The sequence below is a fragment of the Rhizobium sp. AG207R genome (assembly GCF_027109195.1).
Taxonomy (GTDB): Bacteria; Pseudomonadota; Alphaproteobacteria; order Rhizobiales; family Rhizobiaceae; genus Rhizobium; species Rhizobium dioscoreae.
The window spans coordinates 810812-868482 of record NZ_JAEPVT010000001.1; the positions used below are offsets into that span (position 1 = coordinate 810812).

Below are 57671 nucleotides of genomic sequence, written 5' to 3' on the forward strand. Positions count from 1 at the left end.
CGGCCAGAAAATGGGCGAGCGCCCCATGGTCGATCTTGTTCGGTTTATGGGGGTAGTCACCACGCCGAGGCGTATGGACCGGCTCAGGCACCATCTTTCCGAGCGCCTCCGGCGGCATCAGAAGTGCGATAGGCGAGCCCTGATCGAGATGTTTGCGGGCCTGCTCGAGTTGCTCTCCGATACGTTCCGGATCATTCAGGACGAATGTGCCTGATGGCAGCTCGGCCATCATCTGAGCCACGACGTCCGCGCCTTCCGGGCTCGTATCTTGCAGCGGCGCTCGGTATCGCGTATCCGCAGGGCTGAGAGGAATGAGATAGATTGCCGGAATATTGTGCAATTTCGCATCACTCAGGCCGCAGGTCAGCAGCCGCGTTGCGGCTCCCGTTGTCGCAATAGCCGCACCGATTTTCCCGCTCGCCAGATAGTATCCCAACGGAATAAAGCCGGCGACATACTCTCCGATATTGAAGAAAACCGGGAACTCGGCACCGTCGTCGGCAGAGACCATCGGCTCGATGTGTTTGAGCAAATGGATGACCCCTCCTCCCGTGACCCCGGCATAGTGACGCACATTCCAGGTCGCAAGCGTATCGATCAGGAATTCATATCCTGTTTTTGGCACTGCTCTCGGCTTGGCTATCCGAATGTCGCCCGCCGTTTCGACTGCAAGATCCATCGTCATTTTCTCGCTTCTCCGCTGTGACCATCGTTCCCGAATGCTGCAAACTATTGACGCGCGGTTCCCCCGGGCCGGCCGAGGTCCGCGGCAAGCGCGGTTCCGGCACATGGCCGATCCCGTTTAGACGTTCTGGAAGCAGAACTAGGCGATGTGGCTTTCCCTGGAGAGGGCTTCCATACCGACAACCGTCGCCAGAAGGTCCTCATCGCAAAGCGATGCCTTTTGATCGGCGATATCCTTGAAACGAGAGAAAGCGCGATCGAGATCGGCGTCGGAACCGAACTCGACGCCCAGCGAGCGCATGCACATGCGAAAACCGTTGCGGCCCGAATTCTTTCCGAGCACCAGCCGATACTCGTCTGCACCGACCTCCGCCGCCGTCATGATCTGATAGGTCAACGGGTTCTTCAACATGCCATCCTGGTGAATGCCGGACTGATGCGAGAAGGCATTCCTGCCGACGATCGCTTTGTTAGGCTGCACAACGAAACCCGTGATCTCCGAGACGAGCCTGGATGCGGCCGTCAAACGCCGGGTTTCAACGGAGGTTTGGCATCGGAAAAAATCCTCGCGTGTATGCAGCGCCATGACGATCTCCTCAAGCGACGCATTGCCCGCTCGCTCACCGATACCATTGATCGTGCATTCGATCTGGCGCGCGCCCTGCCGGGTCGCTTCGAGCGAGTTCGAAACAGCCATGCCCAGATCATTGTGACAATGCGCGGAGAACACGGCCTTGTCAGCGTTGGGCACGACATCGCGCAGATAGGTGAATAGCTTGCCGTATTCGTAAGGCGTGGCGTAGCCGACCGTATCAGGCAGGCTGACCGTGGTCGCGCCGGCTTTGATCACCTGTTCCACGAAACGGGCAAGAAATTCGGGCTCCGATCGGCTCGCGTCCTCGCAGGAAAACTCGATATCCTCGGAATAACGTCGCGCGTGGGCCACCGCGCGAACGGCATGTTCGAGCACGTTTTCCGGTGTCATTTGCAACTTGTATTTCATGTGAATGGGTGAGGTCGCCAGCACGATATGGATACGGGACGATGCCGCACCGGAAACAGCCTCCGCCGTCAGATCGATATCGCGCTCGACCGCGCGGCTCAGGCTGCAAATCGTGCTGTCCTTCACGACACTCGCCACGGCCTTGATCGCGTCGAACTCGCCTGGACTGGAGACGGCAAAGCCGGCCTCGATCACGTCGACTTTCAGGCCTTCGAGCATAAGCGCGATCTCGACCTTTTCCCCGGCGTCGAGGTTGATGCCGGGGCTTTGCTCGCCATCACGCAGAGTGGTGTCAAAGATTATGATCTTTTCAGTGTTCATGCGACTCTCCCGATCAATTGAAGCATCGGCTTTGCCGAATTCCTAAGGCTGGCTGTATGGCACTACACACAAGTCATGGATGACCGATGCCTCGGGCGCGTTTCATGCCTGCGGCGAAAATCCATCATCGGATGCAAGTCTCGTCGGATCTGATCCTGATCGCCCCTGGCGTTGCCGGCATGCTGGAAACCGGGCAAAGCGCTTCACGCTTTGGTCGGTATCCAAGCCTGCGCCGTCGGCGAAATTTCGCAATTCTTGGTGTACGCGTCCCATCCAGATGCCTGGCTTTCGATCTGCAGTGATATCCGTGTCTCCGGGCGGCGGCGGCGTCGGAGCGGGATGCAGTCCAGCATGCATGTGATCGGAAGGGAGCTCCGTCCCCGCGCGGGGGCGGCGGGCATCTGGCCGTTGCAGGACAGTCCAGGCCATCTCTATTTTCGGAGCAAAAATTTCAAAACCTGAGAATTGAATGTCCATAGTGCACCGAATGGTTACCACGGCGAGGATGGCTGCATTCGAGGCGGCGGTATTTTAGAAAACTATGGACTATTCTTAGGAAATTACGGCTTTTTGCTTAGTGATAGACACGTGTCGCCAGTTTGCCACACTTGTTTCTGCCAGCAGGCATTTCAATGATATGCTGACGGTTGGCACCTACCCCCGCAGCTCTTCGGCAGCATCCCACACGTCGACGACTACCTGCACCCGCGCGCCTATTGGCGGATCTTGTTCATGCCCCCCACCCCGCTGGTGCGCACACAAGGTACTTTCGCCAGTTTCCATGCTAGGCTGCCATTGATTTGGACCGGAGCACCAAACTCGGTCGACGATCTTCTCAAACTTTGCCGTTCGGAGGAGCTTACGAAGTGACGCAGACGCGGGAGTTGGTCGACTGGATCATAGCCATGGGCCTGACCAGCGACAGCATCGAAGAGATCCTTACCGGAGTTTCAGAACGGCTGACCAGGCTCGACTATCCACTCGTTAGGGCGTCCATAGCCATGCCGTCCATCGATCCACTTCAAAAGGGCTCTTCTATTTCCTGGTCGCGGTCGTCGAGCATCTCTCTCGAAATACAAGAGCACGGCGAAGCGGGTGACGCGATGTTTCGCCGCTCGCCTATTTCATATCTTCTTTCACGAGAGCTGGATGTTGGGCGCTGGAGACTGCCGCCCGGCGGTGACGCAGCCGGGTTCCCGCTGCTAAACGAACTCTCCGATCTTGGGGCAACCGATTACCTGGTGAAACTTGCCCGGTTTCCCGGGGGAACCGCGCTGGGCGGCATCGGCTTCTCATTGGCTGTCGATAACCCGGAGGGGTTCTCCGACGGCCAGATTGCCGCCCTGGATGAATTTTTACCGGCTCTCGCCCTCGCCTGCTGCCGCATCGCGGCGATGCGTGTGGCGACCGACATGCTGGCCGTTTACACTGGAGTACGCACGAGCGGCCGCATTCTCAGCGGCCAGACACGGCGCGGCAACGGTGATGCCATCCATGCCGCCATCCTGCTTGCGGACCTGAAGAATTTCACGGCGCTAAACGAAGGTTTTCCGCCAGAGCGTATCGTCGGTTGGCTGAACGAGCATTTCGATGCGATCGGCGGGCCAGTCGAGCAATTCGGCGGCGAGATCCTCAAATTCATGGGCGATAGCCTGCTTGCAATCTTCCCGACCGATATTGAAGATCCGGCCAACGCGTGTGAAAGGGCCCTGTCCGCGGCGAAGATGGCAATCGAGGCGAATGCGGCGGTCAACCGGGCACGCATGGTTTCCGAGGAACCACAGCTCCTCGTCGATATCGTTCTGCATATCGGAGACGTATTCTACGGAAACGTCGGAGCTGCCCGCAGACTTGATTTCACGGCAATCGGCAGAGCTGTCAACGAGGCGGCCCGGATGGAAAAGTTGTGCGATACGGTCCAACGCAGCGTGTTGGCCTCCGAACTATTCGCTTCGCAGGTCCAAGACGGATTTGAACGGCTCGGGATTTTCACGTTGAAGGGTGTAAGCCAGCCCGCCGCGGTTTACGGTCTGCCGGGTGAGCCAAACTGTTAACTATCACCTCGATGCGCCCTTTCTACCGCGTCCGCACGTTTCCCTACCAACGCTTCGAGCGCGATCTCAAGCTACTGCGAATTAGTTCCGCCGGGCGAGGCTTCCTCACATATCACTTTTCCACCGTCCTGGCTCCGCATACCGGTTTGGCCCACTTGCTGCCTGGTATCCGGCAAAAAACCAGCGAGCAACTGCGCAAGTCGTTCTTTCGACATCGGCGGGGCGGATAAGCGCATGACAAGCCTCCTTTTTGGTGTCGCGATCGTGCCAATGCATGCTCATGGGAGCAACGGTGACGCGGGATCATCCCCAAATAATTTCAGCTGGAAGTATTTTCAGTCGATCTGAACAGCGTACGAGTTCAAGAGCAATCCGGTTCTGGTTGCAAAATGAGTGGCCTCCGTATGCCGATCCGCTCAATGCTCAAGCCGGAGTTGCCCCGTGAAACGGCGATTGCGCTCGGCCTCGAGCCGATGGTCAACCGGCTCCTTGCTCCGCGTCATTCACCGCCAACCTGGCGAGAGCGAGCGCCGCCTCTCGCGTTTTGGCGGCGGCGATAAAGCGGCCGTTGTGGCAGAAACTTGCGCCCTCAATACCGGTCGCCATCTCCAGGTCGCGGCCGCTCAACCCGGCCCAGCCCACCGGAAGATCGGCTCGCAGTTCGAATCCTTCCTCGGCGCGGCGAATTCCCGTCAGGCACCAGTCGGCCTCGCGCGGATGGACCACGAACAGGAGATGATCGGCACCCGCCTTCACGATCGCCGAACGAAACGGCATGCCCATCGGCAGTTCGAGAACACGGCTCTCGCCGGCTGACGCAATCGCCTGCAGCACCAGAGTTTCGGCACGCAGTTTCGCATGGAGCCCGGCAATCTTCGCTTCGACGAAATTGCGGGCGATCGCAACGGCGGCGTGGAATGCCCGATCGGTCGCCTCCAGGTCCGCGTCGTCGAAGACGGGCTTCAATGTTTCGAGCAACGACGGCAGGGTCAACCCAGCCAGCAGGCCGGCGCTATCCGGGCTGAGCGCACCATTGTCGACCAAGTCGATCGGCAGGACGAAGCCGGCATCGAAAGCCGTATGCACGGTTTCGACAAAGCCGCTTGGGACCAAGAGGGCTGTCAGGTAATCGCGACCGAAATGTTTCCAGATCAACCCGAACGAACTGAAGGGCTGATCATCGTCGCGTCGCGGTGCGCCGCGCTGGTGATGATCGAAAATCCCGGCAGTCGCATCATAAGCGCCGCCGACATCATAGACGATGCGATCGACACCGGGCGTGATCCATTCCGGCGTCCTGCTGCGAACCAGGCGGGCATCAGGGAAAAGCCGCGTGAGAATGACGCTGGACAACACTTCGTCGGCATGGAAGCCGCCGGAATGGGTGACGAGGAAATTGGGAGCCATACGGCCGGGACCTTACTATTCGCGAATTGGACGGACAGGCAGATAACCGGATTTGCGCGTCATCTCAACCGGCAAAGCGATTAGGGGATCCGATAATTGCATGGCCGCATTCGGCTCGGGAATGGCGCGATGATCGGCGAAAGAAGATTCCCATTGCTTCATGGCGCCCGAGCGCGCGACCGATCTTTTCAATCGAGAGCAAGGTGATTTTACTTCGTCGCTCCAGCCGTCAGGCCTGTGATGAGTTTCCGTTGGAAGAACATATAGGCAAGAATGAGCGGTCCGATAACGATGACAGCGCCCGCCGTCAACACAGGCGTATTGACCGTATAACGTCCCTGGAAAAATAACATACCAATTGGCAGGGTTCGGTAGTTATCGTCATTGACGAGAACAAGCGGAATAAGAAACTCGTTCCATGTCCAAATAAACAGGAACAATGCCAGTGTGGACATCGACGGCAGCATCAAAGGTACGATAACTTTTGAAAGAATATATCTTCTGGATGCTCCATCGAGAACCGCTGCTTCTATGATTTCCGATGGCAGTTGTTGCATCGCGCTAGCCATGAACATGGTGGCGAAAGGCAGAGACATGGCAATTTGGGGAAGGATCAGCGCAGCATAGGTGTTTATGAGGCCGACATAGCGCATTTCATAGTAGAGTGGAATAATGAAGGCTTCGGTCGGCACCATCATTCCAACAGTTAAAAGGACGAAAATGGTGCGCCTGAACGGAAAGGTCAGGAACGCGAATCCGAATCCCGTCAGCGTGCCAAGTATGATGCTAACCACGACAACGGGGAAAACAATCATGACGGAATTCAGGAAATAGACATTAAACCGGCCATCGATCCAAGCATTTGCATAGTTCTCGAAATGCGGATAGGCTGGCAATACGAATGCGCCTTGTATCAGATCGGCACGGCTCTTCAGAGACGTAAGTATCAGAAGGGCAAAGGGAACAATCGCCAAGACCGCGAACAGCCAAAGAATGATACGTGAGGGTAGCACCGCACCTATCGTATGAAAATCTCTGCTCACGTTGCACTCCCTTCATTCACAGGGCGCACCAGCCGGTGAACGGCATAGTTGATAGTAAAGACGAGAATCGCACCGATGATGGCAACGGCCGAAGCATATCCATAACGATTCAGTTGAAATCCAAGCTCATACATATAAATGTTGGGAACAAGTGTGGCGTTGGCCGGACCGCCTCGAGTCATCGTAAAGATCAGATCAAAACTCTTGATCGAGGAAATGATCGTGAGAAGGAGCGCGATGCGTATTTCCGGCAGCAGGAGCGGCAGTGTAATGAAGAAGAATATCCTACTTCCGCTGGCACCATCGACTCTCGCCGCTTCAAACAGCGCAGGATCGATCCGCTGGATGCCGGAGAGAAACAACACCATGCAGAAACCGAAGAAATACCAGCTCGCAACAATGCCGACCGCTGGTAGGACAAACGTGAAATCGCCGAGCCAGGGCAGAGCGATGGAACCCAGGCCAACCAGCTTTAACGCCTGGTTGATCGGACCAAAAGCGGGATTGTAAAGCCAGTGCCAAATGATGCCAAGCACGGCGGTGGGCATGATATAGGGTAGGAATAGCAGTGTCCGCAGCGCGAACTGCTCCCGCTGCCTAAACGTCCAAACCATCGCGGCAAGTGACAGACCAACGACAATCGGGATGACACAGTAAAACACCATGAAGAGAGCATTGTTTTTCAATGCAACATAGAAAGTTTCATCCAAAAACAATTTTACATAATTGCCAAGACCGATCCAATTGGGCGGGCTGATCCCATTCCATTCAGTGAAACTGATACCGATTGCCGCGACAATAGGACCAAGAATGAGAGCAAAATAGAGCAGTAAGCCAGGCAGAATGTAGATGAGATTTCTACTGGCCTTCGCGTCAAGTGGTGAGCGTTTCATGCACCATCTCGTGGACATGCCAGAGGTCGAATGCTGCCGCTCTGGCCGTGATCAGGATAGACGTACCGAAGTTTCCCGCCGCTGCCTTTCTTCGATCGAGTAGCGCGGCGGGATTGGCTTGTTCGCCGGCAATCACTTGCTCTTCATGTAGGCGGCGTAGTCCGCGTCGAGCTTGGCGATCAGCTCTTCAGGCGTTTCCTTGTTCGCAAGCAGCAGGGGCGTGTTTTCATCAAACGTCTTGAGCATGGTTGGGCTGGCCCAATCGGGATAATGCCCGAGTGCATTGTCATCGTTCAATGATTTCCAGATCGCGATGCCCTCCTTCAGGAGCGGGGACGCGTTAACCCCGGCGTCTGCCGGAACAGGGGTGGCGGGCAGATAGCCGGCGCGGGCCCAGGTCACGGATGCGTCCTTGGAGACCATGTAGTTGATGTACTCGCCGGCGAGGTCCTTCATTTTGTCGCTCTTGGCCAGGCTGGTGATCGCCCAGGCAAGGTCGACGCCGCCAACCGAAAGCGGATGCTTGATACCGGCGGGCGCCGGGATGGGCATGAAATGGATATCGGGATTGTTCTGCATATCGCCGAAGTACCAGGTGCCCGAAATCAGGAAGGCCCCTTGGCCGGCGACAAAAAGCTGAACGGCATCATCGCCCGAGATGCCCTGGTAACCATCTGAGAAATAGCCGTTTGTTGCCCATTTCTGTACAAGTTTCACCGATTCCAGATTGCCGGGCGTATTCCATGTGCCGCCGCGGCCATAGATCAGGTCATCGAGCGCCTTTCGATCCGAAGCATCGATATGCGCCTGGCTGATCCCGGCCAACATATGGAGCGCCAGATGGCCCTTGGCTGTACCGATTGTCAGCGGCGCGCTGCCTGCCGCCTTGACCTTATCGAGAGCGGCAAGGAAATCGTCGAAGTTCTTGATCGGAAGTTCGACGCCAGCGGCTTTAAGAACCTTTTCATTGTAATACAGGCCGACGATTTCGGCGAGCGACGAGATGCCATAGGTCTCACCGACACCGAACTCGCCCTTGCTCGACCAGCGGTCACGCGCCAGGAGACTATCGGACTGGTTTTTATCCCATCCATATTTCTTGAGGTAGTTATCGACAGGAACGAGAAGGTTTTCCTTCACCATCGCGCCCATCGCGCCGGCTCCCTGGTTGACCTTAGTCACCACCGGACCATCGCCAGACGAAACGGCGAGCTTAAGCGTGAGATTGAGGTCCTGGAAATCGCGTACGGTGTGATCAAGCTTAACGTCGGGATGCGCCTTCTGGAAATTGGCGTTGAGTTCGGTCATCACGGCGGCTCTCGACTCAGAATCGTGGTCGTCCCAAACCGTGAGCGTCTCGGCAAAGACGGTTGTCGACATGCCGATGCCAATGAAGACGGATGCCGCCAAAATTCCTGTCTTCTTCAGAATGGATGCTGCATTGGTGGAGATGAAATCGCTAAACATTGATTGGTTCCCTCTAGCTGCGTTTTGGCAGTTTCTATCGATTCCAACCGGCTGATCTTGCTAAGACGCGCCGAATGTCTTGCATTGTCGGGCCTTTACTGGACCGACGAATTTCCTTATTCTTTTCCAAAATCTGCGGGTTTGGCCCTCAGATGCAGTCCCTCAAACTTCCCAGTTTTACCGCCGCCTGACGTCAGTTCTCACCGAGCAGCGGCCAGCAGATCGATGATGCCATGCCTCCCAAGATCGACGATTATTTCATCCGCCCGGCCACTGAGGACGACGTTGACGCCCTCTTTCACATTTGCCTGGTCACGGCTGATGCAGGGGCCGACGCGAGTGCGCTTTACAGCAATCCGCGCCTTCCCGGCTACGTATGGGCCGTGCCTTATCTCAAATTCGCTCCGGAGTTTGCGTTCGTTCTTGCCAGGCACGATCGGGTGGTCGGCTATGTTGTCGGTACGCCGGATACCGCGGGCTTTGACACAGTGCTCCGCAGAGATTGGTGGCCGGTTGTTCGACGCGAGACCGCTGGCCTGATACCCAAGACGGAAAAAGACGCCGATGTTCTGGAGCGAATAGCCAATCCTCACAGCGGCACGCCGGGCCTTGAAGAGACCTACCCCGCGCATCTTCACATCAATATTCTGCCTGAAGCCCAATCGGGCGGATGGGGACGGCTGATGATCAAGACCATGCTCGAAGCCCTCACGGCGTATGGCGCACCTGGCGTCCATCTTGGTGTCAGCCCCGCGAACGAGCGCGCCAAGGGATTTTACCGGCATCTCGGTTTCGAAGAACTCAGCCAAAACGGTAACCTCGCCTTCGTCATGAGATTGGACAAGCCGGTAGCCTAAGGAAAATCCGGCCCATCCGCTCATTACCTATTCTCCGCGTTCGCAGCCTCTAGGCCATATTTAAGAACAACAGCCGCCGGCATCGCACTCCATCCCTGCAGAAGGGAACCGCGTCCGTAGGGCGGCGAGAAATATTCGACCGCACCGGCCCATCCATTTGCGAGGCAGGTTTCCCACCAGCGTATAAGCGCATAACGCGCTCCACCGAGACCGTGGCGTATTCTTTCTTCCGCATAGACGCCGTCCCAATAGGGCCAATCCGATCCATTATGATAGCGAAAGGGGAACGCGGTCTTTGATCTTACATCACTCGCCCGTTTAAATGGCGGAAACGCGCAAAGGACGCCCCAATCGCCATAGGGCTGTTTCGTATTGTTTCGAGCCTCCAGAGCTCCTTCCATCGCCTTCAGGAGACCAATCGCGCGCGTTCGCGAAATCGCCCCATAACGGGAGAGTGTCAGACTGTCGAGCACGAGATGATCCTCGACAAATCCATCAGAAGTGATGAAATCGGCGTAACCGTTCCTGCTCGGGACAAAAAGCTTGTCCTCGATTTCGGCGCGAGCGGACAGCGCTATTTCGCTTGCCTTCCGCGCCAATGCGGGATCATGCCCGGCTCCCAGTTTAGCCACCGCATCCAGCGCGCCGACAAAAAGGCCGAGATTGTAGGAGACGAGACCTTCCCGGTAGACATTGTCCGCCCAGTCCCTGTCGTTTCGCGGCTTCAGCGGCAATACGCTGCCAGGGCCAGCGAGGGCCAGGTATCGTTCAACGATTGCGGTGACAAGCGGCCAGTGCCGCAATGCTTCCGCCGTATCCCCGGTCGCGTCCACATAATCGACGAGAAAGAGGATGAAGAAAAGCGGGCTGTCAAAATGATCGCTCCACCAATCACCTGGACGATTGTGATGCTCCGGAGCAGCCTTGCCACGATATTTTTCGGGATTTTGTTTGGCATCAAGAACGAAGTTCTGCCAGGCACGAGATTGCGCCGGTCCGGTCAATATCACGCCGCTTGGCGCCTCTCCATCAGGCTGAATTCCCTTGGCCAAAAGTCGAATTTCATCGCGTACCGCCTCCGGCGCAAGCTTCAGCAGCATTTGCATCGTCCAGTAGCCATCGCGATAATAGGTGCGCGCGGGCGCGCTATAGGCCTGACCCGCGGCTAGGCCGGCGAACACACCGTTCTCGTCCAGTCGAATGCTGGAAAGCGCGGCATGCGTGCCTTGAATCACCATGCTGCGCATCACGGGATCGGCATCGGGCGCGACGTCGCACCGGGCGACATAATTCGCCGCTTCTGCCAAGATAGCGTCGCTGGCAAGGCTCAATGCGGCTTCAGCCTCCTCTTCCGAGGCCCCGGCCGCGACGCGGATATCTCCGTCGCCAACCTCGACGATCATCACACCCCAGCCACTCACGACGATACGGCGACTATCGCGTTTGATGATCTTGGTTCGCTGACTGTCCTCATCGATCTCATGCCACCAGGCACCCCGACGAGCCGGATGGATTCCTTCCAGGCGGGCATTGCGGATCAGAAGGATGGGCTTTGACTGGGCGACGAAGATGCCACCTGCTTCGGCGGTGACCCTGTTTGGACCGTAAACGTAAGGTCCGGCAAGTTTGGAAAAACGTATTCGTCCAAGACGGCCGCTTCCCCAAAGAGCGAGATCAAGATACCCGTCGGGATGCGCGTCCGCCTGCAGTCGAGGCGCCATGATCGGCAGAATGACCGGGTGCTTGGTTGTGATTTCGCCTTGGGATGTGGGGGTCATCATGGCAAATCCAGCACCTTTCAACGCGCGGTGTCAGAGATGGGATCAAGCGTGAGATCCAGATTGCAATATCCAGTACACTCGCCGGAATGGAGCGTCACGAAGTCCTCGGCGAATGCGGGATTACACATCCTTTGACCTCGCTTTCATTACCCCTCCGCAACTTGCTCAGCCATTGGGCAAGTCTACAAATTGGGCGCTTAATTTGTCAATGACATGGACAAATTAAATGGTTTTGTTTAGCCAACTCACGGAGATTCACTTGAATTTTGCGATATTCCAGCCGAAGCTAGCGCAGCCACGCGCGAGGTTGGATGAATTAGGAAAAGGTCCCGAACTAATTAGAGGCAGAGCCCGAGCCAGCACTGATGCCAAATGCGACCCAGACACCGATAGCGCGAAAAATTTCAACAAATTCCGTCATTCGGACCATACTTGCAAAAGGCCCTATTTCCCGCGCGGATATCGCCAAGCAAACGGGCTTGTCCAAGCAAACGATTTCCGACGTCGTTCGCAATCTCGAAAATAATGGTTGGTTGAAGCCGACTGGATACACCGATGGGCGCCTGGGGCGAACCGCAATAACCTACGAGCTCGATGCAAGTGCCGGTTTCGCTGCATCGATCGATCTAGGCGGAACCAAAATCGCGGCTGTCATCTGCGATCTGGTTGGAAATATCGTTGCTGAAACCAAGGTGCCGACAAGCTCGCGCGGCGGGGTTCATCTCGTTGATCAATTCCACGCCATTGTACAGGACCTCGCCGGGGGTGCCGGCATCGATCTCTCGAAATTGCGCGTCATAGTGCTGGCGACCCCAGGCGTGCTTGATCCGACCACCGGACATATCAATGTCGCCCCGAACATCCCCGGAGTCGAAACGATTGACTTGCGCCGGCTCCTGAGCGACCGGATGGCAATCCCGGTCATCATTGAGAACGACGTCAATCTTGCCGCGCAAGGAGAGCGATGGCGAGGGCACGGCGCCACATCGGATAATTTTGCCTTCGTGGCTGTAGGCACCGGTATCGGCATGGGCATTATTGCAAATGGTAGCCTCATGCGCGGCGCACGCGGTGCCGCGGGGGAGATCGCCTATCTGCCTCTCGGCGGCGAGCCATTTGATCCGAGCGGCTTTACTCTTGGTACCCTTGAAAGCGCCGTGGGTAGTGCGGCGATGGTGCGGCGCTATTCCGGATATGGTGGGCAGAGCGACGCAACAGTCGCGGATCTTTTTTCGGCTCTGGTGGCTGGCGAGCCGGCCGCCGTTGCTGTGATTGAGGAAACTTCGCGATCGATTGCACTTGCCATTGCCGCGATCGGTGCGACCCTCGATCCGGAACTGGTGATCATGGGCGGCAGTATCGGCGCGCGCCCCGAACTTGTTGAAGCCATTCGCAGGTATCTGCCACGTTGTACGCCTTACCCACCTCGCATCGAGATTAGTCACCTTGGCAATCGGGCGGCCCTGGTCGGCGGCATCGGCATCGCAGTCGAGCACATGCACCAGGAGCTGTTCGGTGTTGATTTACAAGATTCATGAGATGGGCATCGTATCGCGCAAGCGAATTGCTTGGAGACAAATTCAACAGGCAGAGTTTAAAGATAGCAGGCTGCCGGACAACTGGCCTCAAGGAGTATATGAACAATCGGGAATGCGCGGCAGATGCTCGACTTACGTGAATGGAATGCGACTATTCCACAAGCAATTCGTCTGGAGCGATGACCTTGCCGACGGCGCAGTAACCACGATGCCCTCCGTCCGTCGGCGCATGAGCGAGAGTGCGATCCAGTAAACCGATTGCGGCCGCGATCTGCTCCTCGACGTCGCGCAGCAAATCGCGGGCTTCTCAGTGCAATTCCCTTCTCTTCCTGGGCCTGGCGCCCATCAGAGTATCCGCTCCAGAGCTGTTCAAGTCTCGAGAGCTGGCGCTCGCATCAGGCTGCCTGAGCCGCTGTTAACCGCTGCGCAACTCGTGCCACCCGCTCTCCGTAGATGCGGGCGGTTTCGAGATCGCCGCTCGACATTTCACTTGGGGCTGCGTCGGCATCGGACTGCGCCATGGGCGCGATGTACGACCCCATCCTGTTCGCATCGTCTCGTTTCGACGCCTTCACATTTGCCGGCTTCATCCCCAGGCTGACCCAAAGACCGCCGTGCTGTCCCGCCAGAAGCACGAAGTATTCGAGGGTGTTGAGCTTGTCGCCGTTCAAACTGGCGCTGTTGGTGAAACCTCCGAAAACCTTGTCCTGCCATTTGTTGGCAAACCAGGCCTTCGAAGACGTATCGGCAAACTTCTTAAACTGCCAGCTCGGGCCGCCCATGTAGGTTGGCGACCCGAAAATGATGGCGTCCGCGGCATCCAACGCGGCCCATCCCTCATCTGAAAGATTGCCATCGGCGTCAATGGCGTAAAGCACGCCTCCTGCCCCTTCCGCGACGGCCTGAGCCATCCGTTGGGTGTGACCGTAACCGGAGTGATAGACGACGACTGTATTGGCTTTGCGATGTGACATGATGGTCTGGCCTCCTTGGGGCCGTTGCTTTACACCGTCCGAAGGCGATTTCGCTCCGTACGGCACTTTCCTTCGGAAGAGTTGATGGCGGGAGTTCGGGTGACGTCCAGCGTCTGCCGACAGATGGTTTTATCCAGCCAGCTACGCGGAGGTTCTCGGCATGATGAACTCATCTGCTGCGAGATGCTCAAACATGACCGCTGACGCCGGCCAGTACCAGCAACAACAGGAACACCACAGGCGGTGGAAGTTCTCTATAGTTCCGGATGCGGACGATGGCCGCAATTGCAGCGAGCATGATGCAGGCGCCCAACGCCACTCCGATGTATCGGATACCGGCTGTTACCAACAACACCGCCGTCAAGAGCTCAAGCGCAGCCGTAACCCAGCACCACCAGAATGGAAATCCGAGCTGTACAAAGCCGGCGCGGATTTTTTGGTGGCCACTCATGTTGAAGATGGCGCCAGTGAGAAACGCCCCTGCGGAGAGCCAGACCAGAACGGTATCGAGCACGGTCGCGCCTGTGAAAATTTGGACTGGAAGATTCATCGATATTCTCTTCTCTGCCGATCCGTACCGGCGAAAACTTTTATAGCGCTATCATATATTCTAGCATCGCTAGTTTGTCAATCGACAGTCTTTTTGATAGCTTCACCGGCAGAGAAATCGCGAATGAAGACGGAGCCAACGTGGGCATCAGCGAACGCAAGATCCGGGAAAAGGACGAACGACGCCAGAGGATCGTTGCTGCCGCAAGGACGATCGCGGAACGCGACGGCTGGGCTTCGGTCACGATCCGGCGTCTTGCCGACGAGATAGAATACAGCCAGCCCGTTCTCTATTCGCATTTCCAAAATCGCGACGAAATCGTCGGCGCGGTCGCGCTTGAGGGCTTTAGTGAGTTAGCAGCAATACTGCGTGCCGCGATCCGGCCATCGTCCACGCCCGGAGAATTGGTGGAAAGTGTCGCGACCGCCTATCTCGATTTCGCCTTCGCCCGGCCTGCAATGTATGAGGCGATGTTTATCCTTCCGACCGGTCTCCGCTTCGCCAAATCCGACACGCCAGCACAGCTCCGTGAAGGTTTTGGTGCCATGGCGACCGTGATCACGCCATTCTTCAAGGATGGGGATACCGCTACCGAGACTTTCTGGGCGGCGCTCCACGGATTGGCGGAACTCGAGCGCCACGGCAGAATAAGACCCGCTTTTCGGTCTCACCGCATCACCCTCATCACGCAGATGATATCGGGTCGGATCTAAGAGATTCTGCCTTTAGGATTGTCGCAGGGCTTCAATGACAGCGCTGAAGGCAGGCGAATTCCGTTTCCGACTGAAATAATTGTCCGGCCGCAAAGATCGCGTGAGGGGGGAGGTCCGAGGATCAGGCTTGCCGAGGCTCACCTAGCTGACGCCGTTGAACACCACCATCTTGTCGTCGGCCATCTCCTCCATCGTCCAGGGAATACCCCCGACACCATATCCCGACTGCCTGCGCCCGGCAAAAGGCATCCAGTCGGTTCGAAACGCCGTGTGGTCGTTGACGAGCACCGCGGATGCGTCGAGATGCCTTGCCGCCTTGAGCGCGACGGCTATATCGGTGGAAAAGACGCTCGCCTGGAATGCGTAGGGCAGCGAGTTGGCTGTACGGATCGCCTCGTCGATGTCGCTATAGCCATAGACACAGGTCAGCGGTCCGAACACCTCGAGCCGCGACACCTTGGCGTCCGCCGGTGGATCGAGCAGGACGGAGGGCAGAAGCGTCGTCTCGGACAGCCGCCCTCCCCCGAATTGCCTTGTTCCCGCATCGGTCGCTTCCTTGATCCAACTTGCGACACGTTCCGTCTCGCGCGGCAGGATCAGGGGGCCGACCTCCGTCTCCTTCAACGTGGGATCGCCGACACGCAGACTTGCGACCTTGGCGGCAAGGGCGTCGGTGAAGTTGGCTAGGATGTCATCGTGCACGAAGAGGCGCTGCACCGACACGCAGACCTGCCCCGCGTGATAATATCCGCCTTTGACGATCGTCCCGACGATCGCGTCGATGCTGGCGCTGCGATCGACGATGACGGGGGCTGCTCCACCATGTTCCAGCGCACATCTCGTGCCTGGCGGCAGCTTGCTTTTCAAATACCAGCCGACCTTCGCCGAACCGATGAAGCTCAGGAAGGCGACGCGCTGATCCACAGCAAGGCTCTCGGCAAGCGCATTGTCCTCGGTGATGAAGGTCTGGCACCAGCGCTCGTCCAGTCCCGCCTCCCAGAACAGCTTGACGATCTCGATGCAGGAAATCGGTGTGGTTGCCGCCGGCTTGACGATGACGGGGCAGCCAACGGCCACAGCCGGCGCAATCTGGTGGATGATGAGATTGAGGGGGTGGTTGAACGCCGATATCGCCGCCACGACGCCGATCGGCTCCTTGGTGGTGAAAGCCCATCGGTTGGTGCTGGCGGCAGTCAGGCCCATCGGGATTTCCTTGCCGCCAAAATTGCGCAGCTCGTCCGCCGCGTTGAGGAGACCATCGATCCCGCGCGTGACCTCGACGATCGCATCCATCAGCGGCTTGCCACCTTCGCGGGCGATCATGATGGCAAAGCGTTCACGGTTCTCCGAGAGAAGCTCGGACACCCTTCTGAGGATGGCCATCCTGCGATGCGTGGGCAACCAGGCGCTACGATCGGCATAGGCTTTCGCGGCGACATCGAGCTTATGCTCGAGAACAGCGGCATCATCGGCCGGTATTTCGGCAATGAGCGCGCGATCGAATGCCTGATAGACCTTCAGCTTAGGCGTCATCTTGATCCTCCAGAATAGCGGGAAGCCGTTCGCGCAATTCCTTCACCAGCACACGTTCGTTTTCCGAATAATCGACCGGGACGTTGACGAGATGAACACCACCGCCGGAAAAAGCATCTTCAAGCGCCTGCTTGAACTGGCTGATGTCGTCGACCCTCGTTCCCTTGGCGCCATAAGATTGCGCATATCTAACGAAATCCGGGTTGCCGAACGTCATTCCGAAGTCTGGAAATTCGTCCACCGCCTGTTTCCAGCGGATCATGCCATAGGCGTCGTCCTCGATGACGAGGATGACAAGGTTCAGTTTCAGCCGGACGGCCGTCTCAATCTCCTGCGAGTTCATCATGAAGCCGCCATCCCCGCAGACTGCCATGACACGCCGCTCGGGATAGAGCATCGAGGCGACCATGGCCGAAGGGAGCCCGGCCCCCATTGTTGCGAGGGCGTTGTCGAGCAGCAGCGTGTTCGCCATGCGCGTCCGGTAGTTCCGGGCGAACCAGATCTTGTACATGCCGTTGTCGAGCGCGAGGATGCCGTCATGCGGCATGACTTCCCGGATGTCATGGACCAGCCGCTGCGGCGTGAACCGATCTTCCGTCGCCCGATCCGCGATGCGCTCGAGGATACGTTCCCTAAGATGAAGAAGGGCCTGCGCGTTCGGCAGTTTACCCGCAAGGCGATCCGCCAGCGCCTTCAACGATGGGCCAATGTCGCCTATGACCTCCGACTGAGGAAAGTAGACCTGCTCGACGGTCGCCGGCTGATATCCGACATGGACGACATTCGGACCACCCTTGCCCATGATGAAGGGCGGCTTCTCGATCGTGTCATGGCCGATGGTGATAATGAGATCGGCCTGCTCGATCGCCTCGTGAACATAGTCCCGCTCCGACAGTGCGGCCGTGCCCATGTAGAGCTCGGTTCCGCCCGGGACCGTTCCCTTACCCATCTGGGTCGTGAAGAACGGGATGCCGGTGCGGATGACGAACTGCGCGATATCAGAGGTCGACCGGGGACGCGAAGCGGCCGCCCCGAGCATGAGCAGCGGGCGTTTTGCCGCGGTGATGAGGGTGGCCGCGCGATCGAGGGCCGCGTCGCTTGCGATCGGCAGCTCCAGTTGATGCGGAGCGACGAGAGCGACCGGCGCGCATTCCTCGGCGGCGATGTCCTCCGGAAGCTCGAGATGGACCGGTCCCGGCCGCTCCTCCTGTGCGATCCGGAATGCCTCCCTGACCATCGTCGGGATCATCTGCGGCGAGACGATCTGCCGGGCAAGCTTGGTGAGCGGCTTCATCGACGCCACCACGTCTACCACCTGGAACCGGGCCTGCCGGGACGAAAGTATCCCTTTCTGGCCGGTGATCATCACCATTGGCATGGCGCCGAGCAACGCGTATGCCGCGCCCGTCGAAAGGTTCAAGGCGCCTGGCCCCAGCGTCGTCAGGCAGACACCCGGCTTGCCGGTCAGGCGACCATAGGTCGCGGCCATGAACGCGGCGGCCTGCTCATGCCGGGTCAGCACCAGCTGAATGGACGATTTGCGAATCGACTCGACAACATCGAGATTTTCTTCGCCTGGAATACCGAAGATACGGTCGACACCCTCGTTTTCGAGTGCGGCCACCAGGAGATCGGAGCCTTTGGTCATGGATGGAGCTCGTGCTTGTTGGCAGATCGATTAATTGATGCTTCCAAAACTGGAAGACGGACAGCAAGAATAGATCCTTTTGCAGGCTAGTCCATCATGGTTTGTATCAGATTCCAGTGATCGCCGATGACCGGAGCTGCGCGCGAATGCTCGACGAAAGCAGGCAGAACCGAGTCACGGAAGGAATGGCTATCGCTGATACAAGACTTCAAAGACGATCTGGTGCGAAAAAACACGTTTGATCACAGGACCTGACGGGCGCCATTAGCAGATGTGCTTGATCTGACAGCAGTTGCCCGCTAGGTTGCCGCCGCGATCAACTGCAAAGACATGGGGATTTCATGCCAACTGGCACGGTTAAGTTTTTCAACACCGACAAGGGCTTTGGCTTCATTACGCCGGAAAGCGGAGGACCTGACGTTTTCGTTCACGTCTCCGCCCTGCAATACGGCAATGTGCTCAGGGAGGGGCAATCCGTCTCTTACGATCTGGGTCAGGACCGGAAGACGGGCAAGTCGAAGGCGGAAAACGTCAGACCGCTCTAATCATTATGGACACGTCACTACCCGAGATCTCGGGTAGTGCCCTCGGGCGCCATGGAAATCATGTGAGCGCCCTGCTTCGCACGGGGCATGGGCGGTAGCCCTTTGCCCGTTTCTGCCGCGTCAGTGCGAGGAACAGTCTGACGGCATCCCTTTCATCCTCGAAATGATGCGCCATCGTCTGTCCGCTGAAGCCTATGCGGCCCCATCGTCGCGTAAGACACGTATCGCCGAACAGGGTCGTCGATATCTCCAGCACATAGTAGCGTGCCATGTTCTTCGCGGCATTGGTGCGCTCGATATAGAGATGATAGGGCTGAGTAAGCATGCCGGAAGAATCGTCGATCGCGCGGCTGCGGTCCAACGAGTGTTTTGAATCGGTCGGCCAGCTTCGATTCATTTCCGTGATGTATTCGGCGATCCGCCGAACAATCGTCAGCCCAATCCCGGGCGCCGGCTCCAATCCAGCGGTACCTCAAGGCTGATGTGCTACGTTGACGACGGATCACCAGGGAACCGTTCGGCCGAGATAATCCAGATATTCAAGGCCTCGCTTCCCTTGCTGGCCGAGAAGTACATTCACCAGGTTCGGAATGCTTTCCTCGATCGTCAGCCGCCCGTCGGGACCGCCCAGATCGGTCTTGACCCACCCGGGAGCCATGAGCACCAATGCACGCGCGTCCTCCGCGTGCCGGGCGGCATAGCTGCGCATCAACGTGTTCAAGGCCGCCTTGCTGCCGCGATAGACCTCCCGCATGCCCGTGGTATTGTTGCTGACGCTCCCCTGGCCCGAGGACATGACGCCGATCAGCCCCGTCGGCGAAACGAGGTCCTGCAATCCTTCCACGCTCCGCATCGGGCTTAGCGCATTCGTCACCATGACGCGCACGAACTCCTCCGTCGTCACCTCCGCTATCGTCTCGGTCGGGACATTCGTCGTTCCCGCATTGACGAACAGCATGTCGAAGACGCGGCCGTCGAGGCGCGCGCGCAGCGAGGCGAGCTGTTCCGGCTCGTTGATGTCGAGCGTTTCGATAGTGACGCGGCCATCGGAACGGTCCGCCAGATCGTGCAGTTTCGTCTTCGCCGTCGATGCCCGCACCGTGCCGACGACGGACCAGCCCTTCTTGAAGAATTCTTCGGCCATGGCATGGCCGAGACCGCGTGATGCACCGATGATCAGGATGCTGCCGGTGGACAATGATGATGACGGCATGGGCACGCCTCCTTTGTTTGCTGTGAGCCCAATATGAAAGCCCGATCCGGATTTCTCCAGACGCACAGGATGCAAAGAATAGTTGCGTCGGACGCTAGGCATGGCGATCGATCTGGTCTACCCAAATGCCATGGAAGACATAGATCTCAATCTTCTCATCGCCCTTGACGTCCTGCTTGCCGAGGGGAGTGTGACGGAAGCGGCAAAGCGTCTTGGCTTGAGCCCTTCCGCCATGAGCCGCACGCTGTCGCGGCTGCGTGCCGTGACGGGGGATCCGTTGCTTGTCAGGGCAGGCAGATCCCTCGTGCCGACACGCTTTGCCGAGACCCTTCGGGATCGCGTTCATGCCGTCACAGTGGATGCGCGCGCCATTCTTCGGCCTGCGGCCGGCGAACTCGACGTTACCACATTGGAGACTACATTTTCGATCCGCGTGAGCGAAGCCTTTCTTGAGCTTTTGTCTGCGCCCCTTGTCGCGGCCATCACGGAGGCCGCACCCCGCGTTCGCATCCGCTTCGTGCTCAAGCGCGACAAGGAGCCACACATGTTGCGGGAAGGATTGATCGATCTGGAAATCGGCGTCTTAGGCGTGCCTGCGCCCGAGCTGCGCACGCGGCTTCTGCTTCGCGATCGGCTGGTTGGAGTGGCGCGGGAAGGTCATCCTCTGCTGACGGGCGGGCCGGTAACGGCAAAGCGCTATGCGGCCTGCCGTCACCTCGCCACGTCCAGAAAGGGAGAATTTGCCGAAACGGTCGATGAGGCCTTGGAAAGGAAAGGTCTGAAACGGGAAATCCGCGTCGTGGTGCCTGGTTTTCCGGATGCGATGAGAATTGCAGCTTCGACGGATTTCATCGCGGCTGTCCCCCTCTCCTGCCTCGGCAAGAGCAAGCTGAACGAGCCGGTGGGCGAGTTTGGTATTCGAAGCTTTGAATTGCCGTTTGAAACGCCGGAAATACTCGTAGCCGCGATATGGCATCCGCGCGTCGACGCCGACCCCGCTCATAAATGGCTGCGCAATCTCATCACGCGCGTCTGCCGCGCGGCTTACCCATGAACTGATCAGCAGGCAGTCGAACTGCGAAATGAGATGCACTGGCACGCATCGTTCCCGGCTCTGAAAACCATCTCGAGAATGGAGTGTCGGATTCTCGCTCAGCCGATCGTCTTTAAGGCAGACAAAGCCACGGAGAGCAGCAATGACGATAACGATCACCGCCTTTGAAAAATCGCCGGATCGCGGCAGAGGCCTGGCGCGCGACATGCGCGTTCGCTGGGCGCTCGAAGAAGTCGGCCAGCCTTATGAGGTGCGCCTCCTCTCCTTCAAGGCGATGAAGGAGCCTGCACATCTCGCCCTTCATCCCTTCGGGCAGATCCCGACCTATGAAGAGGACGGCCTTGCCTTGTTCGAATCCGGGTCGATCGTGTTCCATATCGCGGAGCGTCATGCCGGGCTGCTGCCGGACGACGCCAAGGCGCGGGCACGGGCGATCACATGGATGTTTGCTGCGCTCTCCACGGTGGAGCCGCCGATCATCGATCGCGCAATCGCAAGAATCCAGGAGCGCGATCAGATTTGGTACCAGCAGCGCCTGTCCATGATCGATGAGCGCATCCACCAGCGGCTGAACGAACTTTCCGATCGCCTCGGCAGCGCCGACTGGCTCGAGGATGCATTCAGTGCCGGCGATCTTTTGATGATATCGGTCCTGCTCAGGCTGAAGGACTCGGGGCTGTTGCAGGAATATCCGAACCTCTCCGCCTATGTCGCCCGCGGCGAGGCCCGGCCGGCATACAAGCGGGCCTTCGAGGCTCAACTGGCGGTCTTCACCGCCGCATCGGCCGACTAAGCGAACTAAGACCGATCAACCGTTGTCGACCCGCAAGCCCTCAAGGAAAGTCCGGAATGCGCCCACCGCCCGTTTCGAGGTCGTCTCGGGATCGTCCGAATTGGCGATCCACTGCGCGGCACAGCTGCTTGCAGCATTGATGAGGCGAGCACCGGCTTCCACGTCGATATCAACGATGATGCCCTCCTCGCGAAGGCAACGAAGGCTTTCCCTGATCGTGGCGATACAACCGTTGGCGCTCGGCCATCCGGAAGGCTCGCCGAGCACGGCAGGCCCGTCACGAAACATGATGCGCTGGATTTCCGGCTCCAGCGCCATCTCGACATAACCGACATTCTCGTCGACGAATGCCTGCCAGCGCGACGGCGCTTTCGACGCGATCTGACAGAGCCTTGTGGTCATTTCCGCATCGATCTCGCTGACGACGGCCTGCAGAAGCCCCTTCTTGTCGCCGAAATGATGATAAAGTGCGCCCCGCGTCAGTCCGGCGTCCGCTGTAAAGTCGTCCATCGATGCATCGGCATAGCCGACGCTACCGAATGCCTTACGGCCGGCAGCCAACAGCTTGGCTCGCGTCTCCGCGATCATTTCACTGCGAGGTTTGCGCATTGCGTCTCCGTCGATCACGCACATTAATTTGCATACGCCACGTATATTAGTTGACATACGCCGCGTATGCAATTACTTCATTCACATACGCCGCGTATGTTTGCGGCCATTTCGTTCAATACAGGGAATGTTCCGATGTCCAATCCGTACAGAGCGATTTTCCGCGCACCAGGCGCCAGGAGCTTTTCGGCCGCGGCCTTCTTTGCCCGTCTTCCGCTTGCCATGGCTCCCATCGGCATCGTCGCCATGCTGTCTCAGACGCGCGGTGAATATTGGCTGGCCGGCGCCGTTTCGGCGACCTTCGCCCTGACCAATGCGTTTGTCTCGCCGCAGATATCGCGCCTCGTCGACCGGCTCGGTCAGCGTGCGGTCGTTACGCCCGCCACCATACTCTCGGTCATCGCCTTCATCATTCTCATTATCGCCGCAAACCAGGTCTGGCCGGCCTGGACACTGTTTACCTCGGCCTTCTTCGCGGCAATCATGCCGAGCATACCGGCAATGGTACGCGCCCGCTGGACGGAGATCTTCCGGGACCGGCCCGAATTGAATACAGCCTTCGCCTTCGAATCCGCCGCCGACGAGCTCGTCTACATCATGGGTGCATCTCTTTCCGTCGGGCTAGCGGTCTCGCTGTTCCCGGAAGCCGGCATGGTCGTCAGCACCATCTTCCTCGCGCTTGGATCGGCGGCCTTCCTGGCGCAGCGATCGACGGAGCCGAAGGTGCGCGCGGCTGGCTCCGCAGGCTCGCAACGCTCGGCGATCCGGCTGCGGCCGGTCCAGATCATCACGCTCGCCCTGATCTTCGTCGGCGCCACCTTCGCCACGGCGGAAGTGAGTGCCGTTGCCATCACCAAGCAACTGGGAGAGCCGGGTGCCGCCAGCATCGTCATCGGCGTCTATGCGCTCGGCTCCTTCATCGTCGGTCTCATCATCGGAGCGCTGAACCTCAAGATGCCATTGCAGCGCCAGTTGCTGGTGGCCGTCAGCGTTCTCGCCCTTACCTCCCTGCCGCTTCTGGCTGCCAGCACCTCGGTCGCTCTGCTTGCCTTTGCCGTCTTCCTCAGCGGCGTTGCCATTTCCCCCACCTTCATCACCGCCTTCGGATTGATCGAACGACGCGTGCCCGAAGCCATGCTGACCGAAGGCGTGACCTGGGTGATGACCGGCATCGGTATCGGCATGGCACTCGGTGCCTTCGTCTCCGGCTGGGTGGTGGACAGCTTCGGGCCCGCAAACGGCTTCTGGGTTTCGGTCGCGGCGAGCATCACAACCGTCGCGGTGGTAGCGCTCGGACAAGCAAGCCTTTCCGGCACGCGTGCGTCCGGCTCAGCCGCCGTCACGCAACTGGCGGAATGAGCGGGCCGCCAAGTTCCAACAAGAGCCGCGCGGGGGCATATTGGTCAGTGACGAATTTGCCTTCGTGACAACATTTCCTATGCGCGCCGAAAGGTCCGTTGCCTGGCACCGATCCAGTCGAGAAAAGTCAGCACTCCCCCCAAAACCAGCAGGGCCGATGCCAGGAACCCCATGTTCAGAAGGACCGCTTCAAGGCCGATATCGCGGACATCCAGGAACGGGTATGGATAGAAGTGGGAGACATATCCATGCGCAAGCGTATAAGCGGAGTATGCCGCGGGAAAAGCCAACCACCAGAGCACATCGCGCCAGGAAAGCCTGCCGCGCTCACTCAGAAAAATCCAATCCGCGGCGTACAGCAGCGGAACGCAATAATGGAGTATCTGGTCTCCGAACAATTGCCACCCGCGAGGGTGCCAAACGTCCCTTAGCATCAAAGCGTAAACGATGCCGGCGATCCCCACGTAAAGAAGAAGGGCGCTTCGTACCGACGGCTTGTTCGCCCATTTGCCGATCGACGAGAGCGGCGCAGTTTGCGCGCAAACTAGTATCACAGCGAGCAGAAGATTGGATTGCATGGTGAAATAGCTGAAGAAATTCACCGTCATCGTCAGCCGTGAAACATGCACGCCCGGTGTGATGGCGATATATGAGACCGCGATACCCGATAAAGCGAGCATGGCAAGCAGATAGCGATAGACGCGGATCAAGCCCGCCATGAAGTCCTCCCCGCTGAATTGACGCCGGAATGGGGCCAGGAAGAATTCAGCATCGTATCGTTCGACTTCATCGAAACCCTATATCTCATTGATGACAGACCAGCCTCGAAATCCCCAGCAACTCCACCGAACTCCGCGGCAAAATCGACTGTATTGAAGACATCTACCGCCTCGCAGAAGAATACGCGATTGCGGCAAATCAAAAGCAGGCGTCGAACGGCCAACCATCGGCCTGCCGCCCTTCCCTCCGACCACGCGATATTTCTCGGGCCGGCTTTCTCTGGGGAGCAGGCGCGGCGGTCTCAGGCGAGCCCAGGGATCGGAATGCCGAAAGTCTGCAGAAGCAGGATCACGTTCAGGCACAGGATCACGATCGTTCCGACGATCGCGGCGATATCGGTCATCCGGCCGTTTGCGAAATCCCCCATGATGGCGCGATTACGCGTGAACATGACAAGCGCGATCATCGGAACCGGCAGCGCGAAGGACAAGACGACCTGGCTATAGAGCAAGGCATCGGTCGTATTGACGCCGAAGAGAACGACCGCGAAGGCCGGCAGCATCGTCACGAGACGGCGCACCCAGATCGGAATATGGAAGCCGACGAAGCCCTGCATGATCATCTGACCGGCCATGGTGCCGACAGCCGACGACGAAATGCCTGAAGCCATAAGCGACACCAGGAAGACGGCGGCCGCCGCGCCGCCCAGAAGCGGCGTCAGCATGTGATAGGCGGTCTCGATCTCGGCGACCTCGGGATGGCCGGCATGGAAGGCGGCCGACGCCATGACCACCATGGCGATATTGACGGCACCGGCCACCGCCAGTGCGATGATGCACTCCCAATTCGAAAAACGGACCAGCTTGCGCCGCTCGAAATCATTGCGGGCCGGCGCGCGATGCTGCGTGAGGCCGGAATGCAGATAGACGGCATGCGGCATGACCGTTGCGCCGATAATGCCGACAGAGATGGTCAACGCAGTCATGTCAGGCATGGATGGGGTCACGAGCCCCAAGCCGACCTGCCCCCAGGCCACCGGCGCGATGAACATTTCGATGACGTAGCAAAGGCCGATGACGGCCACCAACGCGCCGATGATGAGTTCCATCGGCCGGAAGCCGCGGCCCTCGAACAACAGGACGCCATAGGTGACGATGGCGGTCACCGCCATCCCGGCCAAAAGCGGCATCTGGAAGAGCAGCGACAGCCCGATGGCGCCCCCGAGGAACTCGGCAAGATCGGTCGCCATGGCGGCAACCTCGCTGACAATCCACATCGCGATGCGAACCGGCGTCGAAAACCGATCGTGGCATATCTCGGCGAGATTGCGGCCGGTGACGATGCCGAGCTTGGCCGACAGCGCCTGGAACAGCATGGCGATCAGATTCGCCATCAGCACCACCCATAGCAGCGAATAACCATAGCTGGAGCCTGCCTGGATATTCGTCGCGAAGTTGCCGGGATCCATGTAGGCGATGGAGGCGATCATGGCGGGGCCGGCAAAGAGCAGCATCGCGCGGACACCTCGCCGCCGTCCAGCCAGCACCTCTCGGATCTGCTCATCCGTCCGTTCCGACAATGTCGGTTGCCTCACTATTTCAGTCATCGCATTTCTCCAGCCTTGGGAGTCGGCATAGATTTTGTAATTGCAACTCATTCTTAGTTGCAAGATATGGGAAATCGAGCGAGCGTCAACCATTTTTGCAAATCAGTATCAATTGCAAAAAGAACGGGACCGCCTGCTAGATGTAATTTGGTCTCAATATCAATCTGGAGGTGGTATGCTCGACAGCGTGGGATGGTCTGTCCTGGCGGAAATGGCGGGCGCATTTGCCGCCACCCTGGCGGCGGTCCCAAGCATTGCTGAAGAAAATTCAAAGTGATTACGGCCTTCACGATCATCGCTGACATGGCAAGGAACGTTGCAAGTGATGACGCGACCGTTGAAACCATCACCAAATCGGGCGCGCAGATCACGAATACAAGCCGACGCCGGGAGATATTCAGCGGGCACCAGGGGCAAAGCTCATTTTCTCGAACGACCTGTGGCCGCCGGATTATCCGATGTTTTTGCGGCCGCGCGCTCTTTTCAAGGGTCTGACATAGATCTCGAGCTTGTGCCCGACGATCTCGAAACCATGCTTGCGCGCAATCTCTTCCTGAAGGCGCTCGATTTCATCGGACCGGAATTCGGTGATCGTGCCGGTCTCCATATTGATCAGATGGTCGTGATGCTCCTGATCTGCACTTTCGAAACGCGCCGGACCGTTTCCGAAGGAATGACGCTCGAGAATGCCGTTTTCCTCAAGGATGCTCAGCGTGCGGTAAACGGTGGCGATCGCGATGCCGGGATCGATCGCCGTGACGCGGCGATGAATTTCCAGCGCGTCCGGATGATCCGACGCCTCAGACAGAACCTTGGCTATTGCCTGCCTCGGTGCCGTCAAGCGCAGTCCCTTCTCCTTGCAGAGCCCGGCAATATCTTTCTTTTCATTCATGGATCAGAACCCAAATACATCGGCGCATCGCAATTATCGTGATTCCACGCCAAGCCCCAGCGCAACCTCTTCTGCTTTACAGTCATCGACACCGCATCGCAACGATCCGGCGGAGACGCCTCGGTAAGCGCTCCGACGCACAGACGGCAGCCCATACCAAATTATCAGTTGATATCCCCACCTTGCCCCTAGAAGGTGATTTGCCTTTCGCGACAGCGAAAAAGATCGTCAGATGCGCATCCGTGGCACATCGTTGGGATCGAGGCGCAGCTCGATCAGCACCGGGCGGCTACGATTCCTGATGGCGTCCAGAGCCCCTTCAAGCTCATGAGCCGAGCTGACCGCAACCCCGTGTCCGCCGAGCGCAGTCGCGACCTCGGCAAAGGAAGGCCAGTTGAACTGGGTTAGCCCCGGATCCATGCTGCGATCACGAAACTGGATATGTTCGGCCCCATAGGCGGAATCATTGCAGACGATGACGATCAAGTCCTGCCCGAGGCGCACGGCGGTATTGAACTCGTTGACGCCGCTCATCATGAAACCGCCATCGCCGGTGAAAAGCACTACCGGTCGATCCGGCGCGGCGACGCTTGCGCCAATCGCTTCCTGCAATCCAAGACCGATCGAGCCAAAATTTGCCGTCACGACAAAACTCCGCGGGTCGCTGACGGAAATCCGGCACCAGACCTCGGTCATGAAACGCCCACCGTCGGTCACAAGCACTCGGTTCTTCGGCAAGGCCTTTTCCAGCTCTTCGAGCGCCCAGATGTAGTTCACATATCCCGCGCTCGTCTTGCCGCGCTGATCGCGTGGATGGGTGGTCAGCGATGGAACATCCAGTTCTTGCGTGAAGCCGCTCGGCGGAATTTCAGCCGCATCCAGCCAATGGACGAAATTGTCTGCCGTCAGGCCTGAATCGGCCACCAAGGCCGCATCCGGATGAATGTTCTTGCCGATCGCGCGCGCATCCATGTCAATCTGGACGACGCGCTTACCCTTCAGGAGCTTGCCCCTGTCAGTGGTGAAATCATGCAATCCCGCTCCGAAGCAGATCAGGCAATCCGTCCTGGCGATCAGGTCATAGGCGGCAGGGGTGCTGAGCGTGCCGAAAATGTCCATATTATAGGGATGGCCACCGAAGAGCCCCTTTGCTTTCAAGGTCGTCGCAAGCGGAGCCTCCAGCCGGTCCGCCAGGCGGATAAGCTGATCGCGCGCAGCGCAAGCCCCGCCGCCCGCGAGGATGAGCGGACGCTTTGCAGAGGCAATTATGCCAATGGCCCTGTCCAACCCATCTCCTTCAGGCACATATCCGGGGGCATCGAAGACTTCGAACACGGCCCGCATGTGGGCCTGCTCGCACCACATGAAATCGGCCGGCATGTTCAAGACGATCGGGCGCCGCTCGACTCTCGCACGATAGAAAGCGCGGGCAACGTCCCACGTTGCCGTTTCTGGCGAGCGCATCTGCTCGAAGCCGGCGCCGGTGGCCTTGACCACCTCGCGCTGGTCGATGCTCTGCAGATGGTGCGGGTTGACGACCGGCGTGTCACCCGCCAGGAGCACCATGGGGATGGAACCGCGGGCACCTTCGGTGAGCGCGGTGACGCAGTTGGTCAATGCCGGACCGTGGGTCACGCTCGCCACACCGACCTTTCCGGAGACATGGGCATAGGCGAGCGCCATAAGGACCGAGCTTCCCTCATGGGCCGCCGGCACGAAGCGGCCGCCGCATCCGCGTACATAGTGGTCGATCATGAAGAGGTTGGCATCCCCCATGAGGCCGAACATCGTGCCGGCATCGTGATCGCAAACCGCACGTGCAATCGACTGGTACACATAGATCGCATTCTCGGCCATCTTGAGTATTTTCCCTCCCGCAGCGCCTCAAATCACTGATGCTCAGAATATCAGCAAGAGCGTGCAAAAGGCGCGCAAGTTCCAGATAGAAACCCTATCGCTGCGCAAGGTAGTTTCACAAATCGAAAAAGAATGCACGATACGTGCACGAACTCATCCAGGGTTCATCGTGCCATCAAAATCCGCCATCCCCCCGGAAGATGGAGGCGGTTCCAGGACGCGAGGTATTAAGGGGATCAAATGATTTTGTTCCAATTCTGCGGCCGCTGACGAGGCAGGCCAACTCTCCTATCGGGAAAGATGGAGGTTCTCGCCCGCAAGTTTCTGCTTGGTGTCATCAAGCTTATTATAACCTGCCTGTATGATATCGATATCGGCTGCATGACCGACGCCGGCCAATTTATAAAGCACATCGCCAACAGCTATATCCACGCGTGGCTTGTTCTGCGAATAGACTTTCTCGATAATCGGCTGGATTGCATCCAAGGCGCCGCCGGCAGCGAAATAGAGCTCCAGAGCTCGATATAAAAACGCATCCCGGCGATCGTTCAAATCCAGCAGCGACTCGTGGCCGACGCTCGAAGCCAACAACCTGACCGCCTTGTTTTGATACTCACTCATTATACCCCACCCAAATCTTCTGAATGATACTCGAGCCCGAAAATGGACTATATGTTTCTGCCCATGTATTCTTTCGCGAGACTGAACCGGCCTCAATGGCCGCATCGTCACTTGTGTCGACGCGAGGGGATATAAAGTCGCTGCTCCGTGTCGGCCGCATGGAGCGTTCCCCCTCCCAATTCCACCAGCGAAAGATCGCGGTCCGCCAACCAGACCAGCGCGGGCATGGCCTTCTGGTAAGGTGTTTCGCATTTTTCTATAAAGTCATCGGACGGCGCACACCGTAACGTGCAACGCTCGTTTGGAGGAAACGAGAAACGCAAAGGTATGGAGGAGATTACCTTGGCAATAGCAGCAGAGGAAAATACCGCACGCCCGGTCCCCGAAGATGAAAAGCTCAGCCTTGGTGCCAATCTGGCCTATGGCCTTCAACATGTCCTGACCATGTATGGTGGCATCGTTGCCGTTCCGTTGATCATCGGCCAGGCATCGGGCCTGACACCTCCCGACGTCGGCCTGCTCGTAACCGCATCGCTGTTTGCCGGCGGTCTCGCGACCATCCTGCAGACGATCGGAATACCGTTCTTCGGCAGCCGTCTCCCCCTGGTGCAGGGCGTATCCTTTTCCGGCGTCGCTACGATGATTGCCATTACCGGACATGGGGGCATCCAGGCCGTTCTCGGCGCAGTCATTGCGGCGTCCTTCATCGGGCTCCTCATCACGCCCGTCTTTTCACGCATCACCCGCTTCTTTCCGCCGATCGTCACCGGCATCGTCATCACCACTATCGGGTTGACGCTGATGCCGGTCGCGGCGGGCTGGGCGATGGGCGGCAACAGGAGCACGCCGGATTTCGGCAGCCAGGCCAATATCCTGCTTGCGGCGGTAACGCTCGTGATCGTGCTGCTGCTCAGCAAGTTGGGTAGTGCCGCCATATCAAGACTATCGATCCTGCTCGCCATCATGATCGGTACCGGGATCGCCTATGCGGCCGGCATAGCGGACTTCTCGCGGGTGACGAGCGGCCCCTTCGTAGCGCTGCCGCAGATCTTCCATTTCGGCTATCCCGTGTTCGATACCGCGGCGATCATCTCGATGTGCATCGTCATCATGGTGACGCTGGTCGAAACCTCGGCGGATATCCTCGCCGTCGGCGAGATCGTCGGCACCAAGGTCGATGCGCGCCGGCTCGGCAACGGCCTGCGTGCCGATATGCTTTCCAGCATCCTCGCGCCGGTCGTCGGCTCCTTCACCCAGAGCGCCTTTGCCCAGAATGTCGGCCTCGTGGCCGTGACCGGCATCAAGAGCCGATTTGTGGTGGCGACCGGCGGCCTCTTTCTCGTCGCTCTCGGCTTGCTGCCGATCGTCGGCCGCATCGTCGCCGCCGTTCCGAGTTCCGTCCTCGGAGGGGCAGGCCTCGTCCTGTTCGGGACGGTCGCGGCAAGCGGTATCCGCACGCTCGCCAAGGTCGACTATGAGAACAACATGAACCTCATCATCGTGGCGACCTCGATCGGCTTCGGCATGATCCCGATCGCCTCACCGGGCTTCTACGAACACTTTCCCGCATGGGTCATCACCATCTTCCACTCCGGGATCAGCTCGGCGGCATTGATGGCGATCGCGCTGAACCTCCTGTTCAATCACCTGACGACCGGAAACTCGGATCAGCAATCGGTCTTCGTCGCGGGAACGGAACGCCTGATCCGCTATCAGGACATTGCCGGCCTGCATGACGGCGATTATTTCCTGAACGGCAAGCTTTACGACGCCAATGGCGCGGAAGTTCCATTGGTCCCCGCGGAAGCCCATTAAAACACAGCGGGACCTGCTTCGGCGGCTGCGAATCATTCCGCACGGCTGAGTCCGCCTGCCAAACCCCGTGGACCCGCGGCCCCACAATTGCGCCGATCTCGTAATCCAGCCATTTGACCGGGGGACACCTGCTACTGAAGTATTGCCCGAGTCCGCGAGTGGCCTGCGCTAAGTTCGGCTCAAGGCGCGCTGCCGAGCAGCACTTCCCCTCTCCACCCGTAGATTGGCAGGTCGTAAACCACGACCTCCGATCCCTCCGCAATTCATCTAACTGACTTGAATAAGATTGAGTCAGGATTCGCGCTACATGCCCCCTCGGTGTTTTATTGTATAGTTTGTATTCTTTACTTATTATTTTTGCGATATTTTCGATTAATAACATACATTTGGTACGTTTACTACGTATAGATTTCTAATATACTTCATATACATACTAAGGTCGCGTGATTTTATGGTGTATTTTTGCATCTTTGACGAATTTATGACGATAATTACTTCACGGCTCCTAATTATTCTATTCCGATGCATCAAAAGCCCCGCTAGCGTGCCAGCACGAAAGTCTTTCGGGCTTTCGGTAAGAGGGAACACCGAATTGATGAACGTGGCGGAAGACGTCCGGCTGCGTTCCGATCCGGCAAATCGATTGGAGAAAAAATGAATATCAAGAGCCTTCTTCTCGGCTCCGCTGCTGCCCTGGCAGCAGTATCCGGTGCTCACGCGGCTGACGCGATCGTCGCAGCCGAGCCGGAGCCGCTGGAATACGTCCGCATTTGCGACGCATACGGCGCAGGTTACTTCTTCATCCCGGGCACCGAAACCTGCCTCAAGATCGGCGGTAAGGTTCGTACCGAAGGCAAGTGGTACGACGCCTACAACCCAGACACTCACTTTGGCACTCTCTGGCACACTCGTGCCGAGCTGCAACTGCAGACGGCAACCGACACCGAATACGGCCCGCTGAAAACCAACACCGAGCTGCGTTGGGACTGGAACGACGGCGGCGCTACGGCTACCAACCTGCTACACGCCAGCATCAGCCTCGGTGGCTTCACCGTTGGTAAGGAAGACTCGCAGTTCAACGTCTTCACCGGTTATGCCGGCGACGTCATCAACGACGACGTGATCGCCGACGGCCCGTACGAACTCAACCAGATCACCTACAACTACGACGCCGGCAACGGCTTCACGGCTGTGATCTCGCTCGAAGACAGCAACTCAGGCTCGGGTGCCACGGGTGCAAACGGCGAAGACAGCCACAACCACTACGCTCCTGACGTTGTCGCCGGTGCTGGCTACAAGGCCGGCGCATGGAGCTTCAAGCTCGTTGGTGGTTACGACTCGATCGTCGAAGAAGGCGCCATCAAGGCTCGCGTAGACGCTGACTTCGGCGTATTCTCGGCCTTCTTGATGGGCGCCTGGAACACCGATGGCGACAAGTTGAACAAGTATGCGCCTGGCGATTCGATCGGCCAGAGCTGGGGCGACTGGGCTGTTTGGGGTGGCGTTGGCGTACCGGTCAACGAGAAGCTGAAGTGGAACCTCCAGCTCGCCTACACCGACAACAAGACCTTCTCGGCAACGACGAACGTCAAGTGGAAGCCTGTCAAGAACCTGCTCATCGAGCCGGAAGTCACCTACACCAACTGGGACTCCATCAATCAGGACCAGTGGGCTGGCATTCTCCGCTTCGAGCGTACGTTCTAATCTGATCTGAACTAGACCTCCGATCAGAGACGGAAGAAGACCTGGTTTCCCTCCAGGTCTTCTTCTATTTTACTGCAGCTGTATTCGGGCGGTCATTCCAGGCCGCATGGCCGGCAAGGCCCAATCGCGCGATCGGATGGGGCGTCGATCATCAATGGGCTGATCCGACGATGATTCCGCCGGGCCTACGGCGGCGCCACCGAACGGCTCGCATGGCGCCTCTGACATTTGAAGGTTGATTTCGGTGCCCCTGGCTTCGTTTTTGTCGATCTGCCGACGACAGGCACACTCGCTTCACGCAAATGTTTCGAGAATCTTTCTCGAAGGAAAGCATCTGTCTGGTTGCCAAAAAACCATAATTGTTCCACCTAGATTATAGATTGAACATTTAACGATTGAGAATCGGGCCAAGACTTGATGCGTACGAAATATGGTTTCCTCTGCCTGTTCCTGGCATTTGCTTCATCGGCATATGCTCTGGAAGCCGGTTCACCGCCAGTTTTGACACCACTGCCGCAGCAGGCGCAGGCCGCGCATTTGACGGCGCAATTTCTGCAGCGCTTCCACTATAAGCCGGTCCCACTGGACGACGTCCTCTCCGCCAGGATCATGAATCGCTTCATCAAGTCCCTTGATCCGGACCGTGTCATCTTCCTGCAGAGCGATATCGACAAGTTCATGGCGGGCAGCACCAAGATCGATGACGCCATCAATCAGGAAGACTTGAATATCCCGTTTTCCATTTTCAATGTGTACGAGCAGCGCGTCGTCGACCGCATGACCTATGCGCGCAGCCTGCTCAACCAGAAGCTGGACTTTACCACCAAGGAAGACTACGCGCTCCTGCGCGACAAGGAGCCTTGGCCACAAACCGAGGCGGAAAGCAACGATCTCTGGCGCAAACGGGTCAAGAACGACTGGCTGCGCCTCAAGCTAGCCGGCAAGGATGATGCCGCCATTCGCGATACGCTCGACAAGCGCTACGAAAACTCCCTCGAGCGCGCCTATAAATACAAGAGCGACGATGTCTTTCAGACATTCATGGACGCCTATACGACGTCGGTCGACCCGCATACCGACTATTTCGGCGCGACCGCCTCGGCCGAATTCGATATTTCCATGAAGCTCTCTCTGGTCGGTATCGGCGCGGTGCTGCAGGAAAGGGATGATTACACCACGATCCGCGAACTGGTCGCAGGCGGCCCGGCGCAACTCTCCGGCAAGCTCGCGGTCGGCGATCGCATCATCGGCGTCGGTCAAGGCGAAAACGGTCCGATCAAGGAAGTCGTCGGCACGCGACTCGATGAAATCGTGCAGATGATACGCGGCGCCAAGGGGTCAGTCGTACGCCTTGATATTTTGCCCGCCGATGCCGGGCCGGATGGCAAGCATCACGTCATCAGTCTCGTCCGTGACAAGATCAGCCTCGACAAGCAGGCTGCCAAGCAGACGATCCTGTCGGTAAAGGATGGTAATACGACGCGCAGGATCGGCGTGATCACTCTGCCGGCTTTCTATGAGGATTTCGAAGCCCGGCGCAAGGGCGACAAGGACTACCGCAGCGCCAGCCGCGACGTCGCCAAGCTTCTCGGCGAGTTGAAGCAGGAAAAGGTCGACGGCGTCCTGATCGACCTGCGCAACAATGGCGGTGGCTCGCTGGCCGAAGCGATCGACCTGACAGGCCTGTTCGTCGGCAAGGGTCCGGTCGTCCAGCAGCGCGATGCAGGCGGCGAGGTGGAGGTCGAGAGCGATGACCTTGCCGCTCCGGCCTGGACCGGCCCGGTCGGCGTGCTGATCAATCGCGGCTCAGCATCGGCCTCCGAGATTTTCGCGGCGGCGATCCAGGATTACGGTCGCGGCGTGATCATCGGCGAACCGAGCTTCGGCAAGGGCACGGTGCAAACCGTGGTCAATCTCGATCAGGTGGCCCACAATCAGAAACCGAAATTCGGCGAGCTGAAACTGACGGTCGCTCAATTCTTCCGCGTCAACGGCGGTACGACGCAGTTGCGTGGCGTGACGCCGGATATCAGCCTGCCGGGACTTGCCGACCTCAAGACCTTCGGCGAATCCAGCTACGACAACGCGCTGCCTTGGACACAGGTAAAGCCGGCCAATTACAAGCCCTGGGGTGACATCCAGGCGCTGCTGCCGCAGCTGCAAGGTCGCCATGACGCGCGCGTGAAGGATGATCCAGAATACCAGCGCTTCGTGGAAGACGTCACCACGCTGAAGGAGCAGCGCGACAAGAAGGTCATCTCTCTCAACGAAGCCGAACGCCGCAACGAGTTGACCGCCCAGGCAAACCGCATCAAGGCGCGCGGACAGTCCAATGACGGCATCGATACCGGCGAGGATGATGGCCTGCAGGCCAACGAGCGCAGCCTGAGCGCCGATATCGCCATCGAAAAGGCCCGCAAGAACGCAAAGGATATACTGCAGAACGAGGCTGCCTCCATCGTTGCCGACGAGGCGGACCTGCAGGCCGGCACGTCGAGGGCCGCGGCAAAATAGTCGCGAAACTACATCGTGTTGCTCACGACCGAGGAATCGACGTCGCCGCCGTGACGTCGACCACCACCTCGCCGGCTGTGGGTGCATAAGACTCACAGCTAAAGCAAAATGCCAAAAAGTGTGGATGACTTTTGGGCACATCCGCTCTATCTATTTAATTTTAAAGTGAATTCTTATTTAGGGTTGGACAGGCCTGAATTCATCTGCCTCTGGGGCCTCAGCTACGTTTCAGCTACCCGTTGTAAGCTATGTGCGTGCGATACTTGCGCCCCCAACAAAGTTTCGCACGAGGCGCCGATAAGGCTCTCTGCTCTGCCTCGTGCCCATGAGGCAGAGCTTTCCCGCCTTGACCACGCTCAACGAGTTTCGGCTACGCCATTGAAGGCCTGGGAAACTCTCGCGGCGATCCTCATCCAATTCATTTTGTCCCACGTTACCTCATGTCTCTCGGAACAGCGGCAACTGCCTCTTCGCAGAGTGCACGAAATTGGCTAAGAGGCCGTATGTTTGAGCTTGTTTCGATCGCCACCGCCAATCAGGAAATCAAGCGAAGCCGGTTCGTTGCGACGGCCGGTCCGATTGCCGATAGCGAGGCAGCAAAGGCGTTTGTCGCACAGCACTCGGTCACGGATGCCAATCACAATTGCTGGGCCTGGCGTATCGGACAAACCTATCGCTTCAGCGATGATGGCGAACCGGGCGGAACCGCCGGCAAGCCGATCCTCCAGGCCATCGACGGCTTCGAATTGGATATGGTGGTCGTCGTCGTGACACGCTGGTTCGGCGGCACTCTTTTGGGTGCTGGCGGGCTGATCCGCGCTTATGGCGGCACCGCCGCGCTATGTCTGCAAGGCGCGGAGAAGAGAGAAATACTCCCAACCGTCGCGGCAACGATCGATGTGCAGTTTTCACATCTCGCTCTGGTGAAAGCGAAACTTTTGACAGAGGCAGGCGTGCGGCTTGCGGAGGAACGCTTCACCGAATCCGGAGCCGTGCTCGGCGTGACCATAGCCGCCTCGATGGTCGAACGGGTCGTTGACAACATTCAGGATCTGACAAGCGGTCGGGCAACCGTAAGGTTGGATTGATCGGGATATGCCGAAGGCTGACGCTCTCGACGCGTTGTGATGGAGCCGCGATAAGCAGCTCAATCGCCGGAGAAAACAACGCCCTGAGGCTGCCCCGGTACGGAAGCGGCTACGCGCAGCACGCCATGAAACCCGACCCAAAGCGCAATCGACCCGAGTGCAAAACTGCCGAGGATCATGAACATCGTGCCATAGCCGATCTCCTGCGCCAGCCAGCCGCCGATTGCCGGGCTCAGGGATGCGCCGACCCCTTGCATCGTCATGACGACGCCCTGGCCGACATTGATGCGGCCGGTTCCGTTCAGGATGCGGGCGACGAGCGTCGGCACGGCAACGCTTTGCAGGCCGGCGCCGATGCCATCGAGAACCTGAACGGGATAGACACCCCAGGATGTAATCAGATGCGCCGCCACGAAGCCGCGGATCGGCAAGGAGACAAACGAAATCAGCAGCACGAGCCATTGCCCTCTCCTTTCCGCCATATGCATCGCGATCAAGGACGTGATGATCATCGTGCCCTGCGCCACCACCACGGTCAGGGCAACAAAGCCAGCGGGATCGGCGTGACCGGCAGAGACGACAGCCAGCCCGAACAACGGCAACATCGCGCCGTTGCCGAGATGGAACAGCGCAAGCGCACCCGCCAGGATCAGCAGCGGCTTCGACTCGGCGAGTACTTTAAAACCGCTCGGTTTTCGGTGTCTGGAAGGCTCCATCTCCCCCACCGGACCAAGGGCGGCAAGGGTCGCACCCCGCGCTTCGTCATCGTCGATCGCATCGGCCGGGATCATCAGCACGGAAATGATGGTCAGCACGCCGAAGATGGCCGACAACCAGAACACGGCAGTCAGCCCGAACATCCAGCCGAGCCATCCCGACAGCCCGGCGCCGACGAGGTTGCCGGCATGATTGAATGCCTGATTGTAACCATTCTGCCGATTGAAGCCGGCCTGCCGGACAATGCCGAGCGTGATGCCATTGAGGGCAGGCCCGATCGCGGCACCGGCAACAGCGGTCGCAACCTGCGACAGGGCCACGACCCAGAAGAGCTGCGAGACCAATATGATCATGGAGGCGAGGACCGTGCAGATGCCGAGCACGATCACGCATGTGCGCTTATGCGTCGTCTCATCGATGAAGGCTCCGGCAGGCGCCATCATCACCATCCCCGCAACCCCGCCGATCGTCATGACGGAGCCGATCGACCCACTTTGCCAGCCATGGGCGACGAGGAAAACCCCAAGGAAGGGTCCGATGCCCGCCTGAACATCGGCCATGAAGAAATTCAGAAATCCAAGTGGGACGAGAGCTCGGGCTTGCTGCTGGTCGTTGGGGGATGAACGCGACAAATGACAACCACATGGCTTCTAAAATCGTCAAATGAAAAGCGTTTGATGGCAAAAGGTTCCCTTTTAGATGAATAAGGCCCCAGGGCTCCCTGTCTAGCTGCTCCGGCGAAATCGATCCTGCGGTGTTTATCCAACGTTGAAGCAGCCGAGCCGTCGCGATTTCGATAGCACGTTGCTGTTCGAAGAGAGTCTCGCCGGTCTCGTCGGCAAAAAAGAGAAGGATTCGGAGGGAAAGCCGAATCCTTCTCGTCTTGATCGGAGGTCAACCGATCGGGGTGGGCAGCCGCATCGGATTGGAACGATAGGCTGCTGCTACCGACACAGTGTGTCGGATTGTGGCGGACTCAGAGTTTGAAAACGCCCCCCTCGCCAAGCTTGGCTCCTATATACATACATTCGGTATGTTTGACAACAAGTTCGATGCGAATTAAGGCAGAAACTGGAAAAAATTCTTGTTCGCACGTGCCGCGGCATTCATATTCCCGCAGCCACAGGCGGTTATCTGACCAGGCGGATTCGCCCAGCGTCATACGGGAGCGCTGAACGCGAACAACGACGAGGATACTTTGACGACCTGGCTACCGAAGGAACAATATCTGCCAAATCAGATCTGCCCTCGAGATGCCGCCCCCTGAAATCTTACTGAAAACGATTGTGTCGCCGCGACATCTATGACATGGCGCCTGCGACGATAGTGGCAATCGCTGGGAGAACCGGATGAACTTTCTGGGAAAAGACAGGTTTGCGGGTGCGCATCAGCAGGCTGCGTCCATCGACAGCAGCTCACCCTCCGAATATTGGTGGGTACCGGGATGCCTGGCCATATATTTTATCGTCCAGGCAGCCATCCGCATCGCCATCTCCAGCTCGCTGCGGATCGACGAAGCACAGCAGTTTCTCGTCGGCCAATGGCTCGCCTGGGGTTATGACGCCCAGCCACCGCTCTACAACTGGATTCAGTACGGCATCTTCGAAATCTTCGGCACGAGCGTCGCATCGCTCGTCATCGTGAAGAATCTCCTGCTTTTCCTCGTCTATCTCGCCTATTACAAGCTTTTGCGATTACTTGTGACCGACAAAAGCCTGGCGGCGGTCGGGACGCTATCGCTCCTGACGATGCCGCAGATGTTCTGGCAGGCGCAGAGAGACCTGACGCATACCGTCGGCACCCTGCTTGCGGTGCTCATGATCATCTACTTCGTCGTTGCGACCATTCGTCGCCCGACGCTCATCTCCTATGCGCTGATCGGCCTTTGGGCCGGACTTGGCATGCTGACGAAATACAATTTCGCTCTGGTGATCGTCAGCGTCCTCGTCGCGACCTTCTTTCATCCGGTCGGGCGAAAAAGGCTCATCGACTGGCGCCTTCTGCTAACGCTGGCGATCGCCGTTCTCGTGTTCCTGCCGCACGCCATATGGATGGTCTCCAACATGGACCGGGTCCTGGCAACGACGGTCCACACCATGTCGGAGCAAGGCGCCGGCGGAAAGCTTTCCGACATCGGTTTCGGACTTCTCGAACTGGTCAAGACGAGCATCGCGATCGTCGCTCCCACCAGCGTGATCTTTCTGCTGTTCTTCCGTCAATCATTCCTGCGTTCGCTGCGTGCCAGAAGCGAATGGAGCGATTTCGTCGGAAGGATACTTTCAAGCACCGTCGCGATCCTGCTGATCTTGATACTGGTGATCACGCTTACGGAGTTTCGTGACCGCTGGCTGCTCCCCTTCCTGTTTCTGCTACCGGCCTATTTCTGTCTGAAGCTCGATGCAGCGGGACTGCAAAGCCAGGCCGATATAAAGAAATTCCTTTACCTGCCCATCGTCATGATGATTGCGCTGCCCCTGATCATAGCCGGAGGTGTCCTTTTTGCGCGGTTTTTCCATTCTTATGAGCATTTGAACGCGCCCTACGCCACCTTCGTGGACAAAGTCGTTACCGTAGAAGGAAAACAACCCTCGGCGGTCGTGACGACGACGTGGCTCAAGGCCGGCAATCTGCGTGTGAACATGCCGCGCACATCGATCATATCGACGGAATATCCTGCGTCGGATTTAAGCCCGCAGGCCATAGGAAATGGACCGGTCCTGCTGGTTTGGAACGAGCGGGACGGACATCAATCAACCATGCCGAATGCACTGCAACAATGGCTCACATCGAAATTCGGAGCGGCGACACAGTTGCCACCGCAGCAGGACATTGCCCTTCCGTATTACTACGGAAAGGAGCCGGATCGTTATCACTTTGGTTATGCGTGGTATTATCCCAGGCCCAACTGACTTGAGATTTTCAAGCGGTTCGAGCTCATCGAGCGAGAGGCGGTCAATAGGAAGACGCCAATTGCTGGCTACCGCTCCAGCGCGCCCTTTCCGGCGAGAATATGATTGCGAAACTTCGCAATTCGCGCCGCCCGGGTTTCGGACTTCTTCACGGAGCCGAGGTTGATCACATAGCTTTTCTTTCGCCCCGGCGTCAGATCATGGAAAGCCTCCGCCAATTCGGGATCGGAATCCAGCGCCTCGATCAGCTCGTCAGGCAATTCGATATCGCTTTGTTCTTTCGGCGGCTTGATGCCGGCCTCGGCATAACCCATTGCCTCCTTCAGATAAGATCGGATGACGGGCTCCATTTTCGCCACGGCGTCATTGCTCACAAAGCGGATCATATCGGGATGCCGGGTATTCTGACCCTGCTTTTCGAGCACGCCCTCAGGGTCCTTCATCAGTGCCGCGTTGAAGAAAGTGAGGCGAAAATCGCCACGAAAGGCACCGATGATCACGATGTTGCGTCCCTCATGCATGTAGCACGGATGAGCCCACTTCACCGTCTCGACGAGCCCCGCCTCCAGGCAGATTCGACGCAGTTCGTTCAGACCGTCAATCCACAGCCTCGTCGAGCAGTCCGGCGTCGCAAAGCGTTTGCAGCGCCCACATCCCTTGGTAAAGAAGTCCTCGATATCGGTAATCATGTCCTCATCCACTTCATATTCCGGCCTTCTGAATCATCGACATCGTCAGCTCGAGCACGGCGTGGTGAAAGCAAGCGGCCGGACCATGCTCGCATGATTGTATTCCGGGCTTGCCAGCAATGGGTCTCACTTCACTTCTGCCAGCACCTGTTCAAGTCTTTCGAGGAACTGCCGCCATCCCGCCTTGGCACCGCCATAGGCCTGCTTCTGGTCCGGTCGGAAGCCGACCTGCTCCATGCGCAGATGGGTTCCCTTGTCCGTCTGCGTGAGCGTGAAGGTCACAACGCTCTTCAGATCGAAAGCCGGGTCATCATGTGCGAAATTCCATCGATAGGACAGCCTGGCGTTCGGCTCGACGACGAGCACTTCGCAATCCAGGACGCCACCCCAATCGCCACGAAAGCTAAACCGATGTCCCAGGATGGGAACGAAGTCGTTCTTCATCAACCACTCCGCGATCAGATGCGGCTGTGTGAGTGCACGCCAGACCTTTGCCGGCGGATGCGCAATTTCGCGCTCAACCACGACAGCGCGTACCTCGCCCGATACCGCTTTCATTGATCCATCCGATCGAGCAAATCTTCGAGATCACCGAACTTGTCTTCCCAGAAACCGGCCATTTCGCTCGTCCAGTCACGCAACGGCGCAAGAGCGTTTCGTTGCGCGCTATAATGCGTCTGGCGACCTTCGTGCCGGTCGCATACCAGCCCCGCCTGTTTCAGAACGGCGAGATGCTTTGAAACGCCCGGCTGGGAGACACCGGCATAAGCCGTAAGCGCGACGACGGTCTGATCGCCGTCACGGCACAATCGCTCGAATATCGCCCGCCGCGTCGGATCGGCGAGCGCTCGGAAAATGGGATCATGGGCGTTTGCCATACCGATTCATAACTCTTTGGCTATTGATTAGATCAATAGCTGACAGGCTATGAATAAGTCAAGCGCCGATCGGCGGCGCTATTCTCAGGCGCTCATGCTCAGCATGCGGAGGAAATCCACATCGTCGCCGATAAGGGCATCGACCAGCCGGTCCCTGACGCAGCCGCGGATCATGGGAAGCAGGTCGCGGCCACCCTGCCAGAACATGGCAAGCTTTTCCGGCAGCGGCAGGCTCAGACGCACTGCAATGCCGGCCTGCTGCAGCGCCTCTGCGTCAGTGCGGTGAAAGCGGTTCAATTCCAGCGAGACGCCATCAATGCCGCCGGCGCGCATCGAGGCGACGATGTCTACCGGACGATGGTGGAGGATCGCTTCCGTCTGAAGGCGCGGTTCGAGCTCTTTCACCCGCCGCAGATCGATATGATCAAAGGAGGATATGGCGACATGGTCAAACGCGTCGAGCTCTCGCAGTGTCGCGATCATGATATCGATGAGACGATCGGCACGCTCCGGCTCCTTCATTTCGATCGCCAGGCGGGTATCCGTTTGCTTTGCCCACAGCAGCGTATCGGCAAGCGTCGGCACGCGGGTTCCGGCGAAGCGCGCGTCGAATTTCGCGCCGGCATCAAGCGAAAGAATGTGCTGGAGATCGTGATCGGCAACGAAGCCGGAGCCATTGGTCGTGCGATCAAGCGTTCTGTCGTGAATCACGACGATCTGGTCGTCGCGCGTCAGCATAAGGTCGATTTCGCACTCGTTGGCGCCTGCGTTCACACCCGCCTGGAAGGCGAGAATAGTGTTTTCCGGGAAGCGCCGGCTGAAGCCGCGATGAGCGGCGATGCGGAGCGAACCATGACGAGCGGCGTGAAGGGGCAAAGGCAATGCAAGTCTCCTTGGAGGCGGTTCTTTAGGGGGCAAGCTAGTGAAGTGTCGGATCGAGAACATCGCGCAGATAGTCGCCAATCAGGCTGATCGACAGCGACAGGATGAAGATCACGATGCCCGGCAGGATGGCGATCCACCACTCGGTCATCACATAGTCGCGGCCAGCGCCGACCATGCTGCCGAGGCTGACAAGCGGCGGCTGGATGCCGAGGCCGAGAAAGCTCAACGCCGATTCCTGCAACAGGATTTCAGGCAGGACGATCGTGAGGTTGACGAGGACGACAGAGAGCGTGTTGGGCAAAACATGCAGGAAGGCGATGCGCCCCGTTCCCGCACCATTTCGTCTCAGCGCCGCGACATAGCCTCGCTCCAGCTCCAGCCCTGCCATGGTGCGCACCAACCGCGCGTAACGCTCCCAGCCGTAGAGGCCGAGCAACGCCATGAAAAGCCAGAGATTGTCGCCGAAGAAGGCGAGAACGGCGAGGGCAATGATGAGGAACGGCATCGAGGCCTGAAAATCGACCGCGACGCGGATCAGCATATCGGCAAATCCGCGACCGAAAGCGGCAAGCAGCCCAAGCACCGTGCCCAGCGCCAGGCTGATCGCCGACGCGCCGAGCGCGATCAGCAGGCTGGTGCGCAATCCATAGAAAATGCGGCTTAGAATATCGCGGCCAAGCTCGTCCGTGCCGAGAATATGCTTGAATGAGCCGCCGAACAGGATCGGCGGCGCCTTGCGGGCATGAAGATCGATCTGTGCAAAACCATGGGGCGCAAGGACATTGGCGAAGATCGCAACCGTGATGAAGGTTACGAGAACAATGGCGCAAATGGCCGTCATCAAATCGAACCGAAGCCTGGGTTGAAAAGATCGCTCCGATCTGGTTTTGCGAGGAACGTCGGCGCCGGTCGCTGCATTCGCCATGGTTTTACCTTTCGAGGCGGCCGATCAGGCCGATGCGCGATGCCGCAGACGCGGATCAGCGAGAATGTAGAGACAATCGATCATGAGATTGGCCGTCACCATCGTCGCCGTGATGAGCAGCACGATGGTCTGCACGATGTTCAGATCGCGCTGCGCGACGGAGGAGACGAGAAAGCGGCCGACACCCGGCCAGGCGTAAACACTCTCGACCACGGCCGCCCCGCCGATCATGCCACCAACAAGGAAGCCGAGCATGGTCAGAAGCGGCAAGGCCGCATTCGGCATGATATGCCGCCACAGAAGGGCGCTTTCGCCGATGCGTTTGGCGCGCGCCGCCAATATGAACCGCTGGCCCAGCACCTCCAGCACGCTCGAGCGGACGAAGCGGGCGATGATGCCGGCATTGTAAAGGCCAATGACCAGAACGGGCATGACGAGATGCGCCATCGTCGATCCCCCGCCGCTCGGCAAGATCCGCAGGGAGACGGCGAAAAGCTGGATGAGCAGGATGGCGATCAGGAAATTCGGAAGCGAATGCATCAGCACCGCAAGCGCCATGACAAAGCGGTCGATCAGTCCGCCGCGGTTGCGCGCGGCCAGAATGCCGAAGGGTACGCCGGCGCCGAACGCCAATATCAGGGCAGCGCCCATCAATTCCAGCGTCGCCGGGACTTTCGATAGAACCAGCGTCAGGGCATCCTGCCCGTTCAATAGCGACGTGCCGAAATCGCCGCGCAGGAGATGGCCGAGATAGGCGAAGTATTGAATGTAGAGCGGCTGATCAAGACCCCATTGCTGCCGCATCAGCGCCACGACTTCCGGCGGTGTCTCGATCGGCAAAAGGGAATGCAAGGGGTCACCGCTGACGCGCAGGATGACGAAGGTGAAGGTCATCGCCAGGAACAGGGTCACGAATGCTCGCAGAAACGCCCGCAGGATGGATTGAAGCATTGCCTATTCCTTCAGAGCGTTTCAAGCATGGCCGCTGCCTGCCGTACCCCACCGCGCCGCCCGCGAGGAACAGCGGACAGGAGCTTGGCGGTATAGGGGTGGACCGGGTTTGCGAAGACTTCCTCGGTCGGGCCGGTTTCCACGATCTGTCCCGCCTCCATGATCGCGACGCGATGCGAGACATGACGAACCACGCGCACGTCGTGGCTGATGAAAAGTAGCGACAGGCCGCGTGCCCGCTGCAGTTCGAGCAGGAGGTTGAGCACCTGGGCCTGCACGGAAACGTCGAGCGCCGAAACCGGCTCGTCGCAGAGCAGAATTTGCGGTTCGACCATGAGAGCACGGGCGATGGCGACGCGCTGACGCTGGCCGCCGGAGAGCTGATGCGGAAATTTCTGCAAGGCGGAGACCGGCAGGCTGACAGCTTTAAACGCCTCCGCCGCGCGATCGAGCCGGCTTGCCGGATAGCCTATGCCGTGGATGGTGAGCGTCTCCACCATCTGATGGCCGACGCTCCGGCGCGGATCGAGCGCACCCATCGTATCCTGCGAAATAACTTGCAGATGTTTTGCCAGACCGCGCCGGTTCGGCTTCATCAGGCTTTTGAAGGACTGACCGAATAGCGTGATTTCGCCTGATGTCGGCTCGCGGTCGCCGCAGAGCAAGGAGGCAAGCGTGGACTTGCCGCAACCGGACTCGCCGACAAGACCCAATGTTTCGCCGGGTCTCAATTCCAGGCTCACATCCTTGATCGCGTGAAATCCCTTGGCGCGCCCCGGCCAAAGGGAAAAACCCGGAGCATAGGAAAATTGCAGATCGCGGGCGGCAAGTGCAATTCTCGTCTCTGAATTGGCGGCGACTTGCTTCTCAGGCATTATGGGCACTCCATGGATTGAAGCAGGCAAGCGCCGCCGCACCGGCAATCAACGGCGGAACCATCGTCGCGCAATTCGGCTCCGCGCGTGGACAACGGGGCGCAAAGGCGCAGGCCTGCGGCAGGTCGTCATGCAGCTTCAGCTCGCCGGGGATATCCGCGAGCTTCTCAAGCGGCCTGCCCCGTCCGGGCATGGCCTCCAGCAACAGGCGCGTATAGGGATGGCGCGGATTGTCGTAGAGATCGTCCGTGCGATTGATCTCGACCAGGGAGCCCGCATACATGACCGCGATACGGTCGCAGACCTCCGAGACGAGATCGAGATCGTGGCTGATGAAGATCATGGGGATGCCGCGCTCGCGCACCGCCTTGACGAGGAGAGCGACGACCTGCGCCTGCACCGTCACATCAAGCGCCGTCGTGGGTTCGTCGGCGATAATCAATCGCGGCTGCATGGCGAGCGCCGTGGCGATCATCACGCGCTGGCACATGCCGCCGGAAAATTGCGCCGGATAGGCGTTGTAACGCGTCTCTGGCTGTGGAATGGCGACTTCCGCCAGAAGCCGGAGCGCCTCGTCCCTGGCTTCCCTTGTCGACATCCCGGCGCTGACGGCCGCCTCGGCGATCTGGGAGCCGATCGTGCGCACCGGATCGAGGCAGGAAACGGGCTCCTGAAAGATCAGCCCGATCGGGGGCAGCTTTACCCGTGACCGCGGACCGAACTCGGCCGCGTCGTACATGGCATCCTGGAAGGAAATATAGCCCGTGGCACTGGCGCTCGGCCCAAGAAGACCAGCAAGCGCGAGGCAGGTGAGACTCTTTCCCGATCCGCTCTCTCCGACAATGCCGAGGATCTCACCCTCGGCAAGATCGAAAGACACGTTGTTGACCGGATGAAACCGCCCCGCGCCCGTTCCGAACGAGATGCTCAGATTGTCGACCGAAAGAACTGGAACGCCCATCGCGAGGAAGCTCAGCTCTTCTGCTCTTCGAAGGAAAGGCTGCCCGCGCCAAGATCCATCTGGAAGGCCGGCAGAGGCTGCCACTTGATGCCCTTGCGGATGCCGAAGAAGACGGCATTCTGATGCAGGACGGTCTCGCCCGGATCCTCCCATTCGATCAGATGCAGCATGTCGCGGAAGATCTTGGCGCGGTCGGCCGGATCGACGGCCTGCTCCATCTTGGCGCCGAGCGCATCGAAATCGGGATTCTGCCAGATCTTGAACGAGCTCAGATTGCCGGCCGAGCTGAACTGCGTGAAGAAGGAGATATAGGGGTCGGGGACCTGGCCTGTGCTCGACCAGTTGCCGGTCGCGCGGGTTGGCGAGTTCTCAAACAGCTTGCCCGACTCCACGAACTTCATCTTGGCATTGACGCCGACAGCCTGCCACATGGCGACAACGGCCTGCGTCACCGGGTTTTCCGCCGTGTAGTAATTGTTCTGCGAGCGGATCTCGATCTCCTCGCCATTATAGCCGGCATCCTTCAGGAGCTGCATCGCGCGATCGGGATCGTACTGATAGGCCGGATAATCCTTGAGATAGACGGGGCCATAGAGCTCGAACTGCAGCCCGTTCGGTACTTTCGTGCGGCCGTTCCAGATCGTGTCGACGATCGCCTGGCGATCGATGGCGAGGATGAGTGCCTGGCGAACGCGCGGGTCCTTCAGCGCGGGATTGTTCTTGTCGAAGAACAGAATGCGATTGTTCGGAACCGGACCGCCGACGATCTCGTGATCGGTACTCGCGGTAACAACCGAGAGCTGGTCCGGCGGCAAGTCCGTCGCAATGTCGTAGTCGCCGGCCAGCAGGCCGGCAATGCGCGAGGAAACCTCCGGCACGATGCGCAAGGTCACGCGGTTGGCGGCCGGTTTGCCGCGATAGGCCTGATCGTGAGCGGCGAGAACGACGCTCTCATTGGCCGTATAGCTTTCGACCTTATAGGGGCCGGCGCCGACCGGCTTCTGCCGCCAGGTCGTCCAGTTGCCGCCGTTTTTCTGCCAGGCATCCTTGCTGATGACAACGGCCGCATAGGATGCAAGGCGCTGCAGGAAGATCGGGTCCTGGAACTTGGTGACGAAGCGGACCGTCAGCGGATCGACCACCTCGACATGGTCGAGGCTGGTGAAATTAGTGCGATAGGTCGGATAGCCCGGCGCGTCCTTGTTCAGGAGCCGCTCAGGGCCGAAGGAGAAGGCAACGTCTTCGGCGGTCATCTCCCGGCCATCATGGAAGATCACACCAGGGCGCAGCTTCATTTCGAGCACGGTCGAGGAGATCCAGGTCCAGGACGTCGCGAGATTGGGCTTGACCGAAAAATCGCCGCGCATGTCGAGCGCGAGCACAGTCTCGTGGATGGAATAGTTGTTGCGGAAGGCGACGTTGCTGGCGGCGTCGACGGGCTCCTGCGAGACCGGATTCATCTGAACGGCGATACGAAGTTCCGGCCTTTTATCGGCGTTTTCATCAGCGGAAGCGGACAGCGCCGGGATGAAGGCGGAGAGGCCGGCGCCGGCTCCCATAAGAAGGGTCGTACGACGGGTGACCGGGCTGTTGAGGCCGGTGAGCAGAAATTCGGACATCGGCACACTCTCCTATCAAATCTTTGCACAAACGTTTGCGCAAATAAAATACGGCCACTTGCGTTCAGAACCATCGTTTCTTCTACGCAAGGGAGAATGGCCGCAAGCTAGGCGAGCTCGATGACGCACGTATGACAAGTTCGGGAGTAACGAACCGGATCGGACGCTTTTCAACGCGCAGATCCGACGGAAGATTTGAAAGCTCAATCAGAAGATCAAGCGATGCTTCGCACAGTGCATCCGTCGGCTGTGCGACCGTCGTCAGAGGCGGGGCCCAATAGGCGGTATCGGGCACGTTGTCATAGCCGACCACGGAAATATCGGTGGGGATCCGAAGGCCGAGATCGCGCAGGAAAGCGACGACTTCGATCGCAAGCCCGTCGCTACCACAGATCAGCGCCGTCGGGCATTGCGGCGATGCCAAGATATCCGCAAGGAGCTTGCGGTCGCGCTCGCCCTTCTCAAAGGAAATGACGTCGCCGACAACCAAGCCCGCGCTGCTGGCAACCGCGTCCTGAAAAATCGACATCCGATCGCGAAGCGCGCTGCGACTGACGCGGTAGACGAAGGAGATGCGGCGGTGTCCGAGCTCCACCAGGTGATCGAACAGCAATCTTATGCCCTCCCGGTCGTCGGTGAGAACCGCGGGAAGCGGCCCCGTCAGTCCCGCGCCAAGCGTCACATGTGCCTTGCCCATGAGATCAAGGTGATCGCAGAGCGCTTGTTGGCCCGGAAGATCGCTGACCATGATGACACCATCGAAGAAATCCTGCTGAAACAGGCGCAGCTGGCCGGCGATCTCGCCGGCGTCCGCCTTAGCCTGCGCGACCAGCAGTTCCACGCCACGGCGCTGCGCCACGATTTGGAGGCGACTTGTCAGATGCGGCTGATAATGGCCGGAGAGGCTATTGACGATCGCCCCGAAGACACCGGTCCTGTGCGTCCGAAGCGATGTTGCCAGACGGTTGACGACATAGCCGACGCTGCTTGCCGTTGCCTTGACCCGCTCCTGCGTCTCCAGGCTGATGCGGCTGTCAGCCTGGCCGTTCAGGACGCGGGATACGGTCGTCGCGGACACGCCAGCCAGCCGGGCGACGTCCAGAATGCCGATTCTTTTGGGTGCTTTCATACAGTCTGCCGAAATTTTTCGCGCCGTGCCGCACCGGCGCCAGGGGGTTCGGGAACTCTTGCCCCACTTGCCTCGAGACGCAAGATCACATTTCGACTTGGAGGGAAATTTTCATAGGCGACCATGGATCACGAATTCCGCAACTGCTCTAAAGACTGCTAAATCAAAATGGCATTGCGCCCATCTTTAGGGCCCACAGAGCAATTCATGAGATCGTCACGACCGTGACGCAAAGTGGGATAAAGCCACCTAACTGGCCCAGCAGTCGGTTAGACACGGTTTTCAGTTTCAGCGCAAATTCCTGCCTGGAGTCTAATCCCAAATGCCGCAAAAGCTGTTGGCAGGCGATCAGCAAGCATTTTCCAGCCCGTAATGAAGGTCCTTTCTCATGACACGTCAACGTCGAAAACCCAGGAATGCCCAGCGCACCTACGGGGTGCTGGTCGGCAAGGTCGCCGATGGCACGATGAAGCCGTCAGGCTCCTCGCCGCATTACGAGATCTGGGTCAAAGCGAATGACGAGGATTTCCGCATTGCCGTCAATGTCCAGTCCGTTGATGGCAGCGAAGTGTTGGTTCACTACGACCCGGACTTCAAGGGCAATAGCGGCCACGACATTGCCGGCATCGCCGAAGGGCCTGCGGGTTTCAAGCCCTTGCAGAGCGGACCCGATGGAGAAGGTCTCGACTATATCCGAGATACGCTCTTCCCGATCGACGACATGACAGCCATTCCGGCCGATGGCGCGCAGCTGTCGCTCTCCAACATGCTCGACGCACAGATCGAACGCGCCAAGGCCGACACGGGCGCCGTCATCGTTGCCTTCGGTGAGTATTTTCAGGACCAGGGGAGCGACGAAACCTTTCATTTCAGCCCGGAACGCGGCGTCCACGATATCCACTTCATGCAAGGCAACTCCGGCAGTTTCGCCGATGACAATCGTGTCCACGGCGATGGCGGGCTATTCATACGTTTTACGGGCGGCGAGACCATCGCCCTGTTCGTGCGCTTTAGCGTGCAGGCGCTCAAGACGGACGAACAGACGGGGGCGCCGCTTAGCTGACGCACCTTGCTATCCAAGGTCTCGCGGCCAGGAGCGTCAGCACTGATTTCATGCCTGGCAGCAATCGTAGCAACTGGAGCAATCATCGAGGGAGAGGTCCAATGAACATCAGTCTGATCGTGCATCCCGGTGTGGATAGCGCTCTTATTGCCTGGCGCAGCGACTTCATCGACCAGTGCCGTGGCTTTGCCCTGCGACGAAAGATCAAGCGGGCAGCGGGAAGCCCGCAAAGCCCGAATACGATCTCGGATGTCGACCCCGACGGCTTTCACGAGGAGATCGTCGCGAGCTGGGTCGGCTTCGCCGACGGACCGGCGGTCGAGGAAGGCACGCGCAAGCCGACCACGGAGTGGCCGATCCAGAAATATCTCTGGTCCGATTTCGCCGTCAATCCCGGCGATGTCGTCGCCTATAAGGTCTCCGCCATGATCGGCCCCGAGACGGCATTGCGGGAATCGCCCGACCATGTATCGGACTGGAGCGATGCCGTGCAGATCGGAGCGGAAACCAGCGGCCATGTCAGCTGCTATTTCAACCGGGGCATCGTCGCCAGCCAATGGCTTGCCCGCCTATTGCCGGAAGAGGCTCCCACCACCAAGCTCAAGAAGGCGATCGCCAACCCGGAGGACCCAATCCGCCAGTTCCTCGCAGGGCCGATCCGCCACAAGCTGGTATCGCTCCTCAATGATGTCAGGTCGAATGGCGGCCATATCTATGCCGCCCTGTTCGAGCTGGATGATCCTGAGCTCATTCCGCTGCTGCAGGGCTTCAAGAAACGCGCCCATATCGTGCTGGGCAATGGCAGCGTCAAGAAAAAGGGAGAGGACGAAAATGAGGATGCCCGATCCGAACTGTCTTCCTGTGATGTCAGGGATCGCATGAGCGCGCCGCGGGCGTTGGCGCACAACAAATTCCTGGTCATCTGCAACGCCGACAAATCGCCCCAGGCCGTATGGACCGGCAGCACGAACTGGACAATGACCGGCCTTTGCACCCAGGCCAATAATGCGCTCCTGATCGACAACCCGGCCGTGGCGCAATTCTATCTCGATCAGTGGAAGACGCTGGCCGCCGACGGCAACGATTCCCCGCCCGCCCTCTATCAAGGCAATGCCGAGCCCCGAACAACACCGAAAGCCAAGAATACGACGGTCTGGTTCACGCCCATGCGCGAAGGGCTAGATCTAGAACAGGCAGGCGAGCTGATCCGTGGCGCCCAGCAGGGCATCCTGTTCGCCATGTTCAATCCCGGACCTCGCGGTACGCTTCTCAACGACATCATCGAGCTTGCCTCTCCCTCGAGCCCTTCGTTCAAACCCGATCTCTACATCCAGGGCGTGGTCAACCAGAATCCGGGTACGGCAAAGAACCCTGTCGTGCTGTTCAACAGAGGCGAGAGGATCGACGCCAATGCCGACGTCGTCCTGCCCGCCGCGATCCCCGGCCGTTTCGCCTATTGGCAGAAGGAAGTTCTGAAGCTGCCGACGGCTCACGCCATGGTCCATAGCAAGGTCGTCATCGTCGATCCATATAGCCCCAATCCCGTCGTCATGACCGGCTCCCACAATATGGGCCCGAAGGCGAGTGGCGTGAACGACGAGAACCTGGTAATCATCACTGGCAACGGCGATCTTGCCAGCCAATATGCCGGCAAGATCATGGAGATCTATGCCCAGTATCGCTGGCGGCAATCCGTGCAGAAGCAGGGCGGCACGCCGAAGTGGACCGGCCTGGCTGATGATGACAGCTGGCAGATCAAATCGCCGGATCAACCCTATGACAAGCGTCGCATACGCGAGCTCGACTTCTGGTTCGGCAACAATGACAACAACTGAGATCTGACGCGCGTCAGCCCTGGATCGCAGCAAACCTGCCGCGATCCTGGCTCGACTTTTTCGTGCATGTGTAATGCCGACGCAATCTTCGGCTTCTAGTGGCTTGGCAACAATCTGGATTTCCGAATGTTGCTTCGCTGCTCTCCTCCCATGCTTCTCCTTATCGGCGCTTTGGCGCTTACGGCGTGGCCTTTCATCGTCGTCAAAACCCATAGGGACGGATCGAGCGAGATGGTTGGTCAATATCACCGGCCACTCGCTGGCGTTCTTCGTCCCATACCCGAACGACAGTTCATTGCAGGATATGAGATTGCCGGCAACGCCGTGCCGCTCCACTTCGGTCGCAAGTTCCGCCAGGCTTCCGCGCTACATGGCGATGGCAGTTCGCCCGCAACGCGTGGCTATTTCGAAAGAGCGAGGATCCTTCTGTACATTCTGCGTTCGCGCCATTGGCGAAAAGCCTAACGAACCTTCGCAAGCCGACCGGCGAACATGAATGATCCCCCGTTTGCCCTCCTAAGTCGCCCGGGCTCTCAGCCGTCCATTCGGGTAGGTTAAATAAACCTCTGGTAGATGCTATAACTTACTCTACCGGCTTGGACGCCACCCCCGAGCCGGGCATTGCAGCGTCCGACGAGACTGCATGCCCTCGCAGTGTCGTCGGACACCCTCCCGTGAAGGAGCGGTTAATTCGACCGGCTCACGCTGCCCGCCCCGCCTTGCGGCCAGAGAAAATGCATCCTCCCAGGAAAGTGCCTTCCAGCGCATTGTAGCCGTGATATCCACCGCCGCCAAAGCCCGCCGCTTCACCGCAAGCATACAATCCCGGTATGGGCGCGCCGCTCTGTCCGAGCGCCTGGCTATTCAGATCGGTCTCCAGTCCGCCCAGGGATTTTCGCGTGAGAATGTTAAGGCGCACTGCAATCAGTGGGCCGGCCTTCGCATCCAATATGCGATGAGGTGGGGCCGTGCGCATGAATCGATCGCCGAGATAGCCGCGTGCCTGTCTCAAAGCGACGATCTGGGCATCCTTGGCAAAAGGATTGTCCAACTCGCGATCACGGGCTTCTATCTGGGAACGCAGATGCGCAAGGTCGAGCGGGTGGTCGCCGATACGGTTCATGCCGGCGACCAGTTCTTCCAGCGTTTCAGCAACGATGAAATCCCGACCCTTCGCCTTGAAGGCTTCCACCGGCGGCGGAGCCGACCGCCCCAAGCGGCTGCGCAGAAGGAGCCCGATGTCGCGTCCCGTAAGATCCGGATTCTGTTCGGAGCCCGAAAGGGCAAACTCCTTCTTGACGATCTTCTGCGTGGTGACGAACCAGCTGTAACCGTGACCGAGCTTGCAGATGTGCCGCAGCGTCGCAAGACTGTCGAAGCCCGGCAGGCAAGGCGCCGGCATGCGATTGCCATTGGCGTCGAACCAGAGGGAGGACGGGCCTGGCAGGATGCGGATACCGTGGTTCGGCCAAATCGGGTCCCAATTGGCAATGCCTTCGGTATAGTGCCACATCCGGTCGCCCTTGATCGACCGCGCGCCGGCCGCCTCGGCATGACCGATCATCAAGCCATCCACGTGATGAGGCACGCCGCTCAGCATCCGCTCCGGGGGTGCGCCAAGACGTTCGACAGGCCAGGCACGGCGAACCAGTTCCGGATTGCCGCCGATGCCGCCGCTTGCCACGATCACGGCACCCTCGATGCGGAAATCCCCCACGACATCACGGTTCGATTGCCAACCACGGGGGGTACCATCCTCCGCCAGAAGCTCGCCTTCCACGCCGGTTATACCATCGCGATCGCCGATCAGCCGCGTCACTCGCCGGCGGAACAACAGCTCGATTTTGCCTTCCCTCTCCGCCGCCAAAACCCGCTTTAGGAATGGATCGAGAACGCCGGGACCCGTGCCCCAGGTGAGATGGAAGCGCGGCACGGAATTGCCATGTCCGTCGGCAAGGCCTCCGCCACGTTCCGCCCAGCCGACGACGGGAAACCAGCGCATGCCGAGCCCATGCAGCCAGCTGCGCATTTCGCCGGCGGCAAAATTGAGATAAGCATCCGCCCAGGCACGCGGCCAGAAATCCTCGGCCCGGTCGAAACCCGCCGCCCCCAGCCAATCCTGACGGGCGAGATCGAGACTGTCGCGAATACGCAATCGCCTCTGTTCCGGCGTATCGATCATGAACAGCCCGCCGAGCGACCAGAAGGCTTGCCCTCCGAGGCTTGCACGCGGCTCCTGATCGACAAGGATCACCCGCTTTCGGCGCTCCATCAGCTCGCAAGCGGCAACAAGGCCCGAGAGGCCGGCTCCGACGATCACCACATCTGCACGACTGCTCATTCGTTCCCCCTCCGCGAATTGCATGTTAATGGGAGAGCTTAGTGGACCTTACGTAAAAGTAAAACGGATACCGGAGTTGAAGGGCATTGGGAATCGATCCACCAAGCCTGCATGTTGTCTCCATGAAACCTGCACGATGTTCATGTTGTCTTCCGACGCTGGCGGCGACCAATCGCCATTTTGTTGATGCGGCAGCCGCTGTTGACACGAAGGACCCTCGATAGGAATGCGGCCTTCCGTGGGACAGTGATGTGATGAACGATATCGGCAACCCCTCAAGGGAAACATCATGTACAAACAGAAGACGCCCACGCTTATCGATTGGCTTTCGATGTTGGTACGTCTGACGCCGATCATCATGGTTTACTTGTGGCCGACATTTCTTCGGTTCATTCTAGGCACTGTTCTTTGTGTCGCCCTCGCCGCGCTCATGTATCATTTGCTTGATGTGGAACTGTATTTTTCGGTGCAGGGCCCTTCTCCACAAGTGCCTCCGCTTCCTGGCGAGCGCTAATCCTTATCTTCGGAACGGAGAACTTTCCTCATTGCCGAGCCAGGATGGCGCCGCTTCCACAACGAAGCCTCGTCCCGCAATTGACTGCCGGAGGGAAATCACGACAGAGTAGGTGCTACACGGCCTTCTCCATCGCATCGGCTTGCCTGACATCGGAAAAGGCGCCATCCGATTGCTTAATCAAGAGAGGAGCAGCAGCCATGGGCAAGCTTCCCGATATGACGAAACACCGCGGCTTTCCTTCCGGCATGCCGGGTACGGGGGTGCAATTCACCATTCGCCGCGCAAATCCCAAGGGCGTGACGCCGATCAAGAAACTGCCGCGGCGTGCGCGGCCGGGATCACAGGAACATCTGATCGACGCCGCATTCCTGCACGCGCTCTGGCATCATTTCGGTGCCGAGCCCTTCGAGCGCGGCAATCTCGATGCCGCTCGGCTGAACCTCCTGTTCGGTCGCGAGGTGCTGCCCGCCGACAAGGATTTCGATCCGCTCTCCTATGAGGCCATGCTCGTTATCAACGAGAAAGTGGCGCGGGAAAGCTTCCCTGAAGCATTTGAAGATGTGATGGAAATCTGATGACACGCTGAAGTGCGCAGCCGTTCTGAGTAAGTCGTCAACACAGGCGCTGCGCGGCCGAATCGATATCAATAAGAATAGCTGCGGCCTTATGCACGGTTGCCTCCGGGCTGGAGTGCGCTAGCTTCCGGTGGTCGACACTCTCCATTCGAGGCTGACATGAGCGACGATGTCCTGCTGACGTTCAATGCCGGCTCCTCGACCTTGAAAATCGGGGTCTTCGAGCTGGCGACTGAAGGGGCAAGGAATGTCGGCCGCGGTAAGATCGATTTCGATCAGAGCCCGCTGATGCTCCGCTATTCCATCGGCACGGATAGATACGAGAAGACAATCAGGGGTGATAACGGCCCGCAGTTCGTCTCAGTGATCTCCGACACGCTGGATCATATGCTTGCTCATCTTCCCGGCAGGCTCCGGGCGGTCGCACATCGCGTCGTTCACGGCGGCATGGCGTTTCAGGAGGCTACCCTCTTGGATGAGGCTGCAATCGAGCGGATCGAGAAGCTTATTCCTCTTGCGCCTCTGCACCAGCCGCAGGCTCTGCGTGCCATTCGGTCGATGCAAACGCTGCGGCCGGACGTCCAGCAGACCGCCTCCTTCGACACGGCCTTCCATTCGTCGCAAGCCGACCTCGTGCGACGGCTGGCGATACCGCGCGCCATGCATGATGACGGCGTGCGCCGCTACGGCTTTCACGGGCTCTCCTATAAATACATCGCCGCGAAGCTTCGCGAGATCGATCCGGAGGCAGCGAAGGGCAAGGTTATCACCTGTCATCTCGGCAGCGGCGCCAGCTTGTGCGCGATGGAAAACGGCATTAGCCGCGACACGAGCATGGGTTTCTCGGCGCTTGACGGCATCCCCATGGCAACTCGCCCCGGCTGGCTGGATCCAGGCGCCCTGCTCTACCTCATGAGGACGGGAATGCCGCAGCCCGAACGGATCGAGGATTTCCTCTATCATCAATGCGGCTTGCTCGGCGTCTCCGGCATCAGCGGCGACACACGGGTTCTGCTCGATGACAAGAGCCCGAAAGCGGCCGAGGCCATAGATTTGTTCTGCCTGCGCATTTCAGGCGAAATCGGGCGGCTATGCGCAACGACCGGCGGTCTCGACGCCATCGTCTTCACCGCCGGCATCGGTGAAAACCAGCCGCAGATCAGGACGCGTGTCGCACGAAGGTTGCAGTGGCTGGGTATTGAGATCGATGAAGATGCAAACGACAGCAATTTGACCTCGATCAACGCGGCATCCAGCCGCGTGAAGCTATTCGTGATCCCGACCGACGAGGAACGTGTGATCGCCGAGGAGGCGCATGCCCTCATCGCCTGACAAAAACGAGGAGACGCAGATGAATGCCGTGACCACACCGCTTTCGCCCGAGGAACTCTCCCTGATCGACCGTTACTGGAAAGCGGCAAACTATCTGTCGGTCGGCCAGATCTATCTGATGGACAATCCGCTGCTGCGCGAACCGCTGAGACCGGAGCATATCAAGCCGAGACTGCTTGGCCACTGGGGCACGACGCCCGGCTTGAATTTCATCTACGTGCACCTCAACCGCATCATCAAGGCACGCGATCTCGACGTCATCTATATATGCGGCCCCGGCCATGGCGGCCCCGGCATGGTCGCCAACACCTATCTCGAGGGTACCTATAGCGAGATCTATCCGGATATCTCTGAGACGACGGAAGGCATGCAAAGGCTGTTCAAGCAGTTTTCCTTCCCAGGCGGCATTCCGAGCCACGCCGCACCGGAAACGCCCGGCTCCATCCACGAGGGCGGCGAACTGGGCTATGCACTGGTGCATGCCTACGGCGCCGCCTTCGACAATCCCGATCTGATTATTGCCTGCGTCGTCGGCGACGGCGAGGCCGAAACCGGACCTCTGGCTGCGAGCTGGCATTCCAACAAGTTCCTCAATCCGGCGCGCGATGGCGCGG

Annotated in this window: 50 protein-coding genes and 1 pseudogene (2 of these 51 running past the window's edge); 20 read left to right on the plus strand and 31 right to left on the minus strand. The window is 58.7% G+C overall.

Translation table 11 applies throughout. The features are described from left to right. Window positions 1-685: the start of a thiamine pyrophosphate-dependent enzyme gene (locus JJQ51_RS03595; protein ID WP_113395085.1), read on the minus strand. The gene continues 1103 nt to the left of window position 1, outside the view; only the first 685 of its 1788 coding nucleotides appear in the window; it begins with the start codon at window positions 683-685; its stop codon lies beyond the left edge, outside the window. Window positions 686-823: 138 nt separating this feature from the next. Continuing rightward, window positions 824-2008: a 2-isopropylmalate synthase gene (locus tag JJQ51_RS03600; protein WP_145321428.1), complete on the minus strand. Its 1185-nt coding sequence runs from the start codon at window positions 2006-2008 to the stop codon at window positions 824-826. 866 nt (window positions 2009-2874) lie between these two features. On the opposite strand from JJQ51_RS03600, the gene JJQ51_RS03605 reads away from it, so the two are divergent. Beyond that, complete coding sequence (locus JJQ51_RS03605; protein ID WP_152095128.1) at window positions 2875-4062, plus strand: adenylate/guanylate cyclase domain-containing protein; 1188 nt, start codon at window positions 2875-2877, stop codon at window positions 4060-4062. A gap of 477 nt (window positions 4063-4539) precedes the next feature. Here JJQ51_RS03605 and JJQ51_RS03610 read toward each other — a convergent pair whose 3' ends face one another. The 4 genes from JJQ51_RS03610 to JJQ51_RS03625 all read right to left on the minus strand — a co-directional run bounded on the left by JJQ51_RS03610 (window position 4540) and on the right by JJQ51_RS03625 (window position 8872). Then, window positions 4540-5469: an MYG1 family protein gene (locus tag JJQ51_RS03610; protein WP_269244323.1), complete on the minus strand. Its 930-nt coding sequence runs from the start codon at window positions 5467-5469 to the stop codon at window positions 4540-4542. 209 nt (window positions 5470-5678) lie between these two features. Beyond that, the gene (locus JJQ51_RS03615) at window positions 5679-6512 is read right to left on the minus strand and encodes a carbohydrate ABC transporter permease (RefSeq protein WP_113331154.1); all 834 of its coding nucleotides are present in this window, start codon (window positions 6510-6512) and stop codon (window positions 5679-5681) included. Further along, complete coding sequence (locus tag JJQ51_RS03620) at window positions 6509-7405, minus strand: carbohydrate ABC transporter permease (RefSeq protein ID WP_269244324.1); 897 nt, start codon at window positions 7403-7405, stop codon at window positions 6509-6511. Before JJQ51_RS03620 ends, JJQ51_RS03615 begins: the two co-directional genes overlap by 4 nt. Window positions 7406-7537: 132 nt before the next feature. Beyond that, window positions 7538-8872: an extracellular solute-binding protein gene (locus JJQ51_RS03625; RefSeq protein ID WP_113331156.1), complete on the minus strand. Its 1335-nt coding sequence runs from the start codon at window positions 8870-8872 to the stop codon at window positions 7538-7540. A 233-nt stretch (window positions 8873-9105) separates the two neighbouring features. Between JJQ51_RS03625 and JJQ51_RS03630 the strand changes: the two genes are divergently transcribed. Further along, a complete protein-coding gene (locus JJQ51_RS03630) occupies window positions 9106-9729 on the plus strand; it encodes a GNAT family N-acetyltransferase (RefSeq protein ID WP_113388751.1) in 624 nt (207 codons plus the stop codon). A 23-nt stretch (window positions 9730-9752) separates the two neighbouring features. Here the strand turns inward: JJQ51_RS03630 and JJQ51_RS03635 are convergent, their stop codons facing one another. Then, window positions 9753-11507, minus strand: a complete 1755-nt coding sequence (locus tag JJQ51_RS03635) for a glycogen debranching protein (RefSeq protein WP_371864846.1) — start codon at window positions 11505-11507, stop codon at window positions 9753-9755. 368 nt (window positions 11508-11875) lie between these two features. Between JJQ51_RS03635 and JJQ51_RS03640 the strand changes: the two genes are divergently transcribed. Next, window positions 11876-13048, plus strand: a complete 1173-nt coding sequence (locus JJQ51_RS03640) for an ROK family transcriptional regulator (RefSeq protein ID WP_269244325.1) — start codon at window positions 11876-11878, stop codon at window positions 13046-13048. 395 nt (window positions 13049-13443) lie between these two features. Here JJQ51_RS03640 and JJQ51_RS03645 read toward each other — a convergent pair whose 3' ends face one another. Continuing rightward, entirely contained in the window at window positions 13444-14022 is a 579-nt protein-coding gene (locus JJQ51_RS03645) for a flavodoxin family protein (RefSeq protein ID WP_269244326.1), read from the minus strand. A gap of 187 nt (window positions 14023-14209) precedes the next feature. Then, window positions 14210-14572 carry a DoxX family protein gene (locus JJQ51_RS03650; RefSeq protein WP_269244327.1) on the minus strand — a complete coding sequence of 121 codons (363 nt, stop codon included), beginning with the start codon at window positions 14570-14572 and terminating at the stop codon, window positions 14210-14212. A 140-nt stretch (window positions 14573-14712) separates the two neighbouring features. On the opposite strand from JJQ51_RS03650, the gene JJQ51_RS03655 reads away from it, so the two are divergent. Further along, window positions 14713-15285: a TetR/AcrR family transcriptional regulator gene (locus tag JJQ51_RS03655; RefSeq protein ID WP_269244328.1), complete on the plus strand. Its 573-nt coding sequence runs from the start codon at window positions 14713-14715 to the stop codon at window positions 15283-15285. A 141-nt stretch (window positions 15286-15426) separates the two neighbouring features. Here JJQ51_RS03655 and JJQ51_RS03660 read toward each other — a convergent pair whose 3' ends face one another. Both JJQ51_RS03660 and JJQ51_RS03665 read right to left on the minus strand, forming a co-directional pair. Further along, window positions 15427-16818, minus strand: a complete 1392-nt coding sequence (locus JJQ51_RS03660; protein ID WP_269244329.1) for an aldehyde dehydrogenase family protein — start codon at window positions 16816-16818, stop codon at window positions 15427-15429. Next, a complete protein-coding gene (locus JJQ51_RS03665; RefSeq protein WP_269244330.1) occupies window positions 16808-18466 on the minus strand; it encodes an acetolactate synthase large subunit in 1659 nt (552 codons plus the stop codon). The genes JJQ51_RS03660 and JJQ51_RS03665 overlap by 11 nt, the downstream gene beginning before the upstream one ends. A 341-nt stretch (window positions 18467-18807) precedes the next feature. Here JJQ51_RS03665 and JJQ51_RS03670 point away from each other — a divergent pair, with 341 nt between their 5' ends. Next, window positions 18808-19011, plus strand: coding sequence for a cold-shock protein (locus JJQ51_RS03670; RefSeq protein WP_047631453.1), 204 nt, complete (start codon window positions 18808-18810; stop codon window positions 19009-19011). A gap of 58 nt (window positions 19012-19069) precedes the next feature. On the opposite strand, the gene JJQ51_RS03675 is transcribed toward JJQ51_RS03670, so the two are convergent. Then, window positions 19070-19336 (minus strand): WGR domain-containing protein, encoded by a 267-nt coding sequence (locus tag JJQ51_RS03675; RefSeq protein ID WP_113353567.1) that lies wholly within the window; start codon window positions 19334-19336, stop codon window positions 19070-19072. A gap of 177 nt (window positions 19337-19513) precedes the next feature. Continuing rightward, window positions 19514-20224, minus strand: a complete 711-nt coding sequence (locus JJQ51_RS03680; protein ID WP_269244331.1) for an SDR family NAD(P)-dependent oxidoreductase — start codon at window positions 20222-20224, stop codon at window positions 19514-19516. Window positions 20225-20354: 130 nt separating this feature from the next. Between JJQ51_RS03680 and JJQ51_RS03685 the strand changes: the two genes are divergently transcribed. Then, window positions 20355-21278, plus strand: a complete 924-nt coding sequence (locus tag JJQ51_RS03685) for a LysR family transcriptional regulator (protein ID WP_269244363.1) — start codon at window positions 20355-20357, stop codon at window positions 21276-21278. A gap of 142 nt (window positions 21279-21420) precedes the next feature. Then, window positions 21421-22071 carry a glutathione S-transferase family protein gene (locus JJQ51_RS03690; protein ID WP_269244332.1) on the plus strand — a complete coding sequence of 217 codons (651 nt, stop codon included), beginning with the start codon at window positions 21421-21423 and terminating at the stop codon, window positions 22069-22071. Between the two features lie 15 nt (window positions 22072-22086). Here the strand turns inward: JJQ51_RS03690 and JJQ51_RS03695 are convergent, their stop codons facing one another. Beyond that, window positions 22087-22680: a TetR/AcrR family transcriptional regulator gene (locus JJQ51_RS03695; protein ID WP_162748838.1), complete on the minus strand. Its 594-nt coding sequence runs from the start codon at window positions 22678-22680 to the stop codon at window positions 22087-22089. 135 nt (window positions 22681-22815) lie between these two features. Between JJQ51_RS03695 and JJQ51_RS03700 the strand changes: the two genes are divergently transcribed. After that, window positions 22816-24039, plus strand: coding sequence for an MFS transporter (locus JJQ51_RS03700; protein WP_113388754.1), 1224 nt, complete (start codon window positions 22816-22818; stop codon window positions 24037-24039). Between the two features lie 77 nt (window positions 24040-24116). Here the strand turns inward: JJQ51_RS03700 and JJQ51_RS03705 are convergent, their stop codons facing one another. Next, window positions 24117-24758 carry a Pr6Pr family membrane protein gene (locus JJQ51_RS03705; RefSeq protein ID WP_269244333.1) on the minus strand — a complete coding sequence of 214 codons (642 nt, stop codon included), beginning with the start codon at window positions 24756-24758 and terminating at the stop codon, window positions 24117-24119. A 302-nt stretch (window positions 24759-25060) separates the two neighbouring features. Beyond that, entirely contained in the window at window positions 25061-26365 is a 1305-nt protein-coding gene (locus JJQ51_RS03710) for an Nramp family divalent metal transporter (RefSeq protein WP_113353287.1), read from the minus strand. 211 nt (window positions 26366-26576) lie between these two features. On the opposite strand from JJQ51_RS03710, the pseudogene JJQ51_RS03715 reads away from it, so the two are divergent. After that, window positions 26577-26805 (plus strand): annotated as a pseudogene (locus JJQ51_RS03715) (metal ABC transporter solute-binding protein, Zn/Mn family); the annotation flags it as partial. An 11-nt stretch (window positions 26806-26816) separates the two neighbouring features. On the opposite strand, the gene JJQ51_RS03720 reads toward JJQ51_RS03715, so the two are convergent. The 3 genes from JJQ51_RS03720 to JJQ51_RS03730 all read right to left on the minus strand — a co-directional run bounded on the left by JJQ51_RS03720 (window position 26817) and on the right by JJQ51_RS03730 (window position 29735). Beyond that, a complete protein-coding gene (locus JJQ51_RS03720; RefSeq protein WP_145321404.1) occupies window positions 26817-27257 on the minus strand; it encodes a Fur family transcriptional regulator in 441 nt (146 codons plus the stop codon). 228 nt (window positions 27258-27485) lie between these two features. Continuing rightward, complete coding sequence (locus tag JJQ51_RS03725; protein WP_113353288.1) at window positions 27486-29114, minus strand: thiamine pyrophosphate-binding protein; 1629 nt, start codon at window positions 29112-29114, stop codon at window positions 27486-27488. A 288-nt stretch (window positions 29115-29402) separates the two neighbouring features. Further along, complete coding sequence (locus JJQ51_RS03730) at window positions 29403-29735, minus strand: hypothetical protein (protein WP_229002209.1); 333 nt, start codon at window positions 29733-29735, stop codon at window positions 29403-29405. Window positions 29736-30077: 342 nt separating this feature from the next. Here JJQ51_RS03730 and JJQ51_RS03735 point away from each other — a divergent pair, with 342 nt between their 5' ends. The 4 genes from JJQ51_RS03735 (at window position 30078) to JJQ51_RS03750 (ending at window position 36856) form a co-directional block, all read left to right on the plus strand. Then, entirely contained in the window at window positions 30078-31550 is a 1473-nt protein-coding gene (locus tag JJQ51_RS03735; protein WP_113353572.1) for a nucleobase:cation symporter-2 family protein, read from the plus strand. Window positions 31551-32204: 654 nt separating this feature from the next. Then, window positions 32205-33254: a porin gene (locus tag JJQ51_RS03740; protein ID WP_113388755.1), complete on the plus strand. Its 1050-nt coding sequence runs from the start codon at window positions 32205-32207 to the stop codon at window positions 33252-33254. Between the two features lie 417 nt (window positions 33255-33671). Then, on the plus strand, window positions 33672-35768 hold the full coding sequence (locus JJQ51_RS03745) for a carboxy terminal-processing peptidase (RefSeq protein WP_113353290.1): 2097 nt from the start codon (window positions 33672-33674) through the stop codon (window positions 35766-35768). Window positions 35769-36271: 503 nt separating this feature from the next. Next, complete coding sequence (locus JJQ51_RS03750; protein WP_269244334.1) at window positions 36272-36856, plus strand: IMPACT family protein; 585 nt, start codon at window positions 36272-36274, stop codon at window positions 36854-36856. Window positions 36857-36915: 59 nt separating this feature from the next. Here JJQ51_RS03750 and JJQ51_RS03755 read toward each other — a convergent pair whose 3' ends face one another. After that, window positions 36916-38205 (minus strand): MFS transporter, encoded by a 1290-nt coding sequence (locus JJQ51_RS03755; protein WP_113353292.1) that lies wholly within the window; start codon window positions 38203-38205, stop codon window positions 36916-36918. Window positions 38206-38922: 717 nt separating this feature from the next. Here JJQ51_RS03755 and JJQ51_RS03760 point away from each other — a divergent pair. After that, window positions 38923-40482, plus strand: a complete 1560-nt coding sequence (locus JJQ51_RS03760) for a glycosyltransferase family 39 protein (RefSeq protein WP_113353293.1) — start codon at window positions 38923-38925, stop codon at window positions 40480-40482. A 68-nt stretch (window positions 40483-40550) separates the two neighbouring features. On the opposite strand, the gene JJQ51_RS03765 is transcribed toward JJQ51_RS03760, so the two are convergent. The 10 genes from JJQ51_RS03765 to JJQ51_RS03810 form a co-directional block, all read right to left on the minus strand. Then, window positions 40551-41171, minus strand: a complete 621-nt coding sequence (locus JJQ51_RS03765; protein ID WP_269244335.1) for a YdeI/OmpD-associated family protein — start codon at window positions 41169-41171, stop codon at window positions 40551-40553. 126 nt (window positions 41172-41297) lie between these two features. After that, complete coding sequence (locus tag JJQ51_RS03770) at window positions 41298-41729, minus strand: SRPBCC family protein (RefSeq protein WP_113353295.1); 432 nt, start codon at window positions 41727-41729, stop codon at window positions 41298-41300. Further along, window positions 41726-42049, minus strand: coding sequence for an ArsR/SmtB family transcription factor (locus JJQ51_RS03775; RefSeq protein WP_113395096.1), 324 nt, complete (start codon window positions 42047-42049; stop codon window positions 41726-41728). Before JJQ51_RS03775 ends, JJQ51_RS03770 begins: the two co-directional genes overlap by 4 nt. An 84-nt stretch (window positions 42050-42133) precedes the next feature. Beyond that, window positions 42134-42931 (minus strand): glycerophosphodiester phosphodiesterase, encoded by a 798-nt coding sequence (locus tag JJQ51_RS03780; protein ID WP_269244336.1) that lies wholly within the window; start codon window positions 42929-42931, stop codon window positions 42134-42136. A gap of 37 nt (window positions 42932-42968) precedes the next feature. Then, window positions 42969-43859 carry an ABC transporter permease gene (locus JJQ51_RS03785; protein WP_113395097.1) on the minus strand — a complete coding sequence of 297 codons (891 nt, stop codon included), beginning with the start codon at window positions 43857-43859 and terminating at the stop codon, window positions 42969-42971. A gap of 24 nt (window positions 43860-43883) precedes the next feature. Further along, on the minus strand, window positions 43884-44810 hold the full coding sequence (locus tag JJQ51_RS03790; RefSeq protein WP_113331181.1) for an ABC transporter permease: 927 nt from the start codon (window positions 44808-44810) through the stop codon (window positions 43884-43886). A gap of 11 nt (window positions 44811-44821) precedes the next feature. Next, complete coding sequence (locus JJQ51_RS03795; RefSeq protein ID WP_113395098.1) at window positions 44822-45685, minus strand: ATP-binding cassette domain-containing protein; 864 nt, start codon at window positions 45683-45685, stop codon at window positions 44822-44824. After that, window positions 45678-46646 carry an ABC transporter ATP-binding protein gene (locus JJQ51_RS03800; RefSeq protein WP_113395099.1) on the minus strand — a complete coding sequence of 323 codons (969 nt, stop codon included), beginning with the start codon at window positions 46644-46646 and terminating at the stop codon, window positions 45678-45680. Before JJQ51_RS03800 ends, JJQ51_RS03795 begins: the two co-directional genes overlap by 8 nt. Window positions 46647-46657: 11 nt before the next feature. Further along, window positions 46658-48265 (minus strand): ABC transporter substrate-binding protein, encoded by a 1608-nt coding sequence (locus tag JJQ51_RS03805; RefSeq protein WP_113395100.1) that lies wholly within the window; start codon window positions 48263-48265, stop codon window positions 46658-46660. Window positions 48266-48347: 82 nt separating this feature from the next. After that, window positions 48348-49394, minus strand: coding sequence for a LacI family DNA-binding transcriptional regulator (locus tag JJQ51_RS03810; RefSeq protein ID WP_269244338.1), 1047 nt, complete (start codon window positions 49392-49394; stop codon window positions 48348-48350). A gap of 388 nt (window positions 49395-49782) precedes the next feature. On the opposite strand from JJQ51_RS03810, the gene JJQ51_RS03815 reads away from it, so the two are divergent. After that, the gene (locus JJQ51_RS03815; protein ID WP_152093979.1) at window positions 49783-50457 is read left to right on the plus strand and encodes a DUF2278 family protein; all 675 of its coding nucleotides are present in this window, start codon (window positions 49783-49785) and stop codon (window positions 50455-50457) included. Window positions 50458-50558: 101 nt separating this feature from the next. Next, window positions 50559-52292: a phospholipase D-like domain-containing protein gene (locus JJQ51_RS03820; protein ID WP_152093978.1), complete on the plus strand. Its 1734-nt coding sequence runs from the start codon at window positions 50559-50561 to the stop codon at window positions 52290-52292. 700 nt (window positions 52293-52992) lie between these two features. Here JJQ51_RS03820 and JJQ51_RS03825 read toward each other — a convergent pair. Further along, window positions 52993-54633: an FAD-binding dehydrogenase gene (locus JJQ51_RS03825; protein ID WP_269244339.1), complete on the minus strand. Its 1641-nt coding sequence runs from the start codon at window positions 54631-54633 to the stop codon at window positions 52993-52995. Window positions 54634-54922: 289 nt separating this feature from the next. Here JJQ51_RS03825 and JJQ51_RS03830 point away from each other — a divergent pair, with 289 nt between their 5' ends. The 4 genes from JJQ51_RS03830 to JJQ51_RS03845 form a co-directional block, all read left to right on the plus strand. Continuing rightward, a complete protein-coding gene (locus tag JJQ51_RS03830; protein WP_113353305.1) occupies window positions 54923-55147 on the plus strand; it encodes a hypothetical protein in 225 nt (74 codons plus the stop codon). A gap of 200 nt (window positions 55148-55347) precedes the next feature. Further along, entirely contained in the window at window positions 55348-55725 is a 378-nt protein-coding gene (locus tag JJQ51_RS03835; protein WP_112723816.1) for a hypothetical protein, read from the plus strand. 159 nt (window positions 55726-55884) lie between these two features. Continuing rightward, window positions 55885-57057, plus strand: coding sequence for an acetate/propionate family kinase (locus JJQ51_RS03840; RefSeq protein ID WP_269244340.1), 1173 nt, complete (start codon window positions 55885-55887; stop codon window positions 57055-57057). A 19-nt stretch (window positions 57058-57076) separates the two neighbouring features. Continuing rightward, window positions 57077-57671 carry the 5' end (the start) of a phosphoketolase family protein gene (locus JJQ51_RS03845; RefSeq protein WP_113331322.1) on the plus strand. 1781 nt of this gene lie beyond the right edge of the window, so only the first 595 of its 2376 coding nucleotides appear in the window; the start codon lies at window positions 57077-57079; the stop codon falls past the right edge of the window.

Excerpts from the sequence above, each read along its gene's own strand:
- JJQ51_RS03600 (WP_145321428.1), bottom strand. The coding sequence starts at position 2,008 with ATGAACACTGAAAAGATCATAATCTTTGACACCACTCTGCGTGATGGC.
- JJQ51_RS03610 (WP_269244323.1), bottom strand. The coding sequence starts at position 5,469 with ATGGCTCCCAATTTCCTCGTCACCCATTCCGGCGGCTTCCATGCCGAC.
- JJQ51_RS03620 (WP_269244324.1), bottom strand. The coding sequence starts at position 7,405 with ATGAAACGCTCACCACTTGACGCGAAGGCCAGTAGAAATCTCATCTAC.
- JJQ51_RS03625 (WP_113331156.1), bottom strand. The coding sequence starts at position 8,872 with ATGTTTAGCGATTTCATCTCCACCAATGCAGCATCCATTCTGAAGAAG.
- JJQ51_RS03630 (WP_113388751.1), top strand. The coding sequence starts at position 9,106 with ATGCCTCCCAAGATCGACGATTATTTCATCCGCCCGGCCACTGAGGAC.
- JJQ51_RS03635 (WP_371864846.1), bottom strand. The coding sequence starts at position 11,507 with ATGACCCCCACATCCCAAGGCGAAATCACAACCAAGCACCCGGTCATT.
- JJQ51_RS03640 (WP_269244325.1), top strand. The coding sequence starts at position 11,876 with ATGCCAAATGCGACCCAGACACCGATAGCGCGAAAAATTTCAACAAAT.
- JJQ51_RS03645 (WP_269244326.1), bottom strand. The coding sequence starts at position 14,022 with ATGTCACATCGCAAAGCCAATACAGTCGTCGTCTATCACTCCGGTTAC.
- JJQ51_RS03650 (WP_269244327.1), bottom strand. The coding sequence starts at position 14,572 with ATGAATCTTCCAGTCCAAATTTTCACAGGCGCGACCGTGCTCGATACC.
- JJQ51_RS03660 (WP_269244329.1), bottom strand. The coding sequence starts at position 16,818 with ATGACGCCTAAGCTGAAGGTCTATCAGGCATTCGATCGCGCGCTCATT.
- JJQ51_RS03665 (WP_269244330.1), bottom strand. The coding sequence starts at position 18,466 with ATGACCAAAGGCTCCGATCTCCTGGTGGCCGCACTCGAAAACGAGGGT.
- JJQ51_RS03670 (WP_047631453.1), top strand. The coding sequence starts at position 18,808 with ATGCCAACTGGCACGGTTAAGTTTTTCAACACCGACAAGGGCTTTGGC.
- JJQ51_RS03675 (WP_113353567.1), bottom strand. The coding sequence starts at position 19,336 with ATGCTTACTCAGCCCTATCATCTCTATATCGAGCGCACCAATGCCGCG.
- JJQ51_RS03680 (WP_269244331.1), bottom strand. The coding sequence starts at position 20,224 with ATGCCGTCATCATCATTGTCCACCGGCAGCATCCTGATCATCGGTGCA.
- JJQ51_RS03685 (WP_269244363.1), top strand. The coding sequence starts at position 20,355 with ATGGAAGACATAGATCTCAATCTTCTCATCGCCCTTGACGTCCTGCTT.
- JJQ51_RS03690 (WP_269244332.1), top strand. The coding sequence starts at position 21,421 with ATGACGATAACGATCACCGCCTTTGAAAAATCGCCGGATCGCGGCAGA.
- JJQ51_RS03695 (WP_162748838.1), bottom strand. The coding sequence starts at position 22,680 with ATGCGCAAACCTCGCAGTGAAATGATCGCGGAGACGCGAGCCAAGCTG.
- JJQ51_RS03700 (WP_113388754.1), top strand. The coding sequence starts at position 22,816 with ATGTCCAATCCGTACAGAGCGATTTTCCGCGCACCAGGCGCCAGGAGC.
- JJQ51_RS03705 (WP_269244333.1), bottom strand. The coding sequence starts at position 24,758 with ATGGCGGGCTTGATCCGCGTCTATCGCTATCTGCTTGCCATGCTCGCT.
- JJQ51_RS03710 (WP_113353287.1), bottom strand. The coding sequence starts at position 26,365 with ATGACTGAAATAGTGAGGCAACCGACATTGTCGGAACGGACGGATGAG.
- JJQ51_RS03720 (WP_145321404.1), bottom strand. The coding sequence starts at position 27,257 with ATGAATGAAAAGAAAGATATTGCCGGGCTCTGCAAGGAGAAGGGACTG.
- JJQ51_RS03725 (WP_113353288.1), bottom strand. The coding sequence starts at position 29,114 with ATGGCCGAGAATGCGATCTATGTGTACCAGTCGATTGCACGTGCGGTT.
- JJQ51_RS03730 (WP_229002209.1), bottom strand. The coding sequence starts at position 29,735 with ATGAGTGAGTATCAAAACAAGGCGGTCAGGTTGTTGGCTTCGAGCGTC.
- JJQ51_RS03740 (WP_113388755.1), top strand. The coding sequence starts at position 32,205 with ATGAATATCAAGAGCCTTCTTCTCGGCTCCGCTGCTGCCCTGGCAGCA.
- JJQ51_RS03745 (WP_113353290.1), top strand. The coding sequence starts at position 33,672 with ATGCGTACGAAATATGGTTTCCTCTGCCTGTTCCTGGCATTTGCTTCA.
- JJQ51_RS03750 (WP_269244334.1), top strand. The coding sequence starts at position 36,272 with ATGTTTGAGCTTGTTTCGATCGCCACCGCCAATCAGGAAATCAAGCGA.
- JJQ51_RS03760 (WP_113353293.1), top strand. The coding sequence starts at position 38,923 with ATGAACTTTCTGGGAAAAGACAGGTTTGCGGGTGCGCATCAGCAGGCT.
- JJQ51_RS03765 (WP_269244335.1), bottom strand. The coding sequence starts at position 41,171 with ATGATTACCGATATCGAGGACTTCTTTACCAAGGGATGTGGGCGCTGC.
- JJQ51_RS03770 (WP_113353295.1), bottom strand. The coding sequence starts at position 41,729 with ATGAAAGCGGTATCGGGCGAGGTACGCGCTGTCGTGGTTGAGCGCGAA.
- JJQ51_RS03775 (WP_113395096.1), bottom strand. The coding sequence starts at position 42,049 with ATGGCAAACGCCCATGATCCCATTTTCCGAGCGCTCGCCGATCCGACG.
- JJQ51_RS03785 (WP_113395097.1), bottom strand. The coding sequence starts at position 43,859 with ATGGCGAATGCAGCGACCGGCGCCGACGTTCCTCGCAAAACCAGATCG.
- JJQ51_RS03790 (WP_113331181.1), bottom strand. The coding sequence starts at position 44,810 with ATGCTTCAATCCATCCTGCGGGCGTTTCTGCGAGCATTCGTGACCCTG.
- JJQ51_RS03795 (WP_113395098.1), bottom strand. The coding sequence starts at position 45,685 with ATGCCTGAGAAGCAAGTCGCCGCCAATTCAGAGACGAGAATTGCACTT.
- JJQ51_RS03800 (WP_113395099.1), bottom strand. The coding sequence starts at position 46,646 with ATGGGCGTTCCAGTTCTTTCGGTCGACAATCTGAGCATCTCGTTCGGA.
- JJQ51_RS03805 (WP_113395100.1), bottom strand. The coding sequence starts at position 48,265 with ATGTCCGAATTTCTGCTCACCGGCCTCAACAGCCCGGTCACCCGTCGT.
- JJQ51_RS03810 (WP_269244338.1), bottom strand. The coding sequence starts at position 49,394 with ATGAAAGCACCCAAAAGAATCGGCATTCTGGACGTCGCCCGGCTGGCT.
- JJQ51_RS03815 (WP_152093979.1), top strand. The coding sequence starts at position 49,783 with ATGACACGTCAACGTCGAAAACCCAGGAATGCCCAGCGCACCTACGGG.
- JJQ51_RS03820 (WP_152093978.1), top strand. The coding sequence starts at position 50,559 with ATGAACATCAGTCTGATCGTGCATCCCGGTGTGGATAGCGCTCTTATT.
- JJQ51_RS03825 (WP_269244339.1), bottom strand. The coding sequence starts at position 54,633 with ATGAGCAGTCGTGCAGATGTGGTGATCGTCGGAGCCGGCCTCTCGGGC.
- JJQ51_RS03830 (WP_113353305.1), top strand. The coding sequence starts at position 54,923 with ATGTACAAACAGAAGACGCCCACGCTTATCGATTGGCTTTCGATGTTG.
- JJQ51_RS03835 (WP_112723816.1), top strand. The coding sequence starts at position 55,348 with ATGGGCAAGCTTCCCGATATGACGAAACACCGCGGCTTTCCTTCCGGC.
- JJQ51_RS03840 (WP_269244340.1), top strand. The coding sequence starts at position 55,885 with ATGAGCGACGATGTCCTGCTGACGTTCAATGCCGGCTCCTCGACCTTG.